The organism is uncultured Thioclava sp., assembly GCF_913064665.1.
Taxonomy (GTDB): domain Bacteria; phylum Pseudomonadota; class Alphaproteobacteria; order Rhodobacterales; family Rhodobacteraceae; genus Thioclava; species Thioclava arctica.
Genome location: NZ_CAJYBT010000025.1, coordinates 1 through 50,560, shown reverse-complemented (window position 1 = coordinate 50,560; position 50,560 = coordinate 1). Strand labels below are relative to the sequence as shown.

The window sequence follows — 50,560 nt, the reverse complement described above, 5'->3', positions numbered from 1 at the left end:
CTGATGGTAGTCCTCAGCGGGGTAGAAGGTGGTGGCGGCTCTCAGCCCGGTGACAATGTCGTTTTTGAATGATTTGTCCTGATCGAGTGATCTCAATGAAGCTTCAGCCGTTTTGCATTGATCTTCATCGTGGTAGTAGATGCCGCTGCGGTACTGAGTGCCGTGGTCACAAAACTGGGCGTTTTTGGCGGTTGGGTCGATATTTTTCCAAAATACGGCCAGTAGCTCTTCATAGCTGATTTTCGAAGCATCGTATTTAATTTGAATCGCTTCGGTGTGTCCCGTGCCGCCAGCTGAGACTTCTTTGTAAGTAGGGTTTATTTTCTTGCCATCGGTATAACCGGAGGTGGTGGAGAGGACGCCATCGAGTGTGTCGAAGGGTGGTTCCATGCACCAGAAGCAGCCGCCGGCAAAAGTGGCGTTTGCATTTTCAGAAGCATGAATGCCAACTGTGCCTGTCAGGCCAGAAAGGAAAATCATGCTCAGAAATAATTTTTTCATTATTGTTGTCTCTGTCTCATTAATTGTTATGACTGAGAGGGCGATGACACTAAATAGTTTCATGCCGGCAAATATGATTTTTTAGCGCATAAAAAAAGCCGAGAAAATATCTCGGCCTTTTTAAGTTTTAAAATGCAAATCAGCCTGAAGCTTTCTCTGCGCACGCTATGCACATCTCCGCAAAAGGAACGGCTTGCAAGCGTTTTTCTAGAATCGATTCACTGCATGATTTACACAGGCCATAACTGCCTGATTCAATCCGACCTAGCGCCGCATCAATTTGCATCACCATCAGTTGCGCTTCATCATCAAGAGCTGCAAGAACATCATCGTTCTCACTTTGAGTGGCCTGCTCGGCAAAGTCTTTTTCAACCGCTTCCTCCTTGTGATGAGTCTCAACTTCAATAGCATCAATTCGACGCATATATTCCTCACGTAAAGAGAGCAGTTGTGTTTTTACATTATCAAAAGAGGGCATTGTTCCTTCCTATATGGTGTTATTTATTTCTCAGCATCTGAAAAATCAGATCTTTCAGGTGTAGTCGTTCTTTTTTTATTTCTGAAAGATATTCATCGTTAACCGTCTCAATACCTTGCTCTGCACGTGAGACCGACTTATCAATGCCCTCATATTCATGCGCCAAACGTCTGAAATGAGAGTTGCTCATTTTTAATTCGTGCAGCTGGTCTTTGTATTCAGTAAATTCTTCAATCAGTGGGTGGTGCATTAACTTGCCTCGTTGTTATTTAGGTTTCGCTATTATTTTAGACAATTATATAGACAGGGAGTTTGATCGTGGTCAATGTGCAGCGATATATTGGAGGCGTGAGCAGGCAAAAAAAAGCCGGATACATGATCCGGCTTTTAATTTCAGATGTCGCGCTAATTGCTAGAATTCAGCCCAATCCTCTTCAGCGGTGCTAGCGGCAATCTTTTTAGGCTGAGCTGCAGGCTTATGTAGCTGCGCCTGTGGCGCAGGGGCTAAAGGCCGTTCAGCTATTTTGGTTTGTGATGCGCTACTAGTCGTTGTTACTTTTTTGGCGGAACTTGATGTGAGCACAGAATTGGTCACATTGAAAAACTCCATGAGTTTATTTAGCGTATTGGCCTGATCTTCTACAGAACGACTTGCCGACGCAGATTCCTCAACCATGGAAGCGTTTTGTTGCGTCATGTCATCCATCTGAGTAATGGTTTTATTGATCTGATCAATGCTGGACGTTTGTTCCTGACTGGCTGCGTTGATCTCAACAATGATATCGGCAACTTTTTTGGTGCCATCAACAATTTCTTGCAGAGTAACACCCGATTCATCAACAAGTTTGGTACCGGCTTCGGCTTTTTCGACACTATCGCTAATTAAAACTTTGATTTCTTTGGCTGCTTCGGCAGTACGTTGTGCCAGGTTACGTACTTCACTCGCAACAACGGCAAAACCACGACCCTGGTCTCCAGCTCTGGCTGCTTCCACCGCTGCATTCAAGGCCAGCAGGTTGGTTTGGAATGCAATACCATCGATAGTGGTAATGATGTCTGAAATTTTCTTACTTGAGGTATTGATTTCGCTCATGGCAGTGACTGTTCGTTTGATAACGTCACCGCCTTTTTCTGCTTTATGTTCAGCTGGGTCGAGCTGCTGTTGGCCCGAACCTTGACGTCGGTCGATGCCAAGCCGATTGCCGCCACGATGACACGTACGGTCTCGGCCTCGGGGGTGGATTGGGGGCTGCTGGCGGCAGCTGGTGTGCTGACCATCATCCCCGGCGCGCTCGTGATCTATTTCGTCCGCAACTACATCGCCAAGGGCTTTGCCCTGGGCCGGGTTTGAAGGAGTTCGACAATGAGTTGGATGGCATGGACTTGGCCAACGGCGACGTTCTTCATCGTGATCGCAGCGCTGCTGCTGATCTTCTCGGTGCTGGCGATAAGGTATCCAGAAACGCCCCGTATGGGCTTGCTGCGCATTGAAACCACGCGTGGCGACCGGCTGTTCATCAGCCTGCTCAGTGCGGCGTTTCTCAATCTGATCTGGCTTGGCCTTGTGGGCACAGCGGTTTGGGGAGGGCTTGTTGTTAGCCTGATCTTCGCCGCCGCCGTGTTCCGTTGGGTCTGAGACGGGTGACGCTTACGACAACATAGATACTCAGGGAGGAGAAACTATGAGACTACACTTAACAACTGCAATGGCCTTGGTGCTGTGCATCGGCTCGCCGGCATTTGCCGACATGACCGAAGGCAAGGCGTTCCTTGATCAAGAGATCGGGGATATGACCACGCTGTCACGCGCCGATGCCGAAAAAGAAATGCAATGGTTCGTCGACGCGGCCCAGCCCTATCAGGGCATGGAAATTCACGTCGTGTCGGAATCGCTCACCACGCATGCCTATGAATCCAAGGTGCTGGCGCCGTGGTTTTCCAAGATCACCGGGATCAAGGTCATCCATGACGTGATTCAGGAAGGCGATGTGGTCGAGAAGATCCAGACCCAGATGCAGACTGGCGAGAACATCTATGACGCCTATGTCAACGATTCCGACTTTATCGGGACGCATTGGCGCTATGGCCAGGTGCGCAACCTGACCGACTGGATGGCGGGCGACGGCAAGGCTGTGACCGATCCGTACTTCGATCTCAACGACTTCATCGGACTCAGCTTTACCACCGCGCCCGATGGCAAGTTGTATCAGTTGCCCGACCAGCAATTCGCGAACCTTTACTGGTTCCGGTACGACTGGTTCAACGACGCCAAGACCAAAGCCGACTTCAAAAAGGAATACGGCTATGATCTGGGTGTGCCGGTCAACTGGGCGGCCTATGAAGACATCGCCAAGTTCTTCACCGGGCGCGACATGTCCTATATTGGCGGGCCGAAAAAAGTCTATGGCAACATGGATTACGGCAAGAAAGACCCCTCACTTGGCTGGCGCTTCACCGATGCGTGGCTGTCGATGGCGGGTGAGGGCGACAAGGGCTTGCCCAACGGCAAACCGGTCGATGAATGGGGCATCCGCGTCAATGAGAACGATCAGCCGGTCGGCTCTTGCGTTGATCGCGGTGGCGCGACCAACGGTCCGGCCGCCGTCTATGCGGTGCAGAAATATATCGACTGGCTCAAGAACTACGCCCCGCCATCGGCCGAAGGCATGACCTTTGGTGAAGCTGGCCCGGTGCCCGCACAGGGGGAGGTTGCCCAGCAGGCGTTCTGGTATACCGCCTTCACCGCCGATATGGTGAAGCCCGGCCTGCCAGTCGTGAATGAGGATGGCTCGCCGAAATGGCGTATGGCGCCCTCGCCGCACGGTCCCTACTGGGAAAAGGGCATGAAGCTTGGCTACCAGGATGTGGGCTCGTGGACGTTGATGAAGTCGACGCCGCTCAAGCGCGCACAGGCCGCTTGGCTCTATGCGCAGTTCGTGACTTCGAAGCTGGTCGATGTGAAGAAAAGCCAGGTCGGTTTGACCTTCATTCGCGAAAGCACGATTCAGGACAAGAGCTTTACCAAGCGCGCGCCTGATCTGGGTGGTTTGGTCGAATTCTATCGCTCGCCCGCGCGCGTTCAGTGGACGCCGACGGGCACCAATGTGCCGGACTATGCCAAGCTGGCACAGCTCTGGTGGCAGAATATCGGCGATGCGTCCTCTGGTGCAAAAACCGTGCAAGAAGCGATGGATTCGCTGTGCGACGCACAAGAGAAGGTGATGGGCCGGATCGAGCGTTCGGGCGTTCAGGGCGACAAAGGCCCGAAACTGGCCGACAAGCACGATCTTGCCTGGTGGCACAACTATTCGGTCGAGAACGGTTCGCAGTCGCCCAAGCTCAAGCTTGATAACGAGCGTGAGCAGCCGGTGACAGTGAGCTACGACGAGCTGGTCAAAAGCTGGAATGAGTAATCGTCCACGATAAGACAGGAGGCCGGGGCAACGCCTCGGCCTCTTTGCACCGATGCGTTCCGGCATATGCGTTCGTAGCGCCTCGCATCCCTAAGTCTCACAGGTTCCGGATCGCAGAGCATGCCCCATATTTTAGCGATTGATCAGGGCACAACGTCCTCACGTGCGATTGTCTTCGGCAACGATTTGCGGCCGTTGGCCAGTGCACAGACCGAGTTTGCGCAGCATTTTCCGCATCCGGGCTGGGTCGAACATGACGCGATGGAAATCTGGGAAAGCGTTCTGACGACAGCGCGCGAAGCGATAAAGAAAGCCAGGATCACGCCCGATCAGGTCGCGGGCATCGGCATCACCAATCAGCGCGAAACCACGGTGGTGTGGGACCGCGAAACGGGCCTGCCCATCCACAACGCAATCGTCTGGCAAGACCGCCGGACTTCGGACTATTGCCACAGCCTGCATAAGGATGGGTTCGAAGAAACTGTCACCACGCGCACCGGCCTCATCATCGATCCCTATTTCTCGGCCACAAAACTGCGCTGGCTGCTGGAAAACGTCGATGGCGCACGCGAGAAAGCCGAGGCCGGAAAGCTTGCCTTCGGCACGATCGACAGCTGGCTGATCTGGAATCTTACAGGCGGCGTGGCGCATGTGACCGACGCGACGAACGCCGCGCGCACGATGCTCTATGATATTGTCAAAGGGCGCTGGTCCCCGACGATCGCCGCCAAGCTTGAAATCCCGATCAACATGTTACCCCAGGTCAAGGACTGCGCCGCTGATTTCGGCACCACGCAGAGCGATTTCTTCGGCGCGGAAATCCCGATCCTCGGCGTTGCGGGCGATCAACAGGCCGCAACCGTAGGGCAGGCATGTTTCAAACCCGGAATGCTGAAATCGACCTTTGGGACGGGCTGTTTCGCCCTTCTGAATACGGGCGATCAGATGGTGCGCTCGGAAAATCGCCTTCTGACGACCATCGCCTATCAGTTGGACGGCAAGGTCACCTATGCGCTTGAGGGCTCGATCTTCATTGCGGGCGCGGTGGTCCATTGGCTCCGCGATGGGCTCGATATCATTGAACACGCGCGCCAGACTCAAGAGCTTGCAAGCACCGCCGACCCGGAACAAGAGGTCATCATCGTGCCCGCCTTCACTGGCCTTGGAGCGCCATATTGGAACCCCGATTGTCGTGGCGCAGTCTTTGGCCTGACCCGGAATTCGGGCCCCGCCGAGTTTGCGCGCGCGGCGCTAGAATCGGTGGGTTTCCAGACCCGCGACCTGTTGGAAGCGATGCAGGCAGATTGGTCAGACGATACCCGGCCCATCCTGCGTGTCGATGGTGGCGTGACGGACTCGGACTGGGCGATGCAATTTCTGGCCGATATTCTCGGCGCGCCGGTAGATCGGCCCGAAGTGCTTGAGATCACAGCACTTGGCGCAGCGTGGCTTGCGGGCTACAAAGCCGGAATCTATCCAGAGCCTGAAGAATTTGCGCAAAGTTGGAAGCTCGAGCGGCAATTCGATCCGCAGATGGATGAGGCCGCGCGCGATCAGCGCTATGCCGCGTGGAAACGTGCGGTCCAAGCAACAATCGAATTCGGCACAGGTGCATGATGGCCTTCTCTTTGAAGCTTCCCGCTAAGATCATCTTTGGACGTGGCAAACGTACAGAGGCTGTCGACGAGATATGTCGTTTGGGAAAGCGTATCGTGTTGGTGCGTGGGCGCTCGGTTGCGTGGGCAGACACTTTGCAAGATGACCTGCGCAAGAAGGGGGCGATGGTCGAGACAGTTGTCTCTATGGGGGAACCTTCTTTTCCTGACCTCGTAGCGGCCCTCGACAACATCCGCACTTTGGCGCCCGATTGCGTCGTGGCTGTCGGCGGCGGCTCCGCCATTGATCTTGGCAAGGCGTTGGCGGCTTTGGCACAAGGCGCCGCTGATCCGCTGGTCCATTTCGAGATTGTAGGCGACGGGCGGTCACTGGACCGCGCACCACTGCCCTTCGTGGCTATCCCGACCACTGCTGGCACCGGGGCAGAAGCCACAAAAAACGCTGTTATTTCCTTTCCCGAACACAGGCGCAAAGTCAGCTTGCGGGACGATCGAATGTTGGCAGATCTGGCTCTGATCGACCCCGCCCTGACCGATGATTGTCCGCACACCGTGACACTGTCTTCAGGTCTGGATGCGCTGACGCAAGTGATTGAGCCCTTCGTCAGCAGCCGTGCGAATATCCTCACCGATGCGCTCTGCCGTGAGGCAATTCCGCGCGCGATCGGCGCACTTGCGCAGCTGATGGAAGAAGAAAAGCCCGCCGCACGCGATGATATGGCGCGCGCAAGCTTTTTTGGTGGAATCGCGCTGGCGAATGCTGGCCTGGGCGCAGTCCACGGCATTGCGGGCGTTGTCGGCGGACGGAGCAACGCAGGGCATGGCGCATTATGTGGCAGGCTTCTGCCGGGTGTTCTTTTGGCTAATCAGGCGGCCGCGTCGGGTAATACCGCTCTGATAGAGCGGTTGGGTGCGGTCGCTGACTGGTTGGGGGCAGCGCTTGGTGTCGCCAGGGCCGATGCCTTTTCTGCGCTTGAAAAACGGATCGACGATTGGGGGCTTTCCCATCTTTCAGCAATGGGTTTTGACCCGAATGACTGCGACGAGACCGCGCGTCTCGCGCAATCAAGTTCATCGATGGCAGGAAACCCAGTGACGCTAAGCCACGAGGCATTGATCCGGATCCTTCGACACGCGCTCTGAGAGATCACCCAGCAGGTCAGGACCTTGGAAGGACGAAGGGTGCCGGCAAGATCGGATAGCATGCTAAGATGTATCCCACCAAGACGACAAGATCCACGCATGACAAAGAGGCGCAGTTTTTCGGACAAGTTTAAGGTGATGGTAGCGCTTGAGACGCTGTGTGGAGACAAGACGGCGCAAGAGATTGCAGTCAAGCACAAGATCCAGCCAACGCAGGTGGCGATATGGAAACGGCAGGCGATTGATGACCTGACTGGCGTATTCTCTGACAAATCCAGGTGTGCCGAAGGCACCGAGGCCGAAGTCAAAAAACTCCATGCGAAGATCGGAAAATTGGCGGTCGAAAACGATTTTTGTCGCAAGGGCTGATGCGATGAGCCTGCGGGAACGCAAAGCGATGATCAGGCCAGACCGCACTGATTTAAGCCTGACGAAGCAGCGAAGGCTGCTGAAGATCCGCCGATCATCCCCCAGTCGGAATGAATGTGGAAACGTGGCATTGATGAACGAAATAGGCCGCGTTTTCACGAAATACCCCTGCTTTGGACGCACTCAGATCGCGGCTTACCTGCCGGAAAAATGGGCTCCACGCTGGCCGACATCGGGTTCGACGTCTGATGGGGGCGTGGGGTTGCGGCCTCTCTTCAAAGGGCCAAATCCACCCTCGAGATACCGATCGTACCACCGATAAAATGTAGTGCGCGGGATGCCCAGCATATCAAGCGTCTTTTTGGAGGGCAGATGCGACCCTTCGAGCGTGCGAAGGCTCTCCAACTTCTCGGATGCCAAGAATCTCATGCCTGTCCCCCCCAGCTGTTACCCGGCAGGTGATACGCTGCATCACCGAGAGGGACCTGTCCTCCTTTCTTGAGCAGGCGGTTTTCAAGGTGAGATCGGCCCCGCATTTCTTCAGAGCCAGCGCCTCGGATCGCAACTCCTTCACCTCAGACGAAGACGCTTGACGCGCCGTGTCGCCCGATAACCGCCGCTTGCCCGCCTCCAAAAATTCCTTTGACCAGCTAAAATACAAGCTCTTAGCAATACCCGCGCGACGACACAGTACAGAGAGGCTTTCCTCGCCGCGCAACCCGGCCAAGACACTGCGGATCCTCTTTGCTGCTGAATAGGTCTGGCGGGTCTTGCGGCGAATGTTCTTGACCAGCTTGTCAGCTGCATCCTTCGAAGTTTCTGGCTTCTTGTTCACCTTCGTTCCTTAAAGGCTAGGATGAACCAGAAACCCTCCGTTGTTCAAATCCTCAAATCAGCCCCAAGAGCGCTGACGTCAGACACATGAGACGTTCCACTGTGCAGGGCGCCAGAGCGCAGCCTTTACGCTTCATCTGGTGCCACGCTTTGCAAACCCCTTAGCCCTGATCATTTTCCTCCCAAATCCGTTTGAGTTCCGGACGCAGCCCTGTATTCCGCTGTTGCTGCGCCGAGGCTTTGGAACGGGCGGCTTGGCACGTTAGGTGAGGGAGACATGTCCCCTCTCGGCAGGTTGCTGCACAAGCTCCTGCCGGGCAATGGAGGGTGCAATCGGCAGATCGACATGACTCGGTAAACAACACGCTGATCGTCAATGAAGCCGATCATCGCTTCAGTGGGCGATCGCGTTCCCGCCGCCCGGCAGCGGTTTGTCTTCAAGCCGCGAGAGGGGCCTGAGCAAAATAAGCTGATGCCTGAAGCAGATCGCGAACCTCCCGTTTATGCTCTTTGATCCGGTCGCGTTCTTCGGTTGTCACGCCGTCGCACATACCGCCGTCCTTCGCGGCCTGCTTGACCCATTGACGCAATATCTGTGGAATGCAGTCGATCTTGGGGGCAATGGCCGTGATCGCGTCCGCCTGCGTCTCGTATGCTCGAACGCCATCCGGACCGCTCGTGCCCGGACCACCGGTGGGGAGCGATTTGCCATTTTGCTTTCTGTCGGAGGCCATCCTCCTTGCTTAAGTTGATGGTCTCCGACAAACCCGTGGGGATTCAAGGTGCCCCATCGATCATTTTTACCAGATCTTTTCGCGCATCCACGCGATGCCGCAGGGGGTCTCGCCTTTAGAAGTCGATGATTGCGCAGAGGCATTCGACCCGATCGTTCTATTGAACCAACGCAAAGGCGACAGCTGAAAGCCCTTACTAATTTCTGAGCTGCTCTAGGTCCGCATTTCGCGGGCCTTTTTGTTTGCCGTGTAAGGCATCAAACATTGCATACTTATGCCGTCAGAGTGTGTGCTTATGATGTTTTTGCTAATCGAGTCGAATATAAGTATATGAAAACAAATGTATTTATATTCCAATTTGCGAGCGGGTGTTTTTCCGCACGCAAGCTTATGCCCCATTGGCAGGTTCTTTGCCTAGTAGCGGGTTCAAACGCCTATCCAAGCCTGCCATGATACAGCGTAATCGGGGCCGCACGAACGCTGCCTTGGGCAGCGCAGCCCCGGATCGGCGCCGCGCCCCAAGCCGTTTAGCGTAGCCGGGCCACAACGTAATCCGCCAGATCGTCCAGCATGTCGCGCAAATCCCCAGCTGGCAGAATCGCAAGCCGCGCGCGGCCTCGATCGGCCCAGCCGATGGCAGCCTGACGGGTTTCTTCCAAGCTGCCATGCGCCTTCATCAGCTCCAACGCATGTTCCAGATCGCCCTCATGCTGATCGCCTTTGTCGATCACACGCATCCAAAAGGCGCGCTCCTCGGGCGTGGCCTTCGCCACGGCCTTGATCACCGGCAGCGTCAGTTTGCGCTCGCGGAAATCGTCGCCGACATTCTTACCCATCGTCTTGGCATCGCTGAGATAATCCAGCAGATCATCGACCACTTGAAACGCAATCCCGAGGCTTTCGCCATAGTCATGCAGCGCCGAGATTTGCTCTTCGGGGGCTCCTGCCAGCACCGCACCGGCCTCTGCCGAGGCCGAGAATAGCGCCGCGGTCTTGCCGCGCACGACCTTGTAATAGGTGTCCTCGGTGGTCGCGAGGTCTTCGGCGGCGCTGAGTTGCAGCACCTCGCCCTCGGTAATCACGGCGCTCGCGTTGGACAGGATCGACAGCACCCGCAAGTTCTGCGTGTCCGTCATCAACTGAAACGAGCGAGCGAACAGATAATCGCCCACCAGCACGCTGGATTTATTGTCCCATAGCAGGTTCGCCGTGGGCCGCCCGCGGCGCTGCTTGCTTTCATCGACCACGTCGTCGTGCAGCAGGGTTGCGGTGTGAATGAACTCGACCGCCGCCGCCAGATTGTGATGCAGGCTGCCCTGATAGCCGCATAGCCGCGCCGCTGCGATTGTCAGCATCGGGCGCAACCGCTTGCCGCCAGCGCCCACAAGATGCGCGGTCACTTCGGGAATGCGCGGGGCGTTTTCAGACGCCATACGTTGCAAGATCAGCGCATCGGTTGCGCTCAGATCCGCTTCCAGTGCTTTTGCCAGCCGGTCATGCGGTTTTTCGGTCTTGTCATCGAGGCTCATTGTCATCCTTCCGCTCTAGCCCCATCTCGACAGCCCTCGCAAGGGGCCGTATGGGAGGGACATGAAAGAGCTATTGCGTAGCACCGACCCTGTCAAACTCGCTTTTGCGGCATCGCTGCTGAGAGGCGAGGGTATAGAAGCCTTCCAGATGGACGTCCATATGAGCGTTCTCGAAGGGTCCTTGGGCATTTTGCCGCGCCGCCTGATGGTGCGCGATGGTGAGCTGTTCATGGCTCAGGTCGTCTTGCGCGACAATGAGATCGGGCCGGATTGATGTTTGCGCCTGCGGATCTGACCGAGGACGGGTTCTTGGGCGGTCGGTTGCGCATTGCGCAGCCCAAAAGCGGTTACCGCTCGGCGATGGATGCAGTGTTTCTTGCGGCGGCCTGTGATGCGCATGCGGGTCAGTCGGTTCTGGAACTGGGCTGTGGTGCGGGTGTTGCCAGCCTCTGTCTGGGGGCGCGCGTGGCCGGGCTGGTGCAAGCCGGGCTTGAGGTGCAGCCGCGCTATGCAGCCCTTGCGCGCGCCAATGCGCAGGCCAACACGCAAGTGCTTGAGGTGTTTGAGGGCGATCTGGCGCAGATGCCGGCTGATTTGCGCGCGCGCAGCTTTGATCATGTCATCGCCAACCCGCCCTATTTCATCGCCCAAAGCGGCACGCCCGCCAATGATCGCGAACGCGAATATGCGCTGCGAGAGGCGACGCCGCTTGCGCATTGGTTGGATGCCGGGTTGCGGCGACTGCGCCCCGAGGGGGTGATGACGCTGATCCAGCAGGCAGACCGATTGGCCGATATTCTTGAAGGGCTGAAGGGGCGGGCGGGCGCGATCACTGTCTTGCCGATAGCCCCGCGAGTTGGACGCCCCGCACGCCGCGTCATCGTACAGGCCCGCAAGGGCGCGCGCGCACCGTTGGTGCTTCTTGCGCCGCTGATTGTGCATGGCGCGACGCATCATACACAAGATGCGGAAGATTTGTCAGATGTTGCGCGCGAAATTCTGCGCGACGGTCAAAAATTGCTCATATCGCGTTAACGTTTTCGCAAGATTTGGCGAGAAAACTGGGGGTGCACCGACTTTTTGCGACAAACTCGTGACACGACTCAAAACCTGTGGTGCAATCAATAGGCTGACAACCAAAGAGGAGATTGCCATGTCGCTAGGTTCGCACATCACCGAACTTCGCAAGAAACATGAAGCTTTGGCGTCGGAGGTAGAGCGCGCTGCTCGAAGCCCGGGTGCCAACGACCTTGAGATTGCTCGCATGAAGAAGCAAAAGCTCCAACTGAAAGAACAAATTCACCGCCTTGAACAGGCCTGAAGGTCCCCTCTCACGAATTCCGGGTCGCCGCCTGCGGCGGCTCGGTTACAGGCACGGGGGCTGGGTCAATTTTGTGCCGCGCCCCGATCGCCGCAAGCAAAGCCCCGCCCGCAATCAACACCGCTGATATCAGCAAAACCGGGCTTGCCGGTGCGATCCCCACCGCCACCAAAACCAAAGTCGAGATCAGTGGGGCTGCGTAGGATGCTGTGCCCAGAAGCTGTATATCGCCGCGCTTAACACCCAAATCCCACGTGTAAAACGCCAATCCAACCGGACCAAGCCCCAGCCCCAGCACTGCGGCCCAACCCAGCGTGTTCTGCGGCCAGATCGTGGGCTCCAACGCCAGATGCGCCGCCCCCGACAATGCCGATGTCGCCAGACAATAGATCGCAACAGCCGCCGTTGGGACATGTCCGAACCGGCGCGAAAGCAGGGAATAGCTTGACCAGGTCAGGGCGCATAATCCAGCAAGCGCATATCCGGGCAGGGCACTGCGATCAGCCGCAATCCCTCCGCCTAAAATCAGCGCAGCGCCCATAAAGGCGATCAGCGCGCCCGCGATATGCCAAAAAGTCAGCCGCTCCCCCGGCAGCAGCCCGGAAAACAGCACGATCAACAGTGGCCAAAGATAGGCGATCAGCCCGGCCTGCGCAGGGGGCGCCAGACGTAGCGCTGAGAAATACAACAAATGATAGCCAAACAGCCCCGCGGTGCCCGCCACATAGACCGGCCACGCGACCGCGCGCAGTTGATGCAAGCTTCCGGTCGCTATCAGCCAGATCACTCCGATCGCACCACCAATCGCAAAGCACATTGCGTTAAGCTGTAACGGCGGCACCGGGGCCGATCCAACGGTGAACAGCGCCAGCAGCGACCACAACAGCACCGCCGTAAACCCGATGAAACTCGCTTTGCGACGCGTCATATATCCCCCAATGATAGAGGCCCGCATTCTGCGGGCCTCGGGTTGTCTTGACCAGAGACGAAATCAGACGAAATATTGCCCGCCATTCGCCGTGATCGTCGATCCGGTGATAAAGCCCGCATCATCGGAGGCCAAGAACACCACGGCGCGCGCGATCTCGGACGGCTCGCCCAGACGACCGACGGGGATCTGACCGATGATAGATTCGCGCACCTTTTCGGGCACGGCCATCACCATTTCGGTCGCGATATAGCCGGGGCAGATCGCATTCACGGTGATATTGGCGCGCGCACCTTCTTGCGCCAACGCCTTGGTAAAGCCCAGATCGCCCGCCTTCGCCGCCGAGTAATTGGCCTGCGCAAATTGCCCCTTCTGGCCGTTGATCGACGAGATATTAACGATACGACCGAACTTGCGATCGCGCATCCGCGTCCATAGCGGGTGGGTCATGTTGAACACGCCGCTCAGATTGGTGTCGATCACCTCATTCCACTGCTCACGCGTCATTTTGTGAAAGGGTGCATCGCGAGTGATGCCTGCATTGTTGACCAGCACGTCGATCGGGCCGATCTCCTCCTCGATTTTCGCGATCCCGGCCGCGCAGCCGTCGTAATCCGCGACGGACCATTTATAGGCCTTGATTCCGGTTTCTTCGGTGAACTTCGCCGCCGCATCGTCATTGCCGGCATAGTTGGCCACAACAGTGTAGCCTGCCTCGCTTAACGCGGCTGAAATCGCCGCTCCGATACCACGTGTGCCGCCGGTGACCAGTGCAACTCTGGACATGATGGTGCCTCCTCAAATTAACTCCCGTTGAAACGGTGTTACCGAAAAGAATTGAGGCGCGCAACAAAGTTGCGCGCCTCGGTTTCATTTAGGGGGAAGATTTCGCTCACAGGCCTTCGATGCACATCGCAACGCCCATGCCTCCGCCGATGCACAGCGTGGCCAGACCTTTTTTCGCGCCCGAGCGTTTCATCTCGAACAGGAGCGTGTTGAGGATGCGTGCGCCCGAAGCACCAATCGGGTGACCGATGGCAATCGCGCCGCCATTGACGTTCACCTTCGACGTATCCCAGCCCAAATCCTTGTTCACCGCACAGGCCTGCGCAGCAAAGGCCTCGTTGGCCTCGATCAGGTCCAGATCGCCCGGCTTCCAACCCGCTTTTTCCAGCGCCTTGCGCGAGGAGGGGATTGGCCCACAGCCCATGATCGAGGGATCCAGACCGGCCGTCGCATATGACGCGATGCGCGCCAGTGGCGTCAGCCCGCGTTTGGCGGCCTCTTCCTCGGTCATCAGCAACACCATCGCCGCCCCGTCATTCAACCCCGAAGCGTTACCCGCCGTGACCGAACCGTCCTTGGTAAAGGCTGGGCGCAGCTTTTGCATGCTTTCAAGCGTGGCGCCGTAACGGATATATTCGTCCTGATCCACGACCGTCTCGCCCTTACGGGTCTTGACGGTGAAGGGCGTGATCTCGTCGACGAACTTGCCCGCCTTCTGCGCAGCCTCTGCCTTGTTCTGGCTCGCGAGGGCGAATTCATCCTGCTGCTCGCGCGAGATTTGCCACTGATTTGCGACATTCTCGGCGGTTTGACCCATGTGATAGCCGTTGAACGCATCCCAAAGACCATCTTTGATCATCGAGTCGATCATCTTCATGTCGCCCATTTTCTGGCCCGCGCGCAGATGCGCGACATGGGGGCTCAGCGACATGCTTTCCTGACCGCCTGCGACCACAATCTGCGCATCGCCCAGCATGATATGCTGTGCGCCAAGCGCCACCGTGCGCAACCCAGACCCACAAACCTGGTTGATCGACCAAGCGGCGGATTCGATGGGCAGCCCTGCATTGATATGGGCTTGGCGGGCCGGGTTTTGCCCTTGACCGGCTGTCAGCACCTGCCCCAGAATGGTTTCAGATACCTCAGCTTTGTCAATGCCAGCCCGCGCGATCACGGCTTCGATGGCCGTCGCGCCTAGGTCATGGGCGGGAATATTTGCGAACGAACCGTTAAACGAACCGACGGCTGTGCGCGCGGCCGAGACGATGACGACATTGGTCATGGGATCCTCCTCATCACGAAGTTGGCGGCGTGCAATTGCGCCCGCCTGCTGGCGCGCAGCATGGCGGATGCGCGGGTCAGGTCAAGTCGAAACGCTCGCAGACAACTTGGGTCGCGCAATTTTGTTGCGCGACGAATATCCCTTGGATGGGAGGCCTTTTGGCCCAAACCCGGTCGGTCAGGCCGTCTTGCGCGCAGATGGCAGAGCCGTGCTCCAGGGCGGGCGCACCGTAGGGACGCCGAAGTAAAAGCCCTGCAGACAATCGACGCCGATCTGGGCGAGATACTCTGCATCTTGTGAATTCTCGACAGATTCCGCGACCGTGAACATTTCGAAATGACGCGCAATATCGATAAGCGATTTCGTCAGCGCCTGATTGTCGGGATCGCGCGCGATACCACGAATGAACTGCCCGTCGATCTTGAGAATGTCGAAATAGAACTCGCGCAGATGGCGAAACGAGGTGTAGCCCGCCCCGAAGTCATCCAAGGCAAAACTGACGCCGCGCGCCTGCAAATCCTCCATGAAGACACTCACCAGTTCAGGCATGAGCATCGCCGAACTTTCGGTGATCTCCAAAATCAGGCGATCGGCGATGGTTTCGTCAATCGCCAGCCCGCGATTGAGGGCCTTCATCCAGGCCGGATAGCCGATAGATCGCGCTGACATATTGATCGCAAGGCGCAGGCTGTCATTCTCCAAAAGCGCGCCAAGCCCCATCTCGATCGCCAGACAGTCCAGCTTGCGGCCCAATTCCGTTATCTCGACGCTTTCGATGAAATCCTTGGCGGGGATGATGCGACCGGATTCATCAAGCACGCGGATCAGCCCTTCATAAAAGGCGGGGCGGTCGGGACGCGTGGTTTGCACGACGGGTTGATAGGCTAGCAAGACGTCGCGGCGCGCAATCGCGTCGCGCACCAAGGCGATGGTCTGGCGGTCTCGTTCTGCCACGGCATAAGCAAGCGGGCTTCTCAGCTCTGCACTTATAGGCTCTTGATCTGGCTCTTCGCGATTCGTCATGTTCCACTCCATCACCAACACCGCCTAATTTGGAATAGAGGCGCTAATAAGCAGTAAAAGAGCCTGCCTCTTTCCCGACGTGGTTAATGGGCGCAACAAATCCGCTTTGGCGTAAATGCTTCGGTAAGTTTCGCGCGCTACCTTCAGGCGAGTCGCAGCAGCCGAGGGTCAGATGAGCCATCAAGTCGAAACCGCAGAACGCCACGCCGGGGAAATGCCCTTCCAGCTTGAAGAGCTATTTTATTCGCGTACCGATACGCGCGGTGTAATTCTTTCGGGCAACGAAGTGTTCCGCCGGGTCTCAGGGTTTGAATGGGGCGATCTTTTGGGGGCGCCACATAAAATCGTACGTCACCCAGATACGCCGCGGGCCGTGTTTCGGATCCTGTGGGATGCGATCCAAAAAGGCTACCCGATGGGCGCCTATGTCAAAAATAGATCAAAATCAGGGGGCTGGTACTGGGTTTTCGCTATAGTCCTGCCGATTGATGGCGGTTTTTTATCGGTGCGGCTAAAGCCGGTCAGTGATCTGTCTGACAAGATGAGACGATCCTACGCGACGTTTTCCGAACGCGAACGCGTTGAGAAAATCGATCCCGAGGAAAGTGCCGGAATGCTGCGTCGGGGCGCTGAGGCGGACGGGTTTTCAAGCTATACCAATTTCATGGCCCATGCCTTGGGCCATGAATTGGCCGCGCGGGACCGCCAATTGCGCCGCACGGTCGATCCGCGCACCCAAGTTTTGGCTGAGATGAACACTGCGATGGTGCGCGCCACAAAGGAACAAGTCGGCTTGCTGCGCAGTTTTGAGGCGCTGCAATCCGTACCCAATAATATGCGCATTGTCGCTTCGCGGCTAGAGCCCTCTGGGGGGCCGGTCTCGGCGATTTCCGAGAATTACAAAGCGTCCTCTGTGGTGATTTCCGATCGTTTGCGCAGCTTCGTTGCCGGGGATGGCAATATTTGCGATCAAATGTCGCGCGAGGTGGCGCGGGCGTTGTTCTTGCTGGGTAGCAGCCGCGTGCTGTCCGAGATGAATGCGAAACTCGAGCAGGTGGTGCCGGTTGAGGGCATTGATTGGGTGAAAGAGCGTGAGTTGTTGAATGAGCTAGAGCAAAAGGCGTCAAATGATGCGCGCGCAGTCATGGGAAAGGCTGCTGCGATTGCCGCTCAACTGACCCAGCAAAGCCGCGAGATTCGGCGCCAGATGCTGGGGCTCGATACGATCCGGGTACTTGGACGGGTCGAGTGTGGCCGGATGCGCGATAATTCTGGCGGGTTGAGCGCGACAATCGATCAACTCGACGGGTTTCATGACGACATCAAAGGGCGCTTGGAATCGATCATGCGCTTGTCCGAAGAGATTGAGCAGGCAATGACCCGATATCTGCGCCAATCCAAGGCTGCCTAGGCGCGTTTCTTGATCAAACCACGCTGGCACACTTGAATTGCTCAGCGGTGTTTGAACTCCACGTCTGCCCGTGCATGACCATGAAATCAAGGGCGGCGCGCGGGCGCTTTGAGATTGAGGATCGCTCCGGGGCAGACGCGCCTTGATCGCGCGCTGCCCGTTTGCTGACCTCTCAGTCTGTGATCATCGCCTTGATCAGCGCCTTGGCCTCGGGCGAATCCCATTGCGCCCCACCAATCATCCGCCCAACCTCGTGCCCGTCTTTGTCGATCAGCACCGAGACCGGCAGCCCCAAAACCCCCATCGCGCGTGAGGCAAATGCAGCGGGATCGTAAAAGCGCGGGATAGCGTCGAGCTTTTCATCGTCAAAGAAAGCCCCCACTTTCGCTGGCGAGTTTGACCCGCCCGTCGCGATAGCCACCACAGCGAAATCATCCCCGCCCAACTCTTTTTCGAGCGCATTGAGATAGGGCATTTCCTCGCGGCAGGGCGGACACCAGGTTGCCCAGAAATTCACCAACACCACCTTGCCTTTATACTCTGCCAAAGAGTGTTCTTCCCCCGCGTCATCAACGAAAGAAAACGGCGGCACCGGCAAAGGTTTGGAATAGGTGACCAGCGATTCCATCTGCCCTTGCTTGAGAGCATTGAGATCGGCAGCTTGCGCAACATTTGCACCCAGTGCCAGCGCCGTATAAAGGACAAGAAACCGTAACATATCGCCTCCGTAAAAGGGCTCGAACCATGACCGATAGCACCAAAGACAGTCAAGCCTCCAACGCGATGTGGGGCGGGCGTTTCGCCGCTGGGCCAGATGCGATCATGGAGGCGATCAACGCATCCATCGGCTACGACCAGCGGCTCTATGCCCAAGATATCCGTGGCAGCCGGGCCCATGCTGCGATGCTCGCCGCACAAGGCATCATTAGTGATAAGGACGCGCAGGCCATCGGGGAAGGGCTGATCACGGTTTTGTCAGAAATCGAGGCGGGGGATTTCCCGTTTTCGACCGCGCTCGAAGACATTCACATGAATGTCGAGGCGCGGCTCAAGGATCTGATTGGCGAGCCAGCGGGGCGTCTGCACACCGCGCGCTCGCGCAACGATCAGGTCGCGACCGATTTCCGGCTGTGGGTGCGCGAGCAATGCGACGCCGCAATCACCTCGCTCGACGCGCTGATCCGCGTCGCCGTGACGCGCGCCGAGGCGGGCGCCGATTGGGTGATGCCTGGTTTTACCCATCTGCAAACCGCCCAGCCCGTGACCTTTGGTCATCATATGATGGCCTATGTCGAGATGTTCGCGCGCGACAAATCCCGCTTTGAGGATGCACGCAAGCGGATGAACGAATGCCCCTTGGGCGCGGCAGCGCTGGCGGGCACCGGGTTCAATATTGACCGCCATGCGACGGCGCAGGCCTTGGGCTTTGACCGCCCGATGGCCAACAGCCTTGATGCGGTGTCGGACCGTGATTTCGCGCTGGAATTCCTGTCGGCTTCGACGATCTGCGCTGTGCATCTGAGCCGCTTTGCCGAAGAGCTCGTGATCTGGTCCTCGGCGCAGTTCCGCTTTGTGTCGATGTCGGACAAATGGTCGACGGGCTCCTCGATCATGCCGCAAAAGCGCAACCCCGACGCCGCCGAGTTGATCCGCGCCAAGATCGGGCGCATCCTTGGGGCTTCGGTCGCGCTGTTTACCGTGATGAAGGGCCTGCCGCTGGCCTATTCCAAGGACATGCAGGAAGACAAGGAACAGGTCTTTGATGCTGCCGACAACCTGATGCTGGCGCTGGCCGCGATGGCCGGGATGATCGGCGATCTGTCGGTGCATCAGGCCAATCTCGAGGCCGCTGCTTCGGGCGGGTTCTCCACAGCGACCGATTTGGCCGACTGGCTGGTGCGCGAGGCGGGTTTGCCCTTCCGCGACGCCCACCACGTCACCGGCTCGCTGGTCGCGATGGCGGAAAACGCGGGCTGCGATCTGCCCGATCTGACGCTGGAGCAGATGCAATCGGTCAATCCCGCGATCACCGAGGCGGTGTTTGGCGTGCTGGGCGTGCATAATTCCGTGGCCTCGCGCCAATCTTACGGCGGCACCGCGCCCGATCAGGTGCGCGTGCAGGTGGCCCGCTGGAAGGAGATACTGGGATGAAACTCACGGCCCTTCTGATTGTCTCTCTTTTTGCCCTGACCGCCTGTGGGGTCGACGGTGCGCCCACGCCACCCGATCAGGTCACCACCCAGTAACCGGAAGATATCATGGATCATTTTCTGTATCGCGACGGCGTTCTGCATGCCGAAGATGTGCCTCTGCCCGAAATCGCGGCCAGTGTCGGCACGCCGTTCTACGTTTATTCAGCAGCGACTTTGACGCGCCATTTCAAGCTATTCCAAGAGGCGCTCAACTGGACCGACCACCTGATCTGTTTCGCGATCAAGTCCAATTCCAACCTCGCCGTGCTGAAATTGCTGGGCGATCTCGGGGCAGGGATGGATGTGGTCTCGGGCGGCGAATATCGCCGCGCGCGCGCCGCTGGCGTTCCGGGTGACCGGGTCGTTTTCTCGGGCGTCGGCAAGACCCGCGAAGAAATCACCTATGTGCTCGAAAACGGCATCCGCCAGTTCAATGTCGAAAGCGAACCCGAACTCGAGGCGATCTCGCAAATTGCCTCAAAGATGGGCGTCACTGCCCCGATTGCGCTGCGCGTTAACCCCGATGTGGACGCCAAGACGCATGAGAAAATTGCCACCGGAAAATCGGAAAACAAGTTCGGTATCCCGATTGCCAAGGCCCGCGCGGTCTATGCGCTGGCGGCGAAATTGCCGGGGATCGACGTGGTCGGCGTCGATGTACATATTGGCAGCCAACTGACGGATCTGGAGCCGTTCGAGGCCGCATTTACCAAGGTGCGTGACCTCACGCTGGCCCTGCGCGAAGACGGCCATGATATCCGTCGTCTCGATCTGGGCGGCGGGCTTGGCATTCCTTACGAGCGGTCGAACTCCGCGCCGCCTCTGCCGATCGAATACGGGCAAGTGATCGAGCGCGCGCTGGGCGATCTGGGCTGCGAGATCGAGATCGAACCGGGCCGGCTGATCGCGGGCAATGCCGGGCTTTTGGTAACCTCGGTGATCCATCTCAAAGAGGGTGAGGGGCGCGATTTCCTGATCCTCGATGCGGCGATGAACGACCTCGTTCGTCCGTCGATGTATGGCGCCCATCACGATATCGTCCCGGTGATCGAACCCAGCCCCGGCACGCCGTCGGCGCCCTATGACATTGTCGGTCCGGTCTGTGAAACCGGCGATACATTCGCCAAAGCGCGCGACATGACGCCGCTGGCGCCGGGCGATCTGGTCGCGTTTCGCTCGGCCGGGGCCTATGGCGCGGTGATGTCGTCGGAATATAACTCGCGCCCGCTGATCCCCGAAGTTCTGGTGCAGGGCAGCGAATTTGCTCTCATTCGGGCAAGACCGACCTTTGCGGAAATGCTGGCGCGCGATAGCATACCCGAGTGGCTCTGACCCGGTGGGCGGGAATCAGCGGCCCGTGAAAGGGAGACATGCCGGTTAAACGCTGGTTTGCCAAAGCAATGTCGCGCGCACAGCGCGTGGATCGGAGCGAGCAAAGCGCCTTGGCGCGACTGGCCCGCCCGATTGCGCTGACCCATGCCGGGATGGTGTTGGAGCGTGGCTTGCGCGCCTTCTGGCCACTTTTGTCGCTGCTGGCGCTGATTATCACGGCAGTGGCGTTTGCGCTGCCGCTGGAATTGGGGGCGGCGGCGCGCTGGTTCTGGCTTGTTGCGCTGCTCGCGGGGCTGGCAGCCCTTGGCTGGGGCGTCTGGGCCATGCGCTGGCCGCGCCGCGCCGAAGCGATTGCCCGCCTTGATGCCACGCTGCCCGGCCGACCGATTTCGGCGCTGACCGATGAGATGGCTTTGGGCGGGGATGACCCGGCGGCGCGCGCACTTTGGGCCGCGCATTTGCAGCGTATGGCACAGACTGCCGCCGCTGCCCGCGCCCCGCGCCCCGATCCTGATCTGGCGCGCCGCGACCCTTATGCGCTGCGCCTGACTGCGCTGAGTGCGCTGGTGGTAGCGGTGATTTTCGGCGTGCCCCAACGCATTTGGCACCCGAGCGAAGGGATGACCGGCACCCCCGGCACAGCCGAGGCCGCGATGGGCCCAAGCTGGGAGGGCTGGGCCTCGCCGCCGCGCTATACCGGCAAGCCGGGGCTCTATCTCAACAAGGTTGAGGGCGACACGATCAGCGTGCCCGAAGGCACCCGGTTCTCGATCCGTCTTTACGGCGCGACGGGGGCGATCGGGTTTTCGCAAAGCGTGTCCAACCCTGCGGCACTGCCCCAACAGGGCGCGGCACAGGCGGGCGTGGGCATCGAAACCCATGAATTCGAGGCCGAGCGCAACGGCGTGATCTCCCTCAAAGGGCCCGCGGGGCGGGTATTTCATGTCGTCGTCGCGAGCGATAGCGCGCCCACGGTCACGCTGGAAAAGATCGCCGAGCGACGCGCCGATGGCAAACTGTCCCAGCCATTCCGGGCACAAGACGATTACGCGGTGACCACCGGGCGCGCGGTGATCCAGCTTGATCTGGCCAAGGTGGATCGCCGCTATGGCTTGGCTGTGGCCCCCGAACAGCGCCCCGATCTGGTTTATGATCTGCCGATGCCGATCACCGGATCGCGCGCCGATTTCACCGAAAATCTGGTCGAGGATGCGGCCAAACATCCTTGGGCGAACCTGCCCGTCAAGCTCACGCTTGAGGTCGAGGATGGTCGCGGCCAGACCGGCACCACCGGCACGCAGGAAATGGTTCTGCCGGGCAAACGGTTCTTTGATCCGCTGGCAGCGGCGTTGATCGAGGTGCGCCGTGATTTGCTGTGGTCGCGTGCCAATGCGGGCTATGATGCCGATCTGCTGCGCGCGCTGACCAACCGCCATGAAGGCTTCATCAAGCGCGAAGAGGTCTATCTGATGATGCGCCTCGTGATCGGGCGGCTTCAGGATGCCAACCTGACCCCCGAGGTGCGCGACGAGCTTGCCGAGGCGCTGTGGCAAATGGCCGAACTGGTCGAGGATGGCGGTCTGGCCGATGCGCTGGCCGCGATGCAAAAGGCGCAGGAAAAGCTGTCCGAGGCGATCCGCAACGGCGCCAGCCAAGACGAGATCGCCAAGCTGATGCAAGAGCTGAAAGAGGCGACCGACAATTACATCAAGATGCTGGCCGAGCGCGCGCAAGAGAAGGAAGACGGCCCGCAATTTGGCGATCAGAACCAGCCCAGCCAGCAGATCACCGGCGACCAGATTCAACAGATGATGGACCAGATCCAGAAGTTGATGGAAGAGGGCCGGATGGCCGAGGCGCAAGAACTGCTCGATCAGCTTGCCCGGATGATGGAGAACCTCAAGGTCACCCAAGGCCAAGGCGGGCAGGGCGATACGCCCGGCGGCAAGGCAATGCGCGACCTGCAAGACACGCTGAAAAAGCAGCAAGACCTGTCGGATCAGGCCTTCCGCGACCTGCAGGACCAGTTCATCAGCCCCGAGGAACGCCAGCGCCAAGCCGAGAACGGTCAGCAGGTTGAGCAGGGCCAAGGCCAGCAGGGCCAGCAAGAAGGGCAGGGTCAGCAAGGGCAAGATCAGCAGGGCCAGCAAGGGCAGGGCGACCAACCTGGCTCACAGCAGGGCCCCGGCCCGGGCGGCCAAGATCAGGCGCAGCGCGATGGGCAAGGCCAAGGCGACCAACCCGGGCTCGAGGGCGGGCAGGGGGGCACGCAGGGCCAAAGCCTTGCGCAACGTCAACGCGATCTGCGCCGCGAACTGGACCGCCAGAAAGGCCTGTTGCCGGGCTATGGCGGCGAGGCGGGCCAAGAGGCCGAGAAACGCTTGGGCGATGCCGGGCGCGCCATGGATCAGGCCGAACAGGCGTTGCGCGAGGGCGATAACAGCACCGCCATCGACCGTCAGGCCGATGCAATCGAGGCGCTGCGCGACGGCATGCGCGCACTGGGTCAGGCCATGCGCGGCGATCAGGCGCGCCAACAAGGCCAGCCGGGCGAAAGCGGTCAGGAACAGGCGGGCCAGGCCGGTCAGAATGGCAGCCGCGAGATGGCGCGCGATCCTTTGGGGCGCGCGCAGGGTGACGGCTCGCAAGTCGGCACGGATCGCGAGATGCTGCAAGGCGAGGATGTCTATCGGCGCGCGCAAAACCTGCTGGATGAAATCCGCCGGCGCTCAGCTGATCGGTTGCGCCCCGAAGAGGAACTCGACTACCTCAAGCGGTTGCTCGATCAATTCGGCAATGCTGGCTAGGGCACTCAGGAACGGCGAAACCGCGGGGTGATGACGCGCGAAAAACCGTCAGGCCTGATCGGCACGGACGGGATTATTGCGCGCCCGCGCTATCGCCTTGCAGCTTATCGGTGATCGCGCTCATCTGCGCATTCAGCCAAACTCGGCCCTCATCGACCGTCGCGACATAGCGTGCCAAGGGGGCCTCGGTCGCTGGCACGCGCGCGCTGATCTGGGGGGCGAAAATATAGGCCAGCGCCAGAACCGCTGCGATCGCGATCACCAGCGTGAACCCGCGCGAAAACCCGGACCGCCTCCGCGCCGCCATCTCTGGCGAGCTTTCGGCAATCGACTCGCCGGCGCGGTCACTGGTTGCGGTTAACGTGTCGTTGATCTCGTCAATATCGGGCAGCCGCCCGCGCCCGCGCGTATGCTGCGGATCATCGGGCTCACTGCCATAAAGATCGGCCACGCGATCCTCATCCTCGGCATCGGGGTCGTTGAGATCGGAGAAATCGGGCACCGCGCGGCGCTGTGCGGCCAACCGGGCGGCGGGCGCAATCGGGGTCTCGTCGACCTCTTGCGCGCCATCAAGCGCCATCTCGTCTTGCACCTGCATCTCGCTCACGCCCTCGGCGCGGCGTTGTGCAGCTTCGCGTGCGGCCTCTTCGCGCAGCACCGAAAGCAGGCTGTCATCAAGCGGCTTGCGCGGTGTCGAACCGGCTTTGGGCGCGGCGCGCATCGCGGCGCTTTCGGCGCTTGCCGCCACAAGTGCGGCGATGGCGGCATCGGTCAGATCGTCGTCTTTTGCGGCGGGCTCGGAATCCGACGAGTCGCTACTTGCTACGTCGTCTTGGTCGAGATCAGCGTCTAGATCGGTGGGCGCAGGGGCGCTGGACTCCGGGGCAGACGCTTGGGTGCCCTCGGTGTCCTCCGCCTCATCGGCGTCGAAATCCCAATCGATGGGATCTTCGTCATCCTCAAGCGCGTCTTCCAATTCGGGGGTGTCTTGCGCGACCTCTTCTTGCGCCACGTCAGGCTCGGATGCGAGGTCTTGCTCAGGCTCAGGCTCAGGCTCAGGCTTGGGCGCAGCGTCCAGCGTCGCCTCTGGGGAAGCCGGCGAAGCGATGGGCGACGCTTTAGGCGCGTCAACCGCGCTTTCCCATTCTTCGGCGTCCCAATCTTCTGGCACGGGATCGGGGCTGACCGGATCGGCATCCGCATCAAGCATCGCTTTACTCGGCTGAAACCAGCCATGTGCGCAATTCGAACATTGCACATCGCGACCGTTCGGTGGGATGACCGCATCGTCTACTTCGTACTGAGCGCCGCAATTGGGGCAAACCAAGCGCATCTTATATCCCGTCCCTGCCCATGTTGGCGTTTTGCTGTTCTGGCCAACTGCTTCTTTATGTTGTAGCAAGCGCAAGGCGAAAGTCCAAGCATTTTGGTCACACAGGGCCTTTGAGGCGCACAAAATAGAGGGCTTGGCAGTGATCGAACTGCAACATGTGGCGATGAGCTATGGCGGGGGAGAGCTGTTAAGCGACATGTCGCTTAGCTTGGCGCCCGGATCGTTTCATTTTTTGACGGGCCCGTCGGGGGCAGGCAAGACGACGTTTCTCAAGTTATGCTACGCGGAATTGCTGCCCTCTGCGGGGCAAATGACGCTGTTTGGCAAGGACGCGTTGGCGATGACGCGCGATGATATTGCGGGCATTCGCCAGCGTATTGGCGTGGTGCATCAGGACTGTCAGTTCCTCGAACATCTCTCGGTTGAGGAAAACGTCGCCCTGCCGTTGACGGTCTCGCGCCGTCCGGTGAATGCGCCGGAACTGCGGGAATTGTTGGGCTGGGTCGGGCTGAAACATCGCCGCGAGGCCCGCCCGGCGCAGCTTTCGGGCGGCGAGCGTCAACGCGCCGCACTGGCGCGGGCGATCATCATGTCACCCGATGTGATCTTGGCCGATGAGCCGACGGGAAACCTCGATTGGGAAATGTCGCTGCGCCTTCTGTCGCTTTTGGTGGAACTCAACCGGATGGGCAAAACGGTGGTGATCGCGACCCATGACCTGAATCTGATCCGTCAGGCCAAGGCGCAGGTCTCGGCACGGGTGCTGCGGATCGCGAACCGGCGGTTGCAACATGCGGGGGCGGATCTGTGATGCGCGCGCCGCTGTCCTTGCTGAAATCAGAACGTCCCAGCGCAGATCGCGTGGTGCCGCCCACCGGCTTTACCGCGCGCTTGACGCTGCTCACCGCCGCCGCGATGGCGTTTCTGGCAGTCTTCGCGCTGGCCCTGTCGCTGGCCACGGGGCGGCTGGCCAATCGCTGGGCCGATAGTCTGGCGCGTTCGGCCACGATCCGCATTTCCGCCCCGCCCGATCAGATGGAGGCGCAGGTCGCTGCCGTGCTGGCGGTCCTTAAAACGACGCCAGGCGTGGCCAGTGACCGGGTGCTGGGCAATGATGAGATGAAGGCGCTGCTCAAGCCGTGGTTCGGCCCCGATCTGCCCGTTGACGCGCTGCCGCTGCCCAAACTGATCGCGGTCACCGAGACCAGTGAAGGCGTTGACTCCGAAGGGTTGCGCCTGCGCCTTCAGGGCGAAGCGCCCGGCGCGGTGTTTGATGATCACACCCGCTGGCGTCGCCCGTTGGTGGCGGCGGCGGAACGCATCCGCTTGCTGGGGCTGATGTCGCTGGTGCTGATTTTCGGGGCGATGGCGGGGATGATCACGCTGGCCGCGCAAGCTGCCTTGGCCGCCAATGGGCAGGTGATCGCCACGCTGCGGCTGGTGGGCGCGCGCGATACGTTCATTGCGCGCGCTTTTGTGCGCCGCTTTACGCTGCGCGGGCTCGCAGGGGCTGGGCTGGGTGTGCTATTGGGAATGGTGGCGGTGGCCGCACTCCCCTCGACCAATGAGGCTGGTGGCTTTTTGACCGGCTTGGGCTTTAGCGGTTGGGGCTGGCTCTGGCCGCTGATTATTCCGCCAGTGGCTGCGATTGTCGCCTATGGCGCGACCCGTTTTGCCGCCACACGAATGCTTCGGAGAATTCGCTGATGACAGAGCCTACGACCCCCTATCACCCCGGCAAGATCACGTGGTTCAGCTATGTGCGCGCGGCGGTGTTTTATTTCCACATCTCTTTGGCGACGCTGTTTTTCGGCATCTGGGGGCTGATATTCCAGCTACCCCGCGGTCGCATCGGGGCACATCGGGTGGCCTCGGTCTGGTCGGGACACCTGCTGGCGGCGGCGCGGTTCTATCTGGGGCTGCGCTATGAATTGCGCGGCGAGATGCCCACCGGCGATTGTCTGGTTGGGGCCAAGCATCAAAGTTTCTTTGATATTCTGATCCTCGCCCATCACATGCCGCAGCGCTCTTTCATCATGAAAAAGCAGATCATGAACGTGCCAATCATGGGCTGGTTCGCGTTGCAGGCGGGCTGTATCCCGATTGACCGCTCGCGCGGGTCAGAGGCGATGAAGGTGATGCTTGAGGGCGTGAGAGAGGCGCAAAAGAATGGTTTGGGCCAGTTGATCATCTACCCCGAAGGCACGCGCACCTATCCCGGTGAAAAGCGCCGCTACAAGCAGGGGATCGGGGTGATTTCGAATGCGACGGGCCTGCCGGTCTATCCGATTGCAACCAATGTCGGCGTGTTCTGGAGCAAGCGCGGCTGGCCGATCCATTCCGGGGTGGGCGTGGTCGAATTCATGCCCCCGATTGCGCCCGGCCTGCCTGCGGCCGAGCTGCTGGCCGAGTTGCAACGCCGGGTCGAGGCGGAGTCAGATAAACTGATGGCCGAAGCCGGGTTCATCGCGCCCAAGGGCTAAGCTGGCTGTCTTAAGCTGACGGGCTGTGACGGGGGCCGGGCGCGCGTTACGCCGCCAGCCCCTTCGTGCCGATATCGAGGAATTTCTTGCGCCGCGAGGCGATCAATTCGGCGGGGGCCATCCCGTCCAACTCGGCCAGCATCAGCTCAATCTCAGAGCCGACCGAGGCAATGGCCGCACGCGCATCGCGTTGCGCCCCGCCCATCGGTTCTTTGATGATCCGGTCGATGACACCCACCTTTTTCAGATCTTGCGCGGTCAGGCGCAGCGCCTCGGCGGCTTCGCGCATCTTCTCGGAATCCTTCCACAGGATCGAGGCGCAGCCCTCAGGCGAGATCACCGAATAGACTGAATGTTCCAGCATCGCGACGCGATCCCCGGTGGCAAACGCCACAGCTCCGCCCGAGCCACCTTCACCGATAATCACCGAAATCAGCGGCACGCCGATCTGCAGACATTTCTCGGTCGAACGCGCGATGGCCTCGGATTGGCCGCGCTCTTCGGCGCCCTTGCCGGGATAAGCGCCGGGCGTGTCGATCAGCGCCACCACGGGCAGTCCGAACCGATCTGCCAGATCCATCAAACGGACTGCCTTGCGGTAACCTTCCGGGCGCGCCATGCCGAAATTGCGCTCAATCCGGCTGGTGGTGTCATGCCCTTTTTCATGGCCAATCACCATCACCGGACGGTCATTGAGACGCGCGATCCCGCCCATCACCGCATGGTCATCGGCAAAATTGCGATCGCCTGCGAGGGGGGTGAACTCGGTGAAAAGTTGGTCGATATAAGCGCGGCAATGGGGCCGTTCGGGATGGCGCGCGACCTGGCATTTCCGCCAGGCGCTGAGATCTTTATACAGATCGCGCAGCATCGTATCGGCTTTCTTGTCGAGGGCCTTGGCCTCTTTTTCGACATCCATCTGCTCGTTTTTGCGAGCCAGCGCACGCAGCTCTTCGGCTTTGCCTTCGATTTCGGCGAGCGGTTTTTCAAATTCGAGATAGGTCATGGATCACCCCGGTGTCGCAAACTGATCCTTTCTATGAAGCGCGCGTGCTGGAAATGCAACCGGGCGCGCGGGACTATGCCGCAGTTGCGAAGTCGCGTCTGGCTGCTAGGCTTTCTGTTCAAGGACGGACGTGACTCAGCAAGATGGGGGGCGCTATGGCGTTTGAAGTCGAATTGAAACATCTACCTTCGGTGCGCTTGGCCGGGTTGGCACATCGCGGACCCTATCCCACAATCGGGCCGATCTTTCGGGAATTGGCCGGGCTGATCCCCGAACCCTCATGGGTCGAGGTCGAAGCCGGCGCGATGATCGGGCATGACAATCCGCGCGTCGTGGCACCTGAAGATCTGCGCTCGCATGCGTGTTTTGTCGTCAGCGAGGGCTTTGCGCTGGTGCCGCCGCTGGAAGAAATCCGTTATCCTTCAGGGCGTAACGCGATTTTGCGTGTGCAAGGGTCCTACACCTTATTGCCCGAGGCCTATCGTTGGCTGGTTGAGGAGTGGTTCCCAAATTCGGGCGAACGGCACCGCGATTTGGCCATGTATGAGGTTTATCTCAACGATCCCAGCAATACCGCGCCCGAGGATCTGGTGACGGAAATCCGTTTTCCGCTGAAAGGCTGAGCCGCGTCACGCCCTTGTCACATCCGTATGGGACTGGCTGGCACGAGATACGGAGACGCCCCAGCTTTGGGCCGGGGCGTTCCTATTCCCTCATGCGACCGGGCCTCCCCTCCCTGTCGCTCCGGGATTCCATCACTATACCGCGATTCGTTTTTACGCGGCTTAGTTTTTAATCATTTCAGCCTGTCTGACAATCACTTCTGCCTGTTTTATCGAGGCGATGTCGACAAGGCGCCCTTTGTAAACAGTTGCGCCCTCGCCGCGCGCGGTGGCGTCCTGCATTGCGGCCAAAATTTCGCGCGCTTCGTTCACTGCGGCGTCCGAGGGCGTGAAGACCTCATTGGCCAGCGCGATCTGCTTGGGGTGGATCGCCCATTTGCCGACCATGCCCAAAGTGGCCGAGCGCAAGGCCTGCGCGCGGAAGCCCTCATCATCAGAGAAATCGCCAAACGGGCCGTCGACCGGCAGGATGCCATGGGTGCGACAGGCCGCGACGATGGCGGTTTGCGCCCAGTGCCACGGGTCTGACCAGTATTTCGCCCCCTCGCGCAGCATGTAGTAGTTTTCCTGCGTGCCCCCGATCCCGGTGGTTTGCATCCCCATCGAGGCCGCGAAATCCGCAGCCCCCAGGCTCATCGCCTGCAAGCGGGGCGAGGAGGCCGCGATTTCCTCGACATGGGCGATGCCTGCGGCACTTTCGATGATCACCTCAAAGCTGATCTTTTTCTTGCGCCCCTTGGCGGTCTCGATCGCTGTGACCAGCGCGTCGACGGCGTAAACATCCGCCGCGCACCCCACTTTCGGAATCATGATCTGGTCGATGCGTTCGCTGCCCTCTTCCAGCAATTCAAGCACATCACGATACCAATAAGGCGTATCCAGCCCGTTAATGCGCACCGACAGATATTTGCTGTTCCAGTCGATCTCGTGGCTGGCCGCGATGATATTGCGCCGCGCCTGCGCCTTGTCGTTGGGCGCAACCGAATCCTCAAGATCGAGGTTGATGACATCGGCTGCCGAGGCTGCCATCTTGGGGAAAAGCTTGGTATTGGAGCCAGGGCCAAAGAGCTGGCAGCGGTTCGGACGGGCCGGGGAAGCGGGTTGGACGCGGAAGCTCATGGGAAGGCCTTTCGCAAGTAAGTTACGTTTCTCGTTGCGGTTTGGGTATATTGTTGCGCGCGCCCTTGCAAGGCGATTTTGCGCGTGCAGAATCGTCAGCCGCAATGCAGCATGACCCTTGGGCTGCGTGGGCATTTCGGCGGCAATTTGGGGTGTTGGGCGAAGAATCTCCCGCTAGACCCGCCATGATGCGCACAAATCCCCAAGAAATTTCCCGATCGCGCCCTATCATCACTCTGAATTCGCAACAGGAGACCCAAATGGCACTGATCGACACCCCTTATCTGCTGTTTCTGGGCGATGCGCCCGACCCGCTGGCTGCGAAAGTGGCGCAAGGGATCAAAGATTGGCGCCCCGAATTTGCCATTGGTCAGTTCCGGATGGAGGGCTGTGAGGCCGATATGGGCATTCCCGACATGGACCTTGCGCAAGCCATCGCGGCGGGCTGCAAGACGCTGGTGATCGGGGTTGCCAACCGGGGCGGCGTGATCAGTCAGGCGTGGAAAAAGGTGCTGGTGCAGGCGCTGGAAGAGGGGCTCGATATTGCCTCGGGGCTGCACAACCTGCTGCGCGACGAACCCGAATTGGTCGCCGTGGCCGAGGCTTGCGGGCGTCAGTTGCATGACGTGCGTATTCCGTCGGTGAAATACCCGATCGCCAATGGCGAGAAACGCACCGGCAAGCGCTGTCTGGCGGTGGGCACGGATTGCTCGGTCGGCAAAATGTATACCGCGCTGTGTCTGGAACGCGAGATGCTGGATCGTGGCATGAAGGCCAGCTTCCGCGCGACTGGCCAGACCGGTATTCTGATCACCGGTGACGGCGTGCCGCTGGATGCGGTGATTGCCGATTTCATGGCCGGCTCGATCGAATATCTTACGCCCGACAATGACCCCGATCATTGGGATCTGATCGAGGGGCAGGGCAGCCTGTTCCACATCAGCTATTCGGGTGTGACGATGGCGCTGATCCATGGCGGCGCACCCGATGCGCTGATCTTGTCGCATGAGCCGACGCGCGCGCATATGCGCGGCTTGCCCGGCTACACGCTGCCCTCGCTTGAGGCGCTGCGCGATATGGCGCTCAGCCTTGCGCATGTGGTCAATCCTGACTGTCAGGTCGTGGGCATTTCGGTGAACACGCAAAAGATGCCCGAGGATGAAGCGCGCGCCTATCTGGCCAAACTCGAGGCCGATATGGGCTTGCCCGCCACCGACCCGTTCCGTTTTGGCGCAGGCAAGCTGGTGGACGCGCTCGCTGCAATCTGATCGGATGCGCAGGTGGCCGGGGGCAGGAGCCTCCGGCGGGAGTATTTTGAGCTAGATGAAAGAGAGGCGCTTATGATCCGCGTTCAGCATGACACCTTCAAATTGGCGCAGGTGTTCACCATCGCGCGCGGGTCTAAAAGCGCGGCCGAGGTTTTGACCGCCACGGTGGATCGCGACGGCGTGAAGGGCTGGGGCGAATGTGTGCCCTATGCGCGCTATGGCGAAAGCCTGGACAGTGTCACCGCCCAGATCGAAAGTTTGCCTGCGGGCATCACGCGCGCCGAGTTGCAAGAGGCCTTGCCCGCAGGGGCCGCGCGCAACGCGGTCGATTGCGCCTTGTGGGACTGGGAGGCCAAGCGCGCGGGCAAATCGGTTTGGGAACTGGCCGGTCTGGCGCGCCCTGAACCGCTGATCACCGCCTACACGCTGTCGCTTGATACGCCCGAGGCGATGCGCGCCTCGGCTGCCGCGCAGGCCCATCGCCCGTTGCTGAAAATCAAGCTGGGCACGCCTGATGATCTGCCGCGTTTGCGCGCGGTGCGTGAGGGGGCCCCCGAGGCCCGCATCATCATCGATGCCAATGAGGGATGGGAGCTGGAGACCTTCCTTGATCTGCAAGCAGAGCTGCACCGTCTTGGTGTTGTGCTGGTCGAGCAACCCTTGCCGGCGGCGGCGGACGAGTCGCTGTCGGGGGTCGAGCGATTGGTGCCGATCTGCGCCGATGAAAGCTGCCATGACCGCGCCAGTCTGATTGACCTACGCGGCAAATATGATGTCATCAATATCAAGCTCGACAAGACCGGCGGGCTGACCGAGGCGCTGGCCCTGCGCGCGCTGGCGCATTCGGAAGGGTTTGGTGTGATGGTGGGCTGCATGGTTGGCTCGAGCCTCGCGATGGCGCCGGCGGTGCTGGTCGCGCAGGGCGCCGATTTCGTGGACCTTGACGGCCCGTTGCTTCTGGCCGAAGACCGCAGCGTGCCGTTGCATTACAAGGGCAGCAAAATGGACCCGCCCGAGCCAGAGCTTTGGGGCTGAGTGAAGGAGATCGAAATGAGCCGGACTGTCTATCTGAACGGGGCGTATCTGCCCGAGGAAGAGGCCACGGTCTCGATCTTTGACCGGGGCTTCGTGATGGGCGACGCGGTTTATGAGGTCACCTCGATTTTGGGCGGCAAGATCCTCGAATTCGAGGGTCACATGAACCGTCTGGCCCGCTCGCTCAGCGAGTTGGAGATGACCTGCGATCTGAGCCGCGAGCAATGGATCGAGATCCACCGCGAGCTGATCGCGCGCAACAATATTGACGAGGGGCTGGTGTATTTGCAGGTCTCGCGCGGCAATGCGGGGGATCGCGATTTCCATTACCCGCCCGCAGGCACGCCGCCCACCGTTGTGCTGTATACCCAAGCCAAGACGAACCTCGCCAATGATCCCAAAGCCAAGATCGGCATCAAGGTGATCTCGCTGCCCGATCTGCGTTGGCATCGCCGCGACATCAAGACCGTGCAACTGCTCTATCCCTCGATGGCCAAGATGGCCGCTGAAGCGCAGGGCAAGAATGATGCGTGGTTCGTTGAGGACGGGTTTGTCACCGAGGGCAGCTCGAACAACACCTATATCGTCAAGGGCAACAAGATCATCACGCGGCATCTGTCGCATGATATCCTGCACGGGATCACCCGCGTCTCACTGCTGAAATACGCCGCCGAAGCGCAGATGGAGATCGAGGAACGCCCTTATACCATCGCCGAAGCGCAGGCCGCCGATGAGGCGTTTTTCACCTCGGCCTCGGCGTTCGTGATGCCGGTGGTCGAGGTCGATGGCGCGACGATCGGGTCAGGTAAACCCGGCCCCGTGGCGGCGCGTCTGCGTGAAATCTACCTAGAGGAAAGCCTCAAGGCCGCGATCTGATCTGCGCCGGAACGTGCGACATGAAAAAGCCCCGGCCAGCCCAGCCGGGGCTTTTTGCCCATGCGGTGCCTGAGGTCAGGCGACAGCCTGGGCGCGGAAAGACACAACCTCGGGTGTCAGCTGTGCAGCCTCGATGTTTTCGATCAGCAAGATCGGCTCATCCGCGATCAGGGCAATCGTGTGCGGTCCCGATTGGGCGGGCGCAAAGCGGATATCATTGCGGTGCGGGGCAGGGCCGTCCATTTCAAGTACGATCTGGTCACCCAGCGTAAACCCCGTGATGCGCGGCAAGTCGGCCTCATCTTCGGCAAGATCGCTTTCTGCTTCAGGGCTGTCCAGCATCGCCGCGATCCGGGCCATGACGGCGGCATCAGCATCGCCCGGCACAGCTGCTGCCCCGCGATCCGGGCGCGTGCGCGCAGCATCACTTTGCGCGTCTTCCAGCGCTGTCTCGCGCAATTCACTGAGCGGCACGATCGGAGCTGTCAAATGGCTAAGCGTCTCGTCGCTTTGGCCTTTGGCCGCCCGCTTGAGGAAGCGCAGTTTGAACTGGGGTAGTTTGAATCGAGGCAGTTCGAACTTGGCGCGTTTCCTGTGCATGTGCGGGGCGGTCACCGCGTCGCTTGCCGGGGTCTGCGCGTGCGTGTTTTTCACCCCAGCAGGGCGGGGCGAAAGTTCGGCCCAGCCCAGCAGGGCCAGCGCGATTGTCACGGCAAGGAACAAAGCGAACATAGGTGAAAACTCCCGAATGTGACGGGTAGCATGCGGGCCGCTCGCACAGCGGGCAAGGCGTTTGTGAGGGCGATCGGGGGGGATTGTTCACGTCTGCTTTGCCAATCTCAACCTCTCGGTAGGATTACCCAAAACGCGTGCATCAAAGCCAAAAACGGGGTAGAGAAAGCAAGCTAAAAGCGGGCAAAACCAGCGCTGATTTCACCCGCCAAAGACCGCCGATTCGGGCCTGAACGTGTCAGATTCTGCGTGGCAGATGGATCTCGGGCGATGCGGTATTCAGCGTCGAGTCGATCCCCAACACGACCGAGGTCGGCTGCAAATCCGAAAGCTGGGTATTTTGCAGCACCGCCACCGACTGACCCCAAAGCGAGACGGTCACATCCGCGCCGGTCTGCCCGATGGTGAAATCGTCGCTGGCCTTGTAATTGAACACGTCGATCAACAGGACCTCGCCGGTATCCCCGTTCTCGGCCGTTCCCGACGGGGTCGGGTTGAAATCGGTGATCGTGGCCGCTTGTCCCACCCCTTTAGAGGGCGAAACCACGAAATTATCCCAGCCCGTGCCGCCGGTGACCTGATCGCCGTCATCAGCGAACAACACGTCATTGCCTGCACCGCCATCCAAGGTATCGGAATAGCCCGACAGAGTGTCGACGGCGACAAGTTCATCATCGCCATAGCCGCCATTCAAGGAATCGCTGCCCTGATAGTCAAACAGCACGTCATCGCCGGTATTGCCGCGCAACGTGTCGTCTCCATACCCGCCGAGCAGGGAATCATTGCCGCTGCCGCCATCAATGTAGTCGTCGCCAGACCCGCCGGTGCCGCCAAAATAGTCATTGGATTCCAGACGGAAGACCAACGAGTTGATCGAACTGGTCGAGAAGACGTACTTGGCTGAGGCCTCATCCAGTGTGTTGCCATCGTCGCCGCCCTCAAGCCACAGCGTGTCATCCCCCGACGAACCGTTCAGCGTATCGCTGTAATCGGTGCCGCGCAGCGTGTCGTTCAACGCCCCGCCTCGCAGATCGACGCCTTCGCCTGGGCCCGGGCTTGCGCCGACGATGCTGACGCCGGCTTCGGGGTCCTTACCCGTCGCAGGCGTATCCGCGCCCGAGTTGGTGTCGCTGCCCGCGTCGCCACCCGCGGTGCTATCGCTGCCAGTGTCGGTGTTGCCTTGATCGGTGTTGCCGGTGTCGCTGCCCGCATTCGTGCCTGTGTCGACGGGCGCATCGGTCAAATCGCCATTGCCCGTATCAGCGCTATGATCGTCTTCACTTTCGGAGGGCGTATCGGTTTCATCGTCATCGGAGGCGCCACCCATCACGAAGGCCAAGGGAAGAAAGGCTAAAAAAAGTAATGCGAACATCGTGGAAATCCCGGAAAAGGTTAATATCTTGCTTATCCGAGCTGATCACGGCTTGGTCAACGAAAATAACGAATGCGCGAGATCACGTTTTTCACTGCGCAACAATGACGTCAAAATTCCAGACATTGTTCGCGCGTATTGCGCCGCTTGCGCCTGCGCGCCCGGCCAAACCACGCCAAAGACGGCATCAGACGGCGCTACAATGTCTGTAGCGAAATTGAGCCGTGATTCTTGGTAAAATTACCGCCTTACAGGCCGCTCTCGGTGAGGACCTGTTGCAAAATCGGGGCCAGCCGGAGCGCCCATTGGGCTTGCTGCTCGGGGGTTTCGATCAGATCGTTGCGCAGCTCGATCAGCACGTTGGGGCGGCCGTGTTGCAACGCGTGGCGGTCGATGGAATCGCCCTCGAGATGGCCCAGATAGGGCTCGTTATCGCCCACGCACAGATCGGGCTCTTGGCGCAGTCGCGCGATCAGGGGCAGGGCGAGGCGGCTATCGGAATGGTCATGCAGAACCCCCACTTGCCAAGGGCGCAGCGCCCGCCCGCGCAGTCGGGGCGTATAAGAGTGCACCGCACAAATCACGCGATCATCGCGCCGCGCGGCCAAGTCGCGATAGGCCTGATGGTAGGGGCGATACAGCCGCTCTAGCCGCTCTGTGATCTGCGCCGGACTGGCGACGCGATTGGCGGGAATGATCGTGCCATCATAAAGCTGCATCACCAGCGTCGGATCATCTTCGCCCCTGTTCGGATCAATCACGAGCCGCGAGAAATTGCTTGCGATCAGCGGCGCGTCCAGATGCTCGGCCAGGGCCTGCGACAGACCCAGTGCGCCCACGTCATAGGCGATGTGGCGCGCCATATCCGTCGCCGCAATTCCCAGATCGCCCCCCGCCACCCAGTCGGGCACCGTGTTGCGGGCATGATCGCAGGTGACAAGCCAACGCGCAGCGCGCGCCTTGCCGGTAATTGTGTAGGGGGATTGATCTGTCATCATCTCTTCACGCTTGCTCGATATCGCCCCAAATAGACCGAAACTTGACCCAAGGGCCAGTTGCAGCCCGCGACAATTTGCGCCATACCCTTTATTGGCCCACGAAATGACACCAATTTGATCAGGAGACGAGGACGCATGAGACGCCTTCGCAACGTTAAAATCGTGGCCACTTTGGGCCCATCCTCATCGGACTATGAAAGCATCAAGGCGCTGTTTGTCGCCGGTGCTGATGTGTTCCGCCTCAATATGAGCCATGGCACCCATGACGAGCATCGCGCCCGTCACGCTATCATTCGCAAGCTCGAAACCGAGTTTTCGCGCCCGATCGCTATTCTCGCTGACCTTCAGGGGCCAAAGCTGCGCGTAGGCACTTTTGCCGCCGGTGCCGTCGAACTCAAAGAGGGCGATGCGTTCCGCTTTGACCTTGAAGACGTGCCGGGCACCAATCAACGCGCGCGCCTCCCCCATCCCGAGATTTTCGCCGCCCTCGAACCGGGCTCGGAGCTGCTGGTCAATGACGGCAAGATCCGCCTGCGCGTCGAAGATTGCGGTGCTGATTACGCCAATTGCACCGTTACCGTGGGCGGCACGATTTCCGACCGTAAGGGCGTGAACGTGCCCGACGTGGTGCTGCCGGTGGCCGCGCTGTCAGACAAGGACCGCAAGGATCTGGAATTCGCCTGCGAGATGGGTGTGGACTGGCTGGCGCTCAGCTTCGTGCAGCGCCCTGAAGACGTGATCGAGGCGCGCGAATTGGCCAAGGGCCGTGCGGCGATCCTCAGCAAGATCGAGAAACCCTCGGCGGTGCGCTGCTTTGATGACATCCTTGCCGTGTCTGACGGGGTGATGGTCGCGCGCGGTGATCTTGGGGTCGAATTGCCGGTGCAGGCCGTGCCGCCGATCCAGAAACAATTGATCCGCAAATGTCGCGCCGCCGCCAAGCCGGTGATCGTCGCGACCCAGATGCTTGAATCGATGATCGAAAGCCCGATGCCGACGCGCGCCGAAGTCTCTGACGTGGCCACCGCGATCTATGAAGGCGCCGATGCGGTCATGCTCAGCGCGGAATCCGCAGCCGGGCGCTATCCGGTCGAAGCGGTCGAGACGATGAACAACGTCGCGATCTCGGTCGAGAAAGATCCGATCTATCGCGAAGTCATCGAAGCCTCGCGCAATGCCGACCGCCAGACCGTCGCCGACGGGATCGTGGCTGCCGCACGCGAGATCGCCGAGACCACGGATATCGCGGCGATCTGCGCCTATACCCAGTCGGGCAAGACGGTGGCACTGACCGCGCGCGAACGCCCGCGCGTGCCAATCATCGCGCTCTCGCCGATCGACGCCACGCTACGCCGTATGACCCTGACCTGGGGCGTGCACGCCGTGCATTGCGGCGAGCTGGAGCGCTTTAAGCAGGCTGTCGTCAACGCCGCCCGCGCGGCGCGCGATTTCGGCTTTGCCGATGAGACGCAGCAGATCATCGTGACCGCTGGTGTGCCCTTTAACGTGCAGGGCACAACCAACATTCTTCGTGTCGCGCCCTGCGATGAAAGATTGATTTATCGCACTGACCCTGAGTAAACTTTCCTGAGGGAGAGCATCACGAAAGGGGCGTGCCATGGATTTGTCCGGGCTTGATACCGATCTGATCCTGACGATTGGTCTGGTGATCGCGATTTTCGCGATCCCGGCCGTCATCTCGGCCTTTTCCGATCAACGTCCGCCGCGCGCAGCAACCTTGGCGGTTCTGGTGTCGGGCGGGCTGATCTTGCTGGCCTTCTACGCCAAACCCGGCGGCTACACGATTGAACGCGTCCCCGACGCGGTGGCACGCACTGTCGCGCGGGTCTTCAACTAGCCAGCGCTTTGCGCTTTGCTCTGTGATTTCGCAAGTTTGGCCTTGCCAAGCGCAGCCCGCGCGTCTATCCAGCGCGCTCGACCCACGCGTGGCCGGCCAAAGTGGCATGCCGAGTCGCGCTTCCACACCCTGAAAAGGAGCTGTAAATGCCCAAGATGAAGACGAAATCCGCTGCGAAAAAGCGGTTCAAGTTCACCGCGACCGGCAAGATCAAAGTCGGTCACGCTGGTAAGCGCCACGGCATGATCAAACGCTCCACGAAATTCATCCGCGACACTGCAGGCACCATGGTGCTGTGCGACGCGGATACGAAAATCGTGAAGAAATACATGCCTTATAATCGCTGATCGGGAGACTTGAACAATGTCACGCGTTAAATCCGGGAAAGTCACCCACGCCGCGCACAAGAAAGTGCTGAAAAAGGCGAAAGGCTATTACTCCGCGCGCTCGCGCAACTTCCGTACTGCTACGCAGGCGGTCGACAAGGCCAACCAATACGCGACCCGTGACCGCAAGGCACGCAAGCGTAACTTCCGCGCGCTCTGGATCCAGCGTATCAACGCCGCCGTGCGTTTGGTCGATGCCGATCTGAGCTACTCGAAGTTCATCCACGGTCTGGCTCTGGCTGGTGTCGAAGTGGACCGCAAGGTTCTCGCCGATCTCGCCGTGCACGAGCCCGAGGCGTTCGCCGCCATCGTGGAGCAGGCCAAAGCTGCCGCTGCAACGGCTGTTGCTGCCTAAGCACTGCACGCTCTATCGAAATTCTGAAAGGCCGCCCTTAGGGGCGGCCTTTTTTGTTGCCCCATCGCAAGGCGCGGGCGTCGGGGTCGCGCCCCTGCGCAGTGCCGCCGCATCGCACAGGATGACGATCCATACAGCTTTGTGAACGCTGCCTGCGCGTGAGCGACCCTACTCATCAAGCGCAAGCGGGCTACCCTGTGCCTCAAGCCGCGCAATGTCTGCCGCGCGCCCTCCCAAACAAGGACTCGAGCATGACCGTAAACGCCTATGCTGCAACCGCCGCTGACGCCGATCTGACGCCCTTTGCCATCGACCGGCGCGCCTTGCGTCCCGATGACGTGGCGATTGATATCGATTTTTGTGGCGTGTGCCATTCCGACCTGCACACCGCGCGCAACGATTGGGGTCACACGACCTATCCGGTCGTTCCGGGCCATGAAATCATTGGCCGCGTGCGCGCGGTCGGGGCCGATGTAACTGGCTTCAAAGCCGGCGATCTTGTCGGTGTCGGCTGTCTGGTGGATAGCTGCCAACATTGTGCCGCCTGCGATCACGACGAAGAGCAATATTGCCTGAACGGCTGGACGGGTACCTATGGGTCTGTCGATAAGGTGGACGGCACGATCACCCATGGCGGATATGCGCAATCCATTGTCGTCAAAGATAAATTCGTCCTGCGCGTGCCGGAGACTCTGGACCCAGCGGGGGCCGCGCCGCTGCTTTGTGCGGGCATCACCACCTGGTCGCCGCTGCGCCATTGGAACGTGGGGAAGGGGTCTAAAGTGGCGGTTGTCGGGCTTGGCGGGCTGGGGCATATGGCGCTGAAACTGGCCAATGCGCTGGGCGCTGAGGTCACGCTGTTTTCGCGCTCGCCCTCAAAGGTCGAAGACGCCAAACGGCTTGGCGCGCATAAGGTCGTGATCTCGACCGATGCCGATGCGATGGCCGGCGTGTCCAATGAGTTCGATCTGATCATCGACACCGTGCCCTATGTCCATGACATCAACCCCTACATGCCGACGCTTGCCTATAATGGCACGCTGGTGCTGGTGGGCTATCTGGGGCCGATTGATCCGGTTCTGAATTCGGTCATGATGGTGCTCGGGCGGCGTTCGGTCGCGGGCTCTTTGATCGGCGGGATCAAGGAAACGCAGGAGATGCTGGAGTTCTGCGGCGCGCATGGCATCACCTCGGATGTCGAAGTCATTCGGATCGAGGAGATCAACGCAGCCTATGAGCGGATGCTGAAATCCGATGTCAAATATCGCTTTGTGATCGACAATTCGACGCTGGCCTAAGCCTATCTTCCCCCGTCGGAACCGGCGGGGGAAGACAATCTGACCGCCCAAACATAGCGATGGCGCAGGGTTAAGCGCAGTCTCCAGACAGGGCGGCGTGACGCCCGGTCCCAAAGTGATCTAGTCGGCCATCAATTCCTTGAGCCGCGCCTCTTCATCGCTGGACAGCGCGGGCGACGCTGGGCCCTCGCTCGCATTGCGCCGTGAGCGGACGTAGAAAAATCCCCCGATCAGCGCCAGCAACAACGCGCCCGGCCCGAGATACCACAGCAGCAGGTTCGCCCCGGTCTTTTCCGGCTCGAACAGCACATATTCGCCGTAGCGATCAGTGACGTAGTCGATCACCTGCGTGTCCGTGTCGCCCGCCTGCAGACGCTCGCGCACCAGAAGCCGCAGGTCCTTGGACACGGCGGCATTGGAGTCGTCGATATTTTCACCCTGACAGACCGGGCAGCGCAGCACTTTCGAGATCTCGCGCGCACGGGATTCGAGCGCGGGATCCTTCAGCACCTCGCTGGGCTGGACCGCGTAGATTGGCGCGGCCCAGATAAGCAAAACTAAACTGAGAACGAGTTTCTTAAGCATTGCTTATTCCGCCGGAGTTGCATGGGTCGGCGCGGTGCTGGTTTTGCGTGCACCCGCCGCGACGCGGTAGCGCCGATCGCTCAGGCTTAGCAAACCGCCCAGCGCCATGATGATCGCCCCCGCCCAGATCCAATCCGCGAACGGCTTGATATAGGTGCGCACCGCATAGCCGCCATCCTGCTGGGGATCACCGATCACCAGATAGATGTCGCGCAGGAAGGTGGTGTGAATCGCGGCCTCGGTCGTGGGCATGCGCTGCACCGGATAGATCCGCTTTTCGGGATGCATCGTGGCGATCAGCTTGCCGTCCTGTTTGACCACCATCGTGCCGGTGGTGGAGGTGTAGTTCGGACCTTGCACCGCCTCGACCTTTTGCAGCGTGATCTCATAGCCATCCACGGTGAAGGGCTGACCCAACTGCGCCACGCGGATATCCTCGACCGATCCTGCCAGCAACAAGCCGATGCCGATAAAGGTGATGCCAAGTCCGGAATGTGCCGTGGCCTTGCCCCAGTCCGCGCGCGGCAAGCGCCGCAGACGCGCAGGGCTCCCGGCGGCGCGGGTCCACAGCTCGGTTGCAGAGCCCAGCACCAGCCAGCTACCAAGGAAGGTTGCGATCAGCGCCATCAGCGAATTGCCCGTTTCCAGCGACCATGCCAGACCACCAATCGCCAGCGCCAGCACGAAGGCGGGAACAAGACGACGCACGGTGCGCCCAAGGCGCGCGCGCTTCCACGGCATCATCGCACCGATTGGCAATACCAGCGCCAGAATGATCATGAAGGGTGTGAACGCCTGATCAAAGAACGGTGCCCCGACCGACAGTTTACGGCCAAAGAACATCTCGGCCACCAGCGGCCAGATCGTGCCGACAAACACCACCAAAGCGGCCACAGCCAGCAGGATATTGTTCACCACCAGCGCCGTTTCGCGGCTCACCATCGAGAACACGCCCTTGGCCTGCATCGAGCCCGCACGGAAGGCAAACAATGTCAGCGCGCCGCCCACGAAGAAGGCCAGAATACCAAGGATGAAAATCCCGCGTGACGGATCAGAGGCAAAGCTGTGCACCGAGGTGATCACCCCCGAGCGCACGATGAACGTCCCGATCAGCGAGAAACCGAACGCCATGATCGACAGCAGGATCGTCCAGCTTTTCAGCGACTCGCGCTTTTCCACCACGATCGCGGAATGCAGCAGGGCAGCGGCCAGCAACCACGGCATGAACGAGGCGTTCTCGACCGGGTCCCAGAACCAGAAACCACCCCAGCCAAGTTCGTAATAGGCCCACCAGGAGCCGAGCGCGATCCCGATGGTCAGGAAAACCCAGGCCGCCAGCGTCCAAGGGCGCACCCAGCGCGCCCAGGTCGCATCGACGCGCCCCTCAAGCAGTGCCGCGACTGCGAAAGAGAACGCCATCGAAAGCCCGACATAGCCGAGGTACAGGAACGGCGGGTGAAATGCGAGACCGGGGTCTTGCAGAAGCGGGTTCATCCCCTCGCCATTGAACGGCGCCTCGGTGAGACGCGTGAACGGGTTAGAGGTGAAGATAATGAAGGCGAGGAACGCCACGCCGATCCAGGCTTGAATCGACAGCACACGCGCGCGCAGACGCGGCGGCAGGGCGCCCCCGAAAAAGGCGGCAGCGGCCCCGAACAGCGCGAGGATCAGCACCCAGAGCAGCATCGAGCCCTCATGGTTGCCCCAAACCCCGGTGACCTTATAGAGCATCGGCTTATCGGTATGGGAGTTCGCCCAGACCAGTTTCAGCGAGAAATCCGACACCACAAAGGCATGGGTCAGCGCCGCAAAGCTGACCACAAGCAGCAAGAATTGCGCAATTGCGGCAGGGTCGCCCACCGCCATCCAGCCACGCCAGCCTTTATGCGCGCCCACCAGCGGTACCGTTGCCTGCACCAGCGCCACACCAAGTGCCAGTATCAAGGCGAAATGGCCTAGTTCATTGATCATCGGGAATCCTCCTGTCGCTGAATGAGCATAGAGGCAACTGAAGCTGCGGCCAAGGAGGATGCGCGCCGATGTCGCAATCCATCACGACTCCGTGAATGGTCGCGCTTGGCGGGGCGCGCTATTGGGGGGCAACCGCCCTTTTCCCATGTGCCCATAACGCCGTTGCAAGGTGGTGCGGGTGCTGCGATCCGGAGGCGTCTGGCAAAAGGAAATGTGATGCGTGCGATCATGATCGGATCGGTTCTGGCACTGGCGGTGTTGGCCGGGTGCAAACCCCAAGAGTCCGACCCTTTGGAGGCGCTTGCGCCCAACGTGATCTGGGAGGTGACCGAGATTGCCGGGCAGCCGGTGCCCGCCAATGTCGAGGTGACGCTGACCCATCCCGAAAAAGGGCTGATCGCGGGCAATTCGGGGTGCAATCGCTATAACGGGCGGATCTCGAACCAAGGCGGGCGGGTGCGCGTGGGCGAGTTGGTTGGCACGCGGATGGCATGCCCGGCCGATGTCATGGCTGTGGAAGGCGCGTTTCATTCCAATATCGCGCGCGTCGATGAGGTGAAAATCGAGGACGACCGGTTACAGTTGATGGTCGATGGCAAGCCGGTGATCACCGCCAAGCGATAAGCGCCAGAGGCACCTTGCGATCTGCGCCAAGTTCCCCTTGACCGAAGCGGCTTGCATGGCACACTCGCGCCCATGTTCCCCTTGCGCGATCATAACCCGTCGGGCTCTGTGCCCTATGTCACTTGGGCGCTGATCGCGATCAATTGTGCGGTCTATGTGATGACCGTCGATTGGGGGCTGGATCTGCACGGGGCCTGGTTGCGCAACGCGCTGTGGCCGGGGGCCGTGACGCAGGGCGAAATGCTGCACGGGCTGGTAACGCATATGTTCCTGCATGCGGGGATTTTGCATCTGGCCGGGAATATGCTGTTTCTCTGGGTGTTTGGTGACAATCTTGAAGATCAGCTTGGGCATGTGATCTTTGCTGCGTTTTACCTCGCCTGCGGGCTGGCGGCTGCCTTTGCGCAGGTGGCGTCTGATCCGCAATCGATGGTGCCGATGGTGGGGGCCTCGGGGGCGATTGCGGGGGTGATGGGGGGCTATGTGCTGCTTTATCCGCGCGCGCGCATCGACGTGATGTTCTTCTTCGTGCTGATTTACAAGATCTGGCCGGTGCCCGCTTGGGCGGTGCTGGGGGTGTGGTTCGGTATTCAGGTCGGCAATGAAATCATGGCCGGAACGAGCGGCGGAGTCGCGCATCTGGCTCATATCGGCGGCTTTGTGGCGGGGCTTGCACTGTGTGTTCCGCTGTGGTTGGTCTTGGGCGGGCCGAGGTTCTGGTCACGCACCCATGGCCACCCGCCACACCCCGCAAGCCGGTTCGGGCAAACCCCGATCCCCGTAGTCAGGAGAGACCGCTGATGTTGCCCGATATTCAATCCCCCCACCGGCTGAGCTGTCATTGCGGCGCAGTCGAGATGGCGGTCACGCTGAGCGATGGGCTGGCGACGGCGCGGCGCTGCGATTGCTCGTTTTGCAGGCGGCGCGGAGCGGTTGCGGTCAGCGCACCCCTTGATGGCATCCGGATCTTGAAGGGGGCCGAGGCCCTGACGCTCTATCAATTCGGCACGATGACGGCGAAGCATTATTTCTGCAAGATCTGTGGGATTTACACCCATCACCAGCGCCGCTCAAACCCGAATGAATACGGGGTGAATGCGGCCTGCCTAGAGGGTGTGAACCCGCGCGATCTGGACCCGGTGCGTTGGGCGGATGGGGTCAATCACCCAACCGATCAGCGCGCATAAACGCGGCCGCGCGTTCAGCAATCATCACCGTGGGGGCGTTGGTATTGCCCGACACCACTTGCGGCATCACCGAGGCATCCACCACCCGCAGCCCCGCGATCCCCTGCACGCGCAGTTGCGGGTCAACCACCGCCATCTCGTCGCGCCCCATCCGGCAGGTGCCCACCGGGTGATAGATCGTATCGGCGCGCGCGCGGATATCGGCCATCAGCGCGGCGTCCGTTCCGTCATGGGGATACAGTTTGCGCCCGCGCCACGGGTCCAACGACGGGGCGTCGGTGATCTGCTCTAGCAGGCGGGCGGCGCGCAGCATCAGGGCTTGGTCGCGCGGATCTTGCAGAAACGCCGGGTCGATCAGCGGCGCGGCGCGCGGATCGGCGCTGGCCAAGCGCAGCGTGCCGCGCGATTTTGGCCGCATTGCGCAGACATGCACCGACCAGCCATCCGCGAGATGGGGTTTGCGCATGTGCTGATCGACGATGCCAACCACGAAATGCAGTTGCAGATCGGGCCGATCGAGGCTGGGGTCCGAGCGCAAAAACGCCCCGCCCTCGGCCATCGGCGAGGCAAACAGCCCCTCGCCATGTTTGCGCCAGCCCGCGCCTGCGCGCGCCAATCGCATCATCCCGCGCGGATTGAGCCCCACCACATCGCGGCGCGGCGAGGTGTAGCTGATGATGTAATCGAGATGGTCGTGCAGGTTCGCCCCCACGCCGGGCAGGTCCAGCACCGGTTCGATCCCGTGTTCGCGCAGATGATCGGCAGGTCCGATGCCCGACAGCATCAACAGTTGGGGCGAGCCAAAGGCCCCGGCGCTGAGGATCACCTCGCGCGTGGCCTCAACACTGAATCGCTTGCGCCCTTGGCGGATCAGCGCCCCGGTGGCGCGGGCGTCCGTTGTCAGGATTTTCTCGGCGCGCGCGCGGGTCAGAACGGTCAGGTTGGGCCGTGCCATGACCGGGTGCAAATAGGCCGCCGCGACCGAGCAACGCTCGCCCTTGCGCGGCCCGTCCCAAAACTGCGTGACCTGATACAGCCCCGCGCCCTCTTGGTCGGGGCCGTTGAAATCGGCGTTTGGCGGGCATTGCACTGCCGCGCAAGCCTCAACGAAAGCACGCGAAATCGGGCGCGGGCGGCGTTGATCGCCCACCTGTAGCGGCCCCGCATCGCCATGCCAGTCAGAAGCGCCGCGCATGTTGCGCTCGCTTGCCAGAAACCACGGCTGGCAGCTTTGCCAATCCCAACCTTCGGCCCCCATCTCGGCCCAATCGTCGTAATCCTGCGGCTGGCCGCGCACATAAAGCATCGCGTTGATCGCGGATGAACCGCCAAGCCCGCGGCCACGTGGCTGAAATCCGCGCCGCCCGTTAAGCTCGGCTTGCGGCGTGGTGTGATAGGCCCAGTTGTGGAGTTGCGGCCGCCCCGAAACCATCGCCGCCACCAGCGCGGGCGCACGCACAAGGATGTCGCGCGCCTCTGTGCCCGCCTCAATCAGGCAAACGGTGCAATCGGGGTCTTGCGACAGCCGCGCGGCCAGAACCGCGCCCGCAGAACCGCCCCCCAAGATCAGGTAATCAAAACGCATCAGGCTCCTCCCCGGCTGGGAAGGAGCCTATCGCGTTTTTTTCGTTCGCAAAGGGTGACGCCGCGTCTTTAGCTGCGCAGCGCGCCGCCGGTGGCCTTGGTGACCTTGTCGATGATCTTGGCGCTCACCGCCTCGATTTCCGCATCGGTCAGGGTCGCATCGCGCGGCTGCAAGCGCACGCTGAGCGCGATGGATTTTTTCCCCGCGCCCATCTGCTCTTCGGCCTTTGCGCCGGTGAACTGGTCAAACAGCTGCACGCTGTCGATCAGCTTTTTATCCGCGCCAAGGGCGGCGTTGACGGCTGTGATCGCCTCGACCTGGGCATCTACGACAAAGGCGAAATCGCGCTCGACGGCTTGCAGATCAGAGCTATCCAATGCGGCGCGGGTGGACCCTTTCTTCTTTGGGAAGGGCACATTTTGCAGCCAGATCGTGAAGGCGACAGCGGGGCCTTTGACGCCCATTTCGCGCAACGTCTTGGGATGCACCTCGCCAAAGCTGGCCAGCACATTGGGTCCAAGCGCCAGCGTGCCCGCGCGACCAGGATGCCACCACGTGTCAAGCTTGCGCGTGATCTGCGCGCGCGCCGGGGCACCGATGGCGGAAAGCGCGGCCTCAAGATCGGCCTTGGCGTCATACAGGTCCACCGGACGGCGCGACCCCCACGGATCGCGCGGACCCGCTTGGCCGATCAGAAGGCCTGCCGCTTGCACCACCTGCTCGCCCGGCTCGCCGCCACTGAAGGCGGGGCCGACCTCGAACAGGGCCAGATCGCTGAAACCGCGCGCCTGATTGCGTGCCGCGGCCTGCATCAGACCGGGCAGCAGATCGGGGCGCATATGGGTCATTTCCGAGGAGATCGGGTTTTCCAACTTCGTCGCATCCGCACCGCCACCGAACAGCGCCGCGCTCTCGGCGTCGATGAAGGAATAGGTCACGCATTCATTGTAGCCAAGGCTGGCAATCGTGCGCCGCGCCATGCGTTCGCGTACCTGCATCGGCGTCAGGATCGTGCCCGGAACGCCGCTGGTTTCACGCGCCAAAGGCCGGCCTTGCAGCTTGGTAAGCGAGGCGATGCGGGCCACTTCCTCGACCAGATCGGCCTCGCCCAGAACATCGGGGCGCCAGCTCGGCGGGCTTGCCATGTCGCCCTGCAGCGTGAAGCCCAAAGCACTCAGCGTTTCGCGCTGCGTGGCCTCGGGGATATCCATGCCGACCAGCGAGATCACCCGCGCGGGGTCGAGGCGATAGGCGCGCGAGGTGTCGGGCACCGCGCCATCCATCGCGATTTCGGACGCCTCGCCACCGCACAAATCCAGCACCATCTGCGTCGCCAGTTCCAGCCCCGGCAGGGTGAATTCAGGGTCGATCCCGCGTTCAAACCGATAGCGCGCATCGGAGTTGATTTTCAGCGCCCGGCCCGTAGCGGCGATGGTGATCGGCGTCCAATAGGCGGATTCGAGGAACACATCGATTGTGTTTTCATCCGCGCCCGAGGCCTCGCCACCCATGATCCCGGCCAAGCTTTCGACGCCGTTATCATCGCAAATCACCATGTCGCCTGCGCGCATCGTGTAGGTTTTCTCATCCAGCGCGAGGAACTCTTCGCCGCCCTTGGCAGGCTGAATACGCAGATCGCCTGCAACCTTGGCCATGTCGAACACATGCAGCGGGCGGTTCAGGTCATAGGTGAAATAGTTGGTGATATCGACCAGCGCGGAAATCGGGCGCAAGCCAATCGCGCGCAGGCGTTTTTGCAGCCATTCCGGGCTGGGGCCGTTGGTGACGCCGCGAATGACGCGACCGGCGAAGAGCGGACAGCCCTTGTCCTTGAGCGCCGGGTCAATGCTGACCGAAACGGGGCTGGGGAAGCCGCCGGGAACGGGCTCGACCTCTAGCGGTTTGAGCATTCCCAAACCGCGCGCGGCCAGATCGCGGGCAATGCCGCGCACGCCCAACGCATCGGGGCGGTTGGGGGTGATGGCGATGTCGAACACCGGGTCCACGGCCTCGGGGCGGTTGGCGGCCAGCCAGTCGGTGAATTTTTGGCCGACCTCGCCCGAAGGCAGCTCGATGATGCCGTTATGCTCGTCGCTCAGCTCCAGCTCGCGCTCGGACGCCATCATGCCGTGGCTTTCGACGCCGCGAATTTTGCCCACGCTCAGCGTCACGTCGATGCCGGGCACATAATCGCCCGGCTTGCACAGCACGACCGTAATCCCCTCGCGCGCATTGGGCGCACCGCACACGATCTGCTTTTCGCCCTCATCGGTGAGCACGGTGCACACGCGCAACCGGTCGGCATCGGGGTGCTGCTGGGCGGCGGTGACACGGGCCAGCGTAAACGCGGCCAGCTTGGCGGCGGGGTCGATGACCTCTTCGACCTCAAGCCCCAGATCGGTCAGCGCATAGGCGATCTCATCGACGGAGGCCGTGGTATCAAGGTGATCCTTGAGCCAGGAGAGTGTGAATTTCATGGGCTTCCCTCGGGGTTACTTGCGCTGCGCGAGGTCCTTGTAATCGCCCATGCGCAGGAGTTTCAACTCCCGCCATAGCCGGATCGAGGGTTTTGCGGCAAAAAGCAGCGAGCCAATGAGGAAAAGCCACGTCGCGGGGACCGAGAGCGAGGCATAGAAGAACAGGATCGAGCCGATCACGAAACAGGCGGCGGCGCTGAAATCGACGATGGTGTAGGCGATTTCGGTATAGGCGTAGAAGCGGCGCTGTTCGGGGGTTTGCTCGTGGGCGGGGGTGTCGAAGAGGCGGGGTTGGGTGGTCATGATTTGGCTCCTTGCAGGTCTTCTACCAATCGAAACCGCTCGCAAACGAGTTCCATTTCGGGATCAAAACCTCCGTTACGCTCGAAATAGGCCCGATGGTCGCGCCGCCAGCCCTCGAGCGTGTCATTCTCCCCCTCGGCCAGCGCGAAATCTTCATCGACATCGCAAAAGCGCCGGATGGTGACCTCGATGGTCTCGATCATGATCGCGGGGTTGCCATCCCAGTCGAGGGCGATATCGCGCCGCCCCACCACCGGCATATTCTCGCCCCCTTCGGTGAAGTAAGTGAGCGCGCCGCAGGTGGCGGTCTTCTTGCCTTGGCGGATCAGGGCGAGGAGCTGGTCGCAGAGCGCGCGGCTGTCGCCGAAGGTGAAGGTGATGGGCATCGGGGGCCTCCTAGAGGTGATAATTCAGCTAGGAGAGGGTCAATTTCATTTGGCCGTCGCTATTTCCGGCAACAACCCAAAGCCCGTAGCAAGCTGAGCCGCCATCTGAACAACGAGCGCCAAGGTTGATAGCCAAAAGAGTATCGTATACCAAGGCGGCAACACGATATCGTTTTCCCCTGCAATCTTCTCAAACCTAGTCTCTGTAATTTCGTCTCCATCTAGGCGAATGGAACGAACATATGGGCTTGAGGACATCCCATAGAGGTCGATTGCGAACTTCGATTTTTTCGGTATCTCAGAGATTTTTAGGATTTTGTGGCCGTCAAGTTCAGTCAGCTCATAATCTAGAACTGGGTCAATCCTTACCGCTACAATCGATGAGGACGTGATTAAAGAAAGCCGCTCCGCCTTGGTTCGGCCGCGATTTGTAATCCAAACCCTTGTTACCCCACCTACTTCACAGGTGCCTCGAACGGAAGCAGGAAGCTCCACATCGGCGATCTTAGACCATGCGATTTTGTCCCCTAACACGGTTTTCTTGAGCCAGGCTCCTAGTGCGGCGAACACGACTACCAATAGTCCGATAACGATTTTACTCAGGGTTCCCGACAGCACCTTATTGGGATCAATTCCTATACTCACCGACTCAACCCACCAAACACCGTCGGCATATCCAGCGCGCTAAACCCATAATGCTTCAACCACCGCAGGTCGCTCTCAAAGAACGCGCGCAAATCGGGGATGCCGTATTTCAGCATCGCCAACCGATCGATCCCGATACCGAAGGCGAAGCCCTGCCATTCGCTCGGGTCGATCCCGGCCGATTGCAGCACTTTGGGGTGCACCATCCCTGAGCCGAGGATCTCCATCCAGTCGTCGCCCTCGCCGATTTTCAGGCTGCCGCCCGCCCAGGAACAGCGGATATCGACCTCGGCCGAGGGCTCGGTGAAGGGGAAATGCGAGGCGCGGAAGCGCAGCTCGACCCCGTCCACCTCAAA

50 protein-coding genes and 4 pseudogenes are annotated in these 50,560 nt (G+C 60.4%); 28 read left to right on the top strand and 26 right to left on the bottom strand.

Features of this window, described 5'->3' with window-relative positions:
• From msrA to QZ571_RS11755, 4 genes are all read right to left on the bottom strand, one after another.
• Positions 1-501 (bottom strand): peptide-methionine (S)-S-oxide reductase MsrA (msrA, locus tag QZ571_RS11770; protein WP_295534887.1); only part of this gene is annotated, 501 nt, incomplete at its 3' end.
• A gap of 139 nt (positions 502-640) precedes the next feature.
• A complete protein-coding gene (locus QZ571_RS11765) occupies positions 641-979 on the bottom strand; it encodes a TraR/DksA C4-type zinc finger protein (RefSeq protein ID WP_295534885.1) in 339 nt (112 codons plus the stop codon).
• A 19-nt stretch (positions 980-998) separates the two neighbouring features.
• Positions 999-1,229, bottom strand: a complete 231-nt coding sequence (locus QZ571_RS11760; protein WP_295534882.1) for a DUF465 domain-containing protein — start codon at positions 1,227-1,229, stop codon at positions 999-1,001.
• Between the two features lie 162 nt (positions 1,230-1,391).
• The gene (locus QZ571_RS11755; protein ID WP_295534879.1) at positions 1,392-2,072 is read right to left on the bottom strand and encodes a methyl-accepting chemotaxis protein; all 681 of its coding nucleotides are present in this window, start codon (positions 2,070-2,072) and stop codon (positions 1,392-1,394) included.
• Positions 2,073-2,096: 24 nt separating this feature from the next.
• On the opposite strand from QZ571_RS11755, the pseudogene QZ571_RS11750 reads away from it, so the two are divergent.
• The 6 genes and pseudogenes from QZ571_RS11750 to QZ571_RS11725 form a co-directional block, all read left to right on the top strand.
• Positions 2,097-2,330 (top strand): annotated as a pseudogene (locus QZ571_RS11750) (carbohydrate ABC transporter permease); the annotation flags it as partial.
• Between the two features lie 12 nt (positions 2,331-2,342).
• Positions 2,343-2,615 (top strand): DUF2160 domain-containing protein, encoded by a 273-nt coding sequence (locus tag QZ571_RS11745; protein WP_295534877.1) that lies wholly within the window; start codon positions 2,343-2,345, stop codon positions 2,613-2,615.
• A 46-nt stretch (positions 2,616-2,661) separates the two neighbouring features.
• Positions 2,662-4,392: an ABC transporter substrate-binding protein gene (locus QZ571_RS11740; RefSeq protein ID WP_295534874.1), complete on the top strand. Its 1,731-nt coding sequence runs from the start codon at positions 2,662-2,664 to the stop codon at positions 4,390-4,392.
• Positions 4,393-4,512: 120 nt separating this feature from the next.
• A complete protein-coding gene (glpK, locus tag QZ571_RS11735; RefSeq protein ID WP_295534871.1) occupies positions 4,513-6,009 on the top strand; it encodes a glycerol kinase GlpK in 1,497 nt (498 codons plus the stop codon).
• Positions 6,006-7,151, top strand: a complete 1,146-nt coding sequence (locus tag QZ571_RS11730) for an iron-containing alcohol dehydrogenase (RefSeq protein WP_295534868.1) — start codon at positions 6,006-6,008, stop codon at positions 7,149-7,151. The genes glpK and QZ571_RS11730 overlap by 4 nt, the downstream gene beginning before the upstream one ends.
• Positions 7,152-7,250: 99 nt before the next feature.
• Positions 7,251-7,520 carry a transposase gene (locus QZ571_RS11725; protein ID WP_295534866.1) on the top strand — a complete coding sequence of 90 codons (270 nt, stop codon included), beginning with the start codon at positions 7,251-7,253 and terminating at the stop codon, positions 7,518-7,520.
• A gap of 288 nt (positions 7,521-7,808) precedes the next feature.
• Here the strand turns inward: QZ571_RS11725 and QZ571_RS11720 are convergent.
• The 3 genes and pseudogenes from QZ571_RS11720 to QZ571_RS11710 form a co-directional block, all read right to left on the bottom strand.
• Positions 7,809-8,355, bottom strand: a pseudogene (locus tag QZ571_RS11720) (transposase); the annotation flags it as partial.
• Positions 8,356-8,440: 85 nt separating this feature from the next.
• Positions 8,441-9,066: pseudogene (locus QZ571_RS11715) on the bottom strand (hypothetical protein); the annotation flags it as partial.
• A 549-nt stretch (positions 9,067-9,615) separates the two neighbouring features.
• On the bottom strand, positions 9,616-10,617 hold the full coding sequence (locus QZ571_RS11710; RefSeq protein ID WP_295534863.1) for a polyprenyl synthetase family protein: 1,002 nt from the start codon (positions 10,615-10,617) through the stop codon (positions 9,616-9,618).
• 61 nt (positions 10,618-10,678) lie between these two features.
• Here QZ571_RS11710 and QZ571_RS11705 point away from each other — a divergent pair, with 61 nt between their 5' ends.
• From QZ571_RS11705 to QZ571_RS11695, 3 genes are all read left to right on the top strand, one after another.
• On the top strand, positions 10,679-10,891 hold the full coding sequence (locus tag QZ571_RS11705) for a DUF2007 domain-containing protein (protein WP_295534860.1): 213 nt from the start codon (positions 10,679-10,681) through the stop codon (positions 10,889-10,891).
• A complete protein-coding gene (locus QZ571_RS11700) occupies positions 10,891-11,652 on the top strand; it encodes a methyltransferase (RefSeq protein ID WP_295534858.1) in 762 nt (253 codons plus the stop codon). Before QZ571_RS11705 ends, QZ571_RS11700 begins: the two co-directional genes overlap by 1 nt.
• 118 nt (positions 11,653-11,770) lie before the next feature.
• The gene (locus tag QZ571_RS11695; protein WP_295534855.1) at positions 11,771-11,938 is read left to right on the top strand and encodes a YdcH family protein; all 168 of its coding nucleotides are present in this window, start codon (positions 11,771-11,773) and stop codon (positions 11,936-11,938) included.
• A gap of 10 nt (positions 11,939-11,948) precedes the next feature.
• Here QZ571_RS11695 and QZ571_RS11690 read toward each other — a convergent pair whose 3' ends face one another.
• The 4 genes from QZ571_RS11690 to QZ571_RS11675 form a co-directional block, all read right to left on the bottom strand.
• Entirely contained in the window at positions 11,949-12,866 is a 918-nt protein-coding gene (locus QZ571_RS11690) for an EamA family transporter (RefSeq protein ID WP_295534852.1), read from the bottom strand.
• A 63-nt stretch (positions 12,867-12,929) separates the two neighbouring features.
• Positions 12,930-13,652, bottom strand: coding sequence for an acetoacetyl-CoA reductase (gene phbB, locus QZ571_RS11685; RefSeq protein WP_295534849.1), 723 nt, complete (start codon positions 13,650-13,652; stop codon positions 12,930-12,932).
• A gap of 106 nt (positions 13,653-13,758) precedes the next feature.
• A complete protein-coding gene (locus QZ571_RS11680) occupies positions 13,759-14,934 on the bottom strand; it encodes an acetyl-CoA C-acetyltransferase (RefSeq protein ID WP_295534846.1) in 1,176 nt (391 codons plus the stop codon).
• A gap of 177 nt (positions 14,935-15,111) precedes the next feature.
• Positions 15,112-15,957, bottom strand: a complete 846-nt coding sequence (locus QZ571_RS11675) for an EAL domain-containing protein (protein ID WP_295534843.1) — start codon at positions 15,955-15,957, stop codon at positions 15,112-15,114.
• A 172-nt stretch (positions 15,958-16,129) separates the two neighbouring features.
• On the opposite strand from QZ571_RS11675, the gene QZ571_RS11670 reads away from it, so the two are divergent.
• Positions 16,130-17,368, top strand: a complete 1,239-nt coding sequence (locus tag QZ571_RS11670) for a PAS domain-containing protein (RefSeq protein WP_295534841.1) — start codon at positions 16,130-16,132, stop codon at positions 17,366-17,368.
• 172 nt (positions 17,369-17,540) lie between these two features.
• On the opposite strand, the gene QZ571_RS11665 is transcribed toward QZ571_RS11670, so the two are convergent.
• Positions 17,541-18,086, bottom strand: coding sequence for a TlpA disulfide reductase family protein (locus tag QZ571_RS11665; protein ID WP_295534838.1), 546 nt, complete (start codon positions 18,084-18,086; stop codon positions 17,541-17,543).
• A 26-nt stretch (positions 18,087-18,112) separates the two neighbouring features.
• Between QZ571_RS11665 and argH the strand changes: the two genes are divergently transcribed.
• The 3 genes from argH (at position 18,113) to QZ571_RS11650 (ending at position 23,699) form a co-directional block, all read left to right on the top strand.
• Positions 18,113-19,519, top strand: a complete 1,407-nt coding sequence (gene argH / locus QZ571_RS11660; protein ID WP_295534834.1) for an argininosuccinate lyase — start codon at positions 18,113-18,115, stop codon at positions 19,517-19,519.
• A 107-nt stretch (positions 19,520-19,626) separates the two neighbouring features.
• Complete coding sequence (lysA, locus tag QZ571_RS11655) at positions 19,627-20,892, top strand: diaminopimelate decarboxylase (protein WP_295534830.1); 1,266 nt, start codon at positions 19,627-19,629, stop codon at positions 20,890-20,892.
• Positions 20,893-20,930: 38 nt separating this feature from the next.
• Positions 20,931-23,699 (top strand): DUF4175 domain-containing protein, encoded by a 2,769-nt coding sequence (locus QZ571_RS11650; RefSeq protein ID WP_295534827.1) that lies wholly within the window; start codon positions 20,931-20,933, stop codon positions 23,697-23,699.
• A gap of 73 nt (positions 23,700-23,772) precedes the next feature.
• Here the strand turns inward: QZ571_RS11650 and QZ571_RS11645 are convergent, their stop codons facing one another.
• Positions 23,773-25,032: a zinc-ribbon domain-containing protein gene (locus QZ571_RS11645; protein ID WP_295534824.1), complete on the bottom strand. Its 1,260-nt coding sequence runs from the start codon at positions 25,030-25,032 to the stop codon at positions 23,773-23,775.
• Between the two features lie 139 nt (positions 25,033-25,171).
• Here QZ571_RS11645 and QZ571_RS11640 point away from each other — a divergent pair, with 139 nt between their 5' ends.
• The 3 genes from QZ571_RS11640 to QZ571_RS11630 are packed head-to-tail and all read left to right on the top strand — an operon-like array spanning position 25,172 to position 27,515.
• Positions 25,172-25,843, top strand: a complete 672-nt coding sequence (locus tag QZ571_RS11640; protein ID WP_295534821.1) for an ATP-binding cassette domain-containing protein — start codon at positions 25,172-25,174, stop codon at positions 25,841-25,843.
• Positions 25,843-26,739: an FtsX-like permease family protein gene (locus QZ571_RS11635; RefSeq protein WP_295534818.1), complete on the top strand. Its 897-nt coding sequence runs from the start codon at positions 25,843-25,845 to the stop codon at positions 26,737-26,739. The genes QZ571_RS11640 and QZ571_RS11635 overlap by 1 nt, the downstream gene beginning before the upstream one ends.
• Positions 26,739-27,515, top strand: coding sequence for a 1-acyl-sn-glycerol-3-phosphate acyltransferase (locus QZ571_RS11630; RefSeq protein WP_295534815.1), 777 nt, complete (start codon positions 26,739-26,741; stop codon positions 27,513-27,515). The genes QZ571_RS11635 and QZ571_RS11630 overlap by 1 nt, the downstream gene beginning before the upstream one ends.
• Positions 27,516-27,561: 46 nt before the next feature.
• On the opposite strand, the gene QZ571_RS11625 is transcribed toward QZ571_RS11630, so the two are convergent.
• The gene (locus tag QZ571_RS11625; protein WP_295534812.1) at positions 27,562-28,521 is read right to left on the bottom strand and encodes an acetyl-CoA carboxylase carboxyltransferase subunit alpha; all 960 of its coding nucleotides are present in this window, start codon (positions 28,519-28,521) and stop codon (positions 27,562-27,564) included.
• 155 nt (positions 28,522-28,676) lie between these two features.
• On the opposite strand from QZ571_RS11625, the gene QZ571_RS11620 reads away from it, so the two are divergent.
• Positions 28,677-29,144 (top strand): GyrI-like domain-containing protein, encoded by a 468-nt coding sequence (locus QZ571_RS11620; RefSeq protein ID WP_295534809.1) that lies wholly within the window; start codon positions 28,677-28,679, stop codon positions 29,142-29,144.
• 162 nt (positions 29,145-29,306) lie between these two features.
• On the opposite strand, the gene QZ571_RS11615 is transcribed toward QZ571_RS11620, so the two are convergent.
• Positions 29,307-30,263: an L-malyl-CoA/beta-methylmalyl-CoA lyase gene (locus QZ571_RS11615; protein WP_295534806.1), complete on the bottom strand. Its 957-nt coding sequence runs from the start codon at positions 30,261-30,263 to the stop codon at positions 29,307-29,309.
• Positions 30,264-30,529: 266 nt separating this feature from the next.
• Here QZ571_RS11615 and dgcN point away from each other — a divergent pair, with 266 nt between their 5' ends.
• From dgcN to QZ571_RS11600, 3 genes are all read left to right on the top strand, one after another.
• Complete coding sequence (gene dgcN / locus QZ571_RS11610; RefSeq protein WP_295534890.1) at positions 30,530-31,531, top strand: N-acetyltransferase DgcN; 1,002 nt, start codon at positions 30,530-30,532, stop codon at positions 31,529-31,531.
• Positions 31,532-31,603: 72 nt separating this feature from the next.
• Positions 31,604-32,566, top strand: coding sequence for an N-acetyl-D-Glu racemase DgcA (dgcA, locus tag QZ571_RS11605; RefSeq protein ID WP_295534803.1), 963 nt, complete (start codon positions 31,604-31,606; stop codon positions 32,564-32,566).
• 15 nt (positions 32,567-32,581) lie between these two features.
• Entirely contained in the window at positions 32,582-33,442 is an 861-nt protein-coding gene (locus QZ571_RS11600; protein WP_295534800.1) for a D-amino-acid transaminase, read from the top strand.
• A 75-nt stretch (positions 33,443-33,517) separates the two neighbouring features.
• Here QZ571_RS11600 and QZ571_RS11595 read toward each other — a convergent pair whose 3' ends face one another.
• The 3 genes from QZ571_RS11595 to QZ571_RS11585 all read right to left on the bottom strand — a co-directional run bounded on the left by QZ571_RS11595 (position 33,518) and on the right by QZ571_RS11585 (position 36,541).
• Positions 33,518-34,174: a hypothetical protein gene (locus QZ571_RS11595; RefSeq protein ID WP_295534797.1), complete on the bottom strand. Its 657-nt coding sequence runs from the start codon at positions 34,172-34,174 to the stop codon at positions 33,518-33,520.
• 238 nt (positions 34,175-34,412) lie between these two features.
• A complete protein-coding gene (locus QZ571_RS11590; protein ID WP_295534794.1) occupies positions 34,413-35,546 on the bottom strand; it encodes a calcium-binding protein in 1,134 nt (377 codons plus the stop codon).
• A 248-nt stretch (positions 35,547-35,794) separates the two neighbouring features.
• Positions 35,795-36,541: an N-formylglutamate amidohydrolase gene (locus QZ571_RS11585; RefSeq protein WP_295534791.1), complete on the bottom strand. Its 747-nt coding sequence runs from the start codon at positions 36,539-36,541 to the stop codon at positions 35,795-35,797.
• 138 nt (positions 36,542-36,679) lie between these two features.
• On the opposite strand from QZ571_RS11585, the gene pyk reads away from it, so the two are divergent.
• The 5 genes from pyk (at position 36,680) to QZ571_RS11560 (ending at position 40,441) form a co-directional block, all read left to right on the top strand.
• A complete protein-coding gene (pyk, locus tag QZ571_RS11580) occupies positions 36,680-38,125 on the top strand; it encodes a pyruvate kinase (protein ID WP_295534788.1) in 1,446 nt (481 codons plus the stop codon).
• Between the two features lie 37 nt (positions 38,126-38,162).
• Entirely contained in the window at positions 38,163-38,402 is a 240-nt protein-coding gene (locus QZ571_RS11575) for a hypothetical protein (protein ID WP_295534784.1), read from the top strand.
• A gap of 146 nt (positions 38,403-38,548) precedes the next feature.
• Positions 38,549-38,749 carry a 50S ribosomal protein L35 gene (gene rpmI / locus QZ571_RS11570; RefSeq protein WP_295534781.1) on the top strand — a complete coding sequence of 67 codons (201 nt, stop codon included), beginning with the start codon at positions 38,549-38,551 and terminating at the stop codon, positions 38,747-38,749.
• A 16-nt stretch (positions 38,750-38,765) separates the two neighbouring features.
• The gene (gene rplT / locus QZ571_RS11565; RefSeq protein WP_295534778.1) at positions 38,766-39,143 is read left to right on the top strand and encodes a 50S ribosomal protein L20; all 378 of its coding nucleotides are present in this window, start codon (positions 38,766-38,768) and stop codon (positions 39,141-39,143) included.
• Positions 39,144-39,394: 251 nt separating this feature from the next.
• On the top strand, positions 39,395-40,441 hold the full coding sequence (locus tag QZ571_RS11560) for an NAD(P)-dependent alcohol dehydrogenase (protein WP_295534777.1): 1,047 nt from the start codon (positions 39,395-39,397) through the stop codon (positions 40,439-40,441).
• Between the two features lie 120 nt (positions 40,442-40,561).
• Here QZ571_RS11560 and QZ571_RS11555 read toward each other — a convergent pair whose 3' ends face one another.
• Positions 40,562-41,026, bottom strand: coding sequence for a cytochrome c-type biogenesis protein (locus QZ571_RS11555; RefSeq protein WP_295534773.1), 465 nt, complete (start codon positions 41,024-41,026; stop codon positions 40,562-40,564).
• A gap of 3 nt (positions 41,027-41,029) precedes the next feature.
• Positions 41,030-42,997 carry a heme lyase CcmF/NrfE family subunit gene (locus QZ571_RS11550; protein WP_295534770.1) on the bottom strand — a complete coding sequence of 656 codons (1,968 nt, stop codon included), beginning with the start codon at positions 42,995-42,997 and terminating at the stop codon, positions 41,030-41,032.
• Between the two features lie 216 nt (positions 42,998-43,213).
• Between QZ571_RS11550 and QZ571_RS11545 the strand changes: the two genes are divergently transcribed.
• From QZ571_RS11545 to QZ571_RS11535, 3 genes are all read left to right on the top strand, one after another.
• On the top strand, positions 43,214-43,621 hold the full coding sequence (locus QZ571_RS11545) for an META domain-containing protein (protein ID WP_295534767.1): 408 nt from the start codon (positions 43,214-43,216) through the stop codon (positions 43,619-43,621).
• A 72-nt stretch (positions 43,622-43,693) separates the two neighbouring features.
• Positions 43,694-44,422 carry a rhomboid family intramembrane serine protease gene (locus QZ571_RS11540; protein WP_295534764.1) on the top strand — a complete coding sequence of 243 codons (729 nt, stop codon included), beginning with the start codon at positions 43,694-43,696 and terminating at the stop codon, positions 44,420-44,422.
• The gene (locus QZ571_RS11535) at positions 44,422-44,808 is read left to right on the top strand and encodes a GFA family protein (RefSeq protein WP_295534762.1); all 387 of its coding nucleotides are present in this window, start codon (positions 44,422-44,424) and stop codon (positions 44,806-44,808) included. Before QZ571_RS11540 ends, QZ571_RS11535 begins: the two co-directional genes overlap by 1 nt.
• On the opposite strand, the gene QZ571_RS11530 is transcribed toward QZ571_RS11535, so the two are convergent.
• From QZ571_RS11530 to QZ571_RS11505, 6 genes and pseudogenes are all read right to left on the bottom strand, one after another.
• Positions 44,780-46,393, bottom strand: coding sequence for a GMC family oxidoreductase N-terminal domain-containing protein (locus tag QZ571_RS11530; protein ID WP_295534758.1), 1,614 nt, complete (start codon positions 46,391-46,393; stop codon positions 44,780-44,782). The two genes, QZ571_RS11535 and QZ571_RS11530, sit on opposite strands and share 29 nt — an antisense overlap.
• 68 nt (positions 46,394-46,461) lie before the next feature.
• Complete coding sequence (pheT, locus tag QZ571_RS11525; RefSeq protein WP_295534755.1) at positions 46,462-48,870, bottom strand: phenylalanine--tRNA ligase subunit beta; 2,409 nt, start codon at positions 48,868-48,870, stop codon at positions 46,462-46,464.
• A 15-nt stretch (positions 48,871-48,885) separates the two neighbouring features.
• The gene (locus tag QZ571_RS11520) at positions 48,886-49,173 is read right to left on the bottom strand and encodes a YrhK family protein (protein ID WP_295534753.1); all 288 of its coding nucleotides are present in this window, start codon (positions 49,171-49,173) and stop codon (positions 48,886-48,888) included.
• Positions 49,170-49,559, bottom strand: a complete 390-nt coding sequence (locus QZ571_RS11515; RefSeq protein ID WP_295534750.1) for an ASCH domain-containing protein — start codon at positions 49,557-49,559, stop codon at positions 49,170-49,172. Before QZ571_RS11515 ends, QZ571_RS11520 begins: the two co-directional genes overlap by 4 nt.
• A 45-nt stretch (positions 49,560-49,604) precedes the next feature.
• Positions 49,605-50,204, bottom strand: a complete 600-nt coding sequence (locus tag QZ571_RS11510; RefSeq protein ID WP_295534747.1) for a hypothetical protein — start codon at positions 50,202-50,204, stop codon at positions 49,605-49,607.
• Positions 50,201-50,560, bottom strand: a pseudogene (locus QZ571_RS11505) (phenylalanine--tRNA ligase subunit alpha); the annotation flags it as partial. The gene QZ571_RS11510 and the pseudogene QZ571_RS11505, both read right to left, overlap by 4 nt.

Coding starts and splice junctions, on each gene's coding strand:
- lysA (WP_295534830.1), top strand. CDS start 19,627: ATGGATCATTTTCTGTATCGCGACGGCGTTCTGCATGCCGAAGATGTG.
- QZ571_RS11550 (WP_295534770.1), bottom strand. CDS start 42,997: ATGATCAATGAACTAGGCCATTTCGCCTTGATACTGGCACTTGGTGTG.
- QZ571_RS11535 (WP_295534762.1), top strand. CDS start 44,422: ATGTTGCCCGATATTCAATCCCCCCACCGGCTGAGCTGTCATTGCGGC.
- QZ571_RS11765 (WP_295534885.1), bottom strand. CDS start 979: ATGCCCTCTTTTGATAATGTAAAAACACAACTGCTCTCTTTACGTGAG.
- QZ571_RS11615 (WP_295534806.1), bottom strand. CDS start 30,263: ATGAGCTTCCGCGTCCAACCCGCTTCCCCGGCCCGTCCGAACCGCTGC.
- QZ571_RS11515 (WP_295534750.1), bottom strand. CDS start 49,559: ATGCCCATCACCTTCACCTTCGGCGACAGCCGCGCGCTCTGCGACCAG.
- QZ571_RS11740 (WP_295534874.1), top strand. CDS start 2,662: ATGAGACTACACTTAACAACTGCAATGGCCTTGGTGCTGTGCATCGGC.
- QZ571_RS11675 (WP_295534843.1), bottom strand. CDS start 15,957: ATGACGAATCGCGAAGAGCCAGATCAAGAGCCTATAAGTGCAGAGCTG.
- QZ571_RS11665 (WP_295534838.1), bottom strand. CDS start 18,086: ATGTTACGGTTTCTTGTCCTTTATACGGCGCTGGCACTGGGTGCAAAT.
- QZ571_RS11650 (WP_295534827.1), top strand. CDS start 20,931: ATGCCGGTTAAACGCTGGTTTGCCAAAGCAATGTCGCGCGCACAGCGC.
- QZ571_RS11635 (WP_295534818.1), top strand. CDS start 25,843: ATGCGCGCGCCGCTGTCCTTGCTGAAATCAGAACGTCCCAGCGCAGAT.
- QZ571_RS11690 (WP_295534852.1), bottom strand. CDS start 12,866: ATGACGCGTCGCAAAGCGAGTTTCATCGGGTTTACGGCGGTGCTGTTG.
- QZ571_RS11695 (WP_295534855.1), top strand. CDS start 11,771: ATGTCGCTAGGTTCGCACATCACCGAACTTCGCAAGAAACATGAAGCT.
- QZ571_RS11560 (WP_295534777.1), top strand. CDS start 39,395: ATGACCGTAAACGCCTATGCTGCAACCGCCGCTGACGCCGATCTGACG.
- QZ571_RS11700 (WP_295534858.1), top strand. CDS start 10,891: ATGTTTGCGCCTGCGGATCTGACCGAGGACGGGTTCTTGGGCGGTCGG.
- QZ571_RS11620 (WP_295534809.1), top strand. CDS start 28,677: ATGGCGTTTGAAGTCGAATTGAAACATCTACCTTCGGTGCGCTTGGCC.
- QZ571_RS11760 (WP_295534882.1), bottom strand. CDS start 1,229: ATGCACCACCCACTGATTGAAGAATTTACTGAATACAAAGACCAGCTG.
- QZ571_RS11755 (WP_295534879.1), bottom strand. CDS start 2,072: ATGAGCGAAATCAATACCTCAAGTAAGAAAATTTCAGACATCATTACC.
- QZ571_RS11545 (WP_295534767.1), top strand. CDS start 43,214: ATGCGTGCGATCATGATCGGATCGGTTCTGGCACTGGCGGTGTTGGCC.
- rpmI (WP_295534781.1), top strand. CDS start 38,549: ATGCCCAAGATGAAGACGAAATCCGCTGCGAAAAAGCGGTTCAAGTTC.
- phbB (WP_295534849.1), bottom strand. CDS start 13,652: ATGTCCAGAGTTGCACTGGTCACCGGCGGCACACGTGGTATCGGAGCG.
- QZ571_RS11710 (WP_295534863.1), bottom strand. CDS start 10,617: ATGAGCCTCGATGACAAGACCGAAAAACCGCATGACCGGCTGGCAAAA.
- QZ571_RS11680 (WP_295534846.1), bottom strand. CDS start 14,934: ATGACCAATGTCGTCATCGTCTCGGCCGCGCGCACAGCCGTCGGTTCG.
- QZ571_RS11600 (WP_295534800.1), top strand. CDS start 32,582: ATGAGCCGGACTGTCTATCTGAACGGGGCGTATCTGCCCGAGGAAGAG.
- pyk (WP_295534788.1), top strand. CDS start 36,680: ATGAGACGCCTTCGCAACGTTAAAATCGTGGCCACTTTGGGCCCATCC.
- QZ571_RS11575 (WP_295534784.1), top strand. CDS start 38,163: ATGGATTTGTCCGGGCTTGATACCGATCTGATCCTGACGATTGGTCTG.
- QZ571_RS11645 (WP_295534824.1), bottom strand. CDS start 25,032: ATGCGCTTGGTTTGCCCCAATTGCGGCGCTCAGTACGAAGTAGACGAT.
- QZ571_RS11595 (WP_295534797.1), bottom strand. CDS start 34,174: ATGTTCGCTTTGTTCCTTGCCGTGACAATCGCGCTGGCCCTGCTGGGC.
- rplT (WP_295534778.1), top strand. CDS start 38,766: ATGTCACGCGTTAAATCCGGGAAAGTCACCCACGCCGCGCACAAGAAA.
- argH (WP_295534834.1), top strand. CDS start 18,113: ATGACCGATAGCACCAAAGACAGTCAAGCCTCCAACGCGATGTGGGGC.
- QZ571_RS11725 (WP_295534866.1), top strand. CDS start 7,251: ATGACAAAGAGGCGCAGTTTTTCGGACAAGTTTAAGGTGATGGTAGCG.
- QZ571_RS11520 (WP_295534753.1), bottom strand. CDS start 49,173: ATGACCACCCAACCCCGCCTCTTCGACACCCCCGCCCACGAGCAAACC.
- QZ571_RS11625 (WP_295534812.1), bottom strand. CDS start 28,521: ATGACCTATCTCGAATTTGAAAAACCGCTCGCCGAAATCGAAGGCAAA.
- dgcA (WP_295534803.1), top strand. CDS start 31,604: ATGATCCGCGTTCAGCATGACACCTTCAAATTGGCGCAGGTGTTCACC.
- QZ571_RS11745 (WP_295534877.1), top strand. CDS start 2,343: ATGAGTTGGATGGCATGGACTTGGCCAACGGCGACGTTCTTCATCGTG.
- QZ571_RS11630 (WP_295534815.1), top strand. CDS start 26,739: ATGACAGAGCCTACGACCCCCTATCACCCCGGCAAGATCACGTGGTTC.
- QZ571_RS11590 (WP_295534794.1), bottom strand. CDS start 35,546: ATGTTCGCATTACTTTTTTTAGCCTTTCTTCCCTTGGCCTTCGTGATG.
- QZ571_RS11555 (WP_295534773.1), bottom strand. CDS start 41,026: ATGCTTAAGAAACTCGTTCTCAGTTTAGTTTTGCTTATCTGGGCCGCG.
- glpK (WP_295534871.1), top strand. CDS start 4,513: ATGCCCCATATTTTAGCGATTGATCAGGGCACAACGTCCTCACGTGCG.
- QZ571_RS11530 (WP_295534758.1), bottom strand. CDS start 46,393: ATGCGTTTTGATTACCTGATCTTGGGGGGCGGTTCTGCGGGCGCGGTT.
- QZ571_RS11705 (WP_295534860.1), top strand. CDS start 10,679: ATGAAAGAGCTATTGCGTAGCACCGACCCTGTCAAACTCGCTTTTGCG.
- QZ571_RS11730 (WP_295534868.1), top strand. CDS start 6,006: ATGATGGCCTTCTCTTTGAAGCTTCCCGCTAAGATCATCTTTGGACGT.
- QZ571_RS11670 (WP_295534841.1), top strand. CDS start 16,130: ATGAGCCATCAAGTCGAAACCGCAGAACGCCACGCCGGGGAAATGCCC.
- QZ571_RS11585 (WP_295534791.1), bottom strand. CDS start 36,541: ATGACAGATCAATCCCCCTACACAATTACCGGCAAGGCGCGCGCTGCG.
- QZ571_RS11540 (WP_295534764.1), top strand. CDS start 43,694: ATGTTCCCCTTGCGCGATCATAACCCGTCGGGCTCTGTGCCCTATGTC.
- pheT (WP_295534755.1), bottom strand. CDS start 48,870: ATGAAATTCACACTCTCCTGGCTCAAGGATCACCTTGATACCACGGCC.